The organism is Haloarcula nitratireducens (assembly GCF_019599505.1).
The window spans coordinates 52,963-107,423 of sequence record NZ_RKLT01000006.1 but is presented as its reverse complement, the minus strand read 5'-3'; the positions used below and the strand labels follow the sequence as shown (position 1 = coordinate 107,423).

Below are 54,461 nucleotides of genomic sequence, written 5' to 3'. Positions count from 1 at the left end.
CTCGGAGCCGGCGAGTAGCACGAGCAGCCCGAGCGCGAACACGAGCGCGATGGCGAGGGTGAACAACAGCGCCACGACCACGTACCCCTTGAACAGCCACGAGTCGCTCGCGCCCAGCGCGTAGCGAAACGCCCCCGGGAGGCCGCTGTAGGACTTCGTCGTCTCCTCGGCGGAGGCGGCCGACGCGTCTGTCATTACCGGTTCTAGAGCCACCGGGCGGTTAAACGCCCCGTTCCCCGGCAGCCGCGAGCTATTTGTAACGCCGAATCGACGGGCCACGTATGTACGTGGACATCGGTGCCGCGCTCGGCACCGTGGCCGAGCCGGGCATCGACGAGGCGGAACTGGAAGCACTCGACGAGCGAGTCGCCGAGGCGCACGAGCGCATCGCGGCGGGCCGGGACGACGACGAGTTCGGCTACGCCGCGCTGAACCTCCCGGAGCGGACCGACGCCGACGCGATCCGGGAGGCAGTCGAACCCGTCTCGGACGCCGAGTACGTCCTCACGGTCGGTATCGGCGGCTCGGCGCTGGGCGCGAAGACGATCACCGCGGCGCTGGCGGAGGACCCCGAGCGACACGTCGTGCTGGACAACGTCGACCCCGAACACGTCGAGCGGACGCTCTCTGACCTCCCGCTCTCGGAGACCGCTATCAACGTCGTCTCGAAGTCCGGGACGACGGCGGAGACGCTGGCGAACTTCCTCGTCGTCCGGGACGTCTACGAGTACCGGGACGTGGACTGGACCGAGCGCACCGTGGTTACCACGGGCGAGTCGGGACCGCTCCGGGAACTCGCCGACGAGGAAGACCTGCCGACGCTGCCGGTCCCCGACGGCGTCCCCGGGCGATTTTCGGCGCTGTCGTCGGTGGGACTGGTCCCGCCGGCCATCCTGGGCGTGGACGTCGAGGAACTGCTCGCCGGCGGGGCCGACGCCGCCGACGGCCTCGGGCCGTCGCTGTTCGAGACGCCCGCCTACGCCTACGGCGCGGTCGCCTACGCCCTCGAAGAGCGCGGCGCGGCGGTCAACGCCTTCATGCCCTACGCCGAGCGCCTGGAGGTCTTCGCCGAGTGGTTCGCCCAGCTGTGGGCCGAGAGCCTCGGGAAGGACGGCCGCGGCCAGACCCCCGCCCGCGCGCTCGGCGCGACCGACCAGCACTCCCAGCTGCAACTGTACCGCGCCGGCCCACGCGATAAGGTTGTCACGGTCGTTCGCCCCCGCGAGCGGGCCGACGTGCCGGTGCCCGACGCCGGCCACGAGTCGCTCTCCTATCTCGCCGGGACGGACCTCGGCGAACTGTTAGACGCCGAGTACGACGCGACGGTGGCGAGCCTCTCGGCGGCCGAGCGGCCGGCTATCGAGGTCGAGATCGACAGCCTCGACGCCCGCTCGCTGGGCGAACTGCTGTACGCGACGGAGGCCGCCTGCGTCCTCGTCGGCGAGCTCGCCGGCGTCGAGACGTTCACCCAGCCGGCCGTCGAGTGGGGGAAGCGAGCCGCTCGCGGCCTCCTCTCGGGCGAGGACACCGAAGAGACTCGGACCGTCGCCGAGCGGCCGAGTTACCCGATCTCCGACGGGGACTGAAACGGGATCCGAGCGACCGCTGAGGGGGTCGAGCGCGTCGCGCGGCGTGGTCGGGACGAACTGTTTTGTCGCGTCGGTGAGAGGGCCGCGTCATGGTCCTCTCAGACGACCCGGTCTGGGGCGACGCGCTCGAAGACGTCGTCCAAGAGTACGCCGACGCCGTCGTATACGCGGACGCCGATCAAGAGGTGGTCCTCCACGAGGGGGCGGTACGCGTCCTGGCGAACGGCTGGGTGAAGCTCCCGACGAACCGACTGCTCTCGCCGAGCGCGGTCCACCACATCGACGACCGATCGCCGTAGCCGCGCGGATCGCGTCGGCGCACGCTCCACGCATCGCCCAATCGGTGGGGTCTTGTGGATTCGCCGACTACTGGCCGGTAACTCCCGCTATGGCATTCACGTCCCCGTACGTCTCCGTCGCCGACGGTCGGACCATCGCGACGAGCACCGTTCGCGCGCTGGCCGTCGTCGCCGCCGCCTTCCTCTTCGCGGGCGTGTTCGCACAGCTCGGCCTGTCCCTGTTCGGTATCGAGTCACAGGGTGCGTTGACGCGGTCGCCGGTCGCCTACGCGGCGGTGAACGCGCTGTCGTTCGTCGGCTTCATCGCGGCCGGCTACGGCTTCGTCAGACTCAGAGGGGAAGACTCGCTGGTTCACGTCCGCAGGCCGACGCCGTCGGACCTCGGTTGGGCGCTGCTGGGCGTCCTCGGCATCTTCCTCAGCGCGCTGGTGATGGGCGTCGTCGTCGACCTCCTCTCGGCCGCGGTGGAGGCGGTGTTCGGCACGCCCGTCGAGACCGGCCAGAACAGCGTCATCACCGAGGGTCGGAGCAACCCCGAACTGTTCCTCTACATGATCCCCGTCGCGCTGTTCTTCGTCGGCCCGGCGGAGGAACTCGTCTTCCGGGGCATCGTCCAGGGGCTGTTCCGACGGTCGTTCGGCCTCGTCCCCGGCCTGTTGCTCGCGAGTCTCCTGTTCGGGGTCGGCCACTTCTTCGCAATCAGCTCCGGAAGCGCGTGGACGTACATCCTCGTCGCCGGCGCGCTCGGACTCGTCCTCGGGGCCGTCTACGAGTACACCGAGAGCATCACCGTCCCGGCGCTGGCCCACGGGCTCTGGAACGCCGGGCTGTTCGCGCTCAACTACTACATGGCGACGACCGGGGCCTCGCTCCCGGTGTGAGCGGTCGTGCGACGGCCGTCTGACGGACATTTATGCACACAGATAGGAAACAGCGGGGCACATGGCGACCCGGTACACGGTGTCGTGTGACGACGACCAGGCCCGGGCAGTAGCGGTGCTGGCCCGCCGCTACGGTATCACCGAGGAGGAGGTCCTCAAACAGCTCATCGACCTCGGTCTCGAGGACGTCGAAGAACGGATCGCGTAGCGACGGCGACCGACGCGGCCGTATCAGTCGCTTCGGCCGTTTTGGCCTCCTACGCGGGGTTCTTCCGCGAGAGCGAACTCCCGCAGATCGGACAGCGGTCGTGGTTCTCGTCGAACTCGCGACCGCAGCCGGCACACTGAAAGAGCCAGTCGCGCTGCTCGGAGATGCCCTCGCGGGCGATGACCTCGACGCGCACGTCCAGTTTCTCCGCGACGTTCTGCATGGCGTAGTCGTCGGTGACGAGGCGAGCGTCGAGTTCGAAGGCGGCGGCGACGAGGCGGACGTCGGTTTCGGAGAGCTCCGCGAGGTCGCCCGTCTCCCTGGCGGCGCGTTCGATGCGCTCGACGGTGTTCTCCTCGGGGATGTGGAGGTGCATCCCCGAGCCCTCGAGGGCGTCGAAGCGGAACGCCGCCTCGCCTTCGAGTTCGTCCTGGACGAGCGGAATCGACGCTATCTGCTCGTCGGTGTGGTACTCGTTGATAAACGCCGAGGAATCGAGGACGTACATCTACCGGTTGACGATCATGTGGTCTTTCACCGCCTTCACGCGTTCGACGGGAATCAGGAGGCGGCCCTGATCGGTGTACTCGAAGTCCGTGTTGCGAAGCGACTCGGCGGGATCGATGACGAGGTTGTACAGCGTCCCCGAGGAGATGTCCATGGTGATGTTGTAGAGGCTGCCGATCTCCGTGCCGTCGGTGCCCATGACGTCCTTCCCCGAGAGGTTCTCGGCGAGTATCTCGGCCATACCCCTCTTTCTGAGCGGGGTCACATAAACGCCACGGGCGTCTGACGCCGTCGGAGCGTCGTTTTCGTCCCAGCGGCGGGACGCGCACGAAACCGAACCGGCGTCGCCGGTACGAGCCGTTCGCAGCGACCGGCGCGAGCGCCATGACGACGAACTTAACTACTGCGGACGATAGTTTCTCGATAACTTCTGGGGCCATCTATGTCTGATACCGACGCCACCACAGAGACGGACCACACCCTCCGGACGCCCATCGTCGCGGTGCTGGGCCACGTCGACCACGGGAAGACGAGCCTGCTCGACCGCATCCGCGGGTCGGCCGTGACGGCGGGCGAGTCCGGAGCGATCACGCAACACATCGGGGCCACGGCGGTGCCGCTCTCGGTCATCTCGGAGATCGCGGGCGAGCTCGTCGACCCGACGGACTTCGACCTGCCGGGCCTGCTGTTCATCGACACGCCCGGTCACCACTCGTTCTCGACGCTCCGCTCCCGCGGCGGCGCGCTCGCGGACATCGCCATCCTCGTCGTCGACGTCAACGACGGCTTCCAGCCCCAGACGCTGGAGGCCATCGACATCCTGAAACGAACCCAGACGCCCTTCATCGTCGCCGCGAACAAGATCGACACCGTCCCCGGCTGGAACCCCAACGAGAACCAGCCGGTGCAGGCGACGATGGACGCCCAATCGGATCGGGTCACCTCGGATCTGAACGAGAAGCTCTACGAGATAATCGGCGAGCTCTCGGACAACGGCTTCTCGGCGGACATGTACTGGCGGGTGCAGGACTTCCAGGCCAACATCGGCGTCGTCCCCGTCTCCGCCGAGACGGGCGAGGGCGTCCCGGACCTGCTGACGGTGATGATGGGACTCTCCCAGCGCTACATGAAAGAGGAGATGGAGATCGACGCCAGCGGCCCCGGCGTCGGCACCGTCCTCGAAGTGAAGGATACCCGCGGGTTCGGGACGACGCTCGACGCCATCGTCTACGACGGCACCATCCGGGCCGATGACACCATCGTCGTCGGCGGTCTCCAAGGGCCGATCGTCACCGACGTCCGCGCCCTGTTGCGCCCCCGTCCTCTCGAAGAGATTCGGACCGAACAGGAGTTCGAACAGGTCGACGAGGTCGCCGCCGCCGACGGCGTGAAGATCGCCGCGCCGGACTTAGACGACGCGATGGCCGGCGCGCCAATCCGCGTGATCCGAGACAGGGATCGGGACGAGGTCGTCGCCGAAGTCCAAGAGGAACTCGCCGAGATCGCGGTCACGACCGAAGACGAGGGCGTCGTCGTCAAGGCCGACACGCTCGGCTCGCTGGAGGCTATCTCCAGTACGCTCGAAGAGGAGGAGATCCCCATCATGCGCGCCGAGGTCGGCGCGGTGGCCCCGCGTGACGTCCGCGTCGCCGAGACGGCCAACGAACCGACTCACGAGGCCATCCTCGCGTTCTCCGTCGAGGTGTTAGACGACGCCCGCGACCTCGCCGAACAGGAGGACGTGAAGCTGTTCGAGGACGACGTCATCTACCAGCTCATCGAGCGCTACGACGACCACGTCACCGGGATCGAGGAGGCCCAGCAGGAGCAGATCCTGGAGAACATCACGCGCCCGGCGAAGTTCCGCGTCCTCGACGACCACACGTTCAGGCAGTCCGACCCCGCCGTCGTCGGCGTCGAGGTGCTCTCGGGCGAACTCCGGCGCAACGTCAACGTCGTCAAGTGGGAGGGCAACGAGGCGACGCGCGTCGGCCGGCTGAAATCCCTGCAGGACGAGGGCGAGGAGGTCGACGCCGCCCGCACGGGCGAGCGGCTCGCCGCCTCCATCGACGGCCCGACGGTCGGCCGCCAGATCGAGGAGGGCGACGACCTCTGGGTCGAGATCCCCGAGAAACACGCCAAGATCCTCGAACAGGAACTCGCGGAGGACATCTCCGTCGACGAACGCGAGGCGCTGTCGATGTACTTAGAGAAGCATCGCAACCGCGACCCCTTCTGGGGGAAGTGAGCGACGCCGAGGGTCGACCCCGGCGGTCCCGACTGCCGAAACCAACACGGTTTTTCGTCGCTTCGTGTAACCGTACCACATGGCAACGTCAGACACGTCGACCGCGGACTCGCCGGCCTCGACGTTCCCGATCTCGCTTTCGCGCGCGGAGTCGCACAGTTGGGAGTACGGCCACCGCTGCGTGGACCGAGAGGGAACGCATCGCGAGACGTGGACCGACGAGTCCGACCGCCAGTCGCTGACCGTCTTCGACGTGACCGACCACACCGTCGTCCTCCGGTACCGGACCCCGGTCGGACGGCAGTCGTTCTACGGGATGGCCGCGCGCGATTACAGCGCCGCCCGCGAGACCCTCGTCGCCGACGAGGACTGGACGGTACAGACCTCGCCGGACGGACAGTAATAATATTTAATTAGCTGGCGCGCCTCCGTCGAGACAGGATGCTCGGAGCCGCCCCTCTCCCGGCGACGGCGGACATCATCTTGGCGAGTATCGCCCTGTCGATGGTGCTGGCCGCGTTCGGTGCCGTGCTGACCTCGTTGAGCGTCGTCACCGCGATGGCCGTCGGGAGCCTCTCGGCCAGCGGGCCGATCGGCTACGCGCTGTTCTACGACCCGCCGGCGGAAAACGGAACGTGACTTACTGCGCGGTCGGCGTCGGATCGTCGCCCATCACCTGTTTGACCTGCAGCGCCGCGGAGGCGGCGATGCCCTGGGCGAGGTCGTCGCGTTCGTCTGCCGTTATCGTCGCGCTCTCCGGGTCCTCCGGCGCGTAGCCCGCGCTGACGACGGAGCCGACCGGCGGCTGGACAGCGATGGTCGCTCGCGGCCCGGCCTCGCCGTCGCTTATCTCCGATCCGACCACGAACTCGCCAGGGAGCAGGTCCCGCGTCCGGGCGGCGACGCTCGCTAAGTCCTCGCGGAGTGTCTGTCGCTGCTCTGGAGTGAGCGTCACTTTCTCCGTGTCGCCGCCGAAGGACGTGTTTCCGTACATGGACGTTCTGCTCCACGTAGGAGTCAGGGTACTAAAAACCCCGTGGCTCAGGCATCGTTCGCGGCCGACGGAAGCGCGCCGTTCGGGTCCGAGAAGCTACACGACCGGGCGGCTCTCGCCGTAGGTGGCGAGTACCACCGCGCTGGCGTAGTCGTCGTCGGGGGCGACCGACTCGACGCGGACCGTCTCCTCGACGAAGTCCCACTCGCGGAGGTCGCGGCCGGCGGCGAGTCCGTCGCGAATTTCCGCGCGGACGGCGTCGGGGTCGGTGCCGTCGACCTCGTAGAAGATCCCGGGGCCGTCGGCGGTGCGCGCCCAGCCGATGCCGGCGGCCGCCCGCTCGCCGGGCGCGGCGGTGGCCGCCGACTGGACGACCTCGATGGCCTCGCCGGGTGGCCCGAGGTCCGGCGCGGTGCCGACCACCTCGATGGCCGGTCCCGCCGGGATGACCGACGAGAGGGTCACGAGGTTGTAGTTGTGGACGCCGGCCTCGGCGAGTGCCGCGTCGTACGACGACAGCGCGGTCGGGCCGGTCGCCGTCCCCCAGACGACCCGAATCGTGCTCATAGCGCAGTATCGACGACCGACGCTGTAAGGGGTTTCGCTTCTCCCGGACTCGCGACCCGGCGATGCCGCCCGGTCGGCCGCCGACGCGAAGCCTGCGTATAGACGGCGTACCGACCGTATGCGTTCCCTCACCGAGAGATAACTCGGCGCTATTTCTGACAACCCGATTATAACAATAGTGGACAGCCTCGAAGGTGCGGACGATGCGAGTCACGTATCTCGAATCAGCGGCGGTGCTGGTCGAGACAGGAGACGTACAGATCCTGTGCGATCCGTGGTTACTCGACGGCGCGTACTACGGATCGTGGGCGCACTACCCCGCTCCCGACTTCGAACCGGAAGACTTCGACGACGTGGACTACATCTACGTCTCGCACGTCCACCCCGACCACTTCCATCCGCCCTCGCTCGAACGGATGGACAGCGACATCCCCGTTCTCATCCACGACTACCGCTGGGATTATCTCAGAGACGCCGTCGAGGACCTCGGGTTCGAGGCCGTCGAACTCCCTCACGACGAGCGCACGCACCTGGGCGGCGACACCCACATCAACGTCCTCGCGGCCGACGGCTGTGACCCGGAACTCTGCGGCAACTTCTTCGGCTGTACGTGGTACGACAGCGAGGCCGACCAGACCGGCTCGACGCAGGTCGACTCGATGGCCGTCATCGACGACGGCGAGCAGACGCTCGTCAACACGAACGACTGTCCCTACCCGATGGCGGAGTCGAGTTGCCGGAAGATAAAGCGCGAGTACGGCGACGTCGACATGCTCTGTCACCAGTACAGCGCGGCGCAGTTCTACCCGCAAGCCGTCACTAACTACGACCACGAGGAGAAAATCGCGGAGCGCGACCGCGTCATTCAGGAGAAACACGAACTGGCCCTGAACTTCATCGACCTGTTCGAACCGACCTACTACATGCCCTTCGCCGGTGAGTACGTGCTCGCGGGCGACCTCGCGCACCTCAACGAGTACACCGCGAACCCGCCGCGGATCGAGGCCAAGGAGTTCTTCGAATCCAACACGGGCGAGGACCACGAGTGCGTCTTCCTCAACTCCGGCGAGCACGTCGACGTGACGACGGGCGAACGCTCGGCCCCGTTCGAACCGGCCGACCCCGAAGCGAAGCGACGCTACATCGAAGAAGAACTGGCCCCGCGTTCGTTTGGCTACGAGTCCGACCCGATGCCGACCGTCGACGAGTTCCGGGCGTACGTCCCGCTGGCCTACGAGAACATGGAGGGTAAGCGCGCCCGAATCGGCTACGAGACGGACACCACCGTCCTGATTCCGCTGGTCGACGGCGTCTGTCTGGAGCTGTCGATGGACGGGAGCGGGTTCGACTACACGACCGACTTGGACACCGGCGACTACGAGGACGGCTGGGTGAAGATGGAGATCGATGCCCGACTGCTGAAACGGCTGTTCGAGGGACCGCACCGCGCGTACTGGGCCGACGCGAAGATCGGCTCACACATCGGCATCAGCAAGGAGCCGGACATCTACGAGCGCGGCCTCTACAACACGCTCGGGTCGTTCCACGCCGACGGCGCGGAGGTCCAGGCGAACGCGAGCCACGACGCGACCGCCGAGTCCGACTGAGAACCTGAGTCGGGAACGCGGGCGCTACGTCGCCTCATCACACCGCGCCTCGGCGGCTTCGCCGCCTCGGTATCGAGGTTGCTACGTAGCCTCGCTCAGTTTGTACAGATACCCCGGTCCCACCAGTTCCTCGCCGTCCCACGGCGCTCGCTCCGCGTAGTAGATCGCGTCCTCGGTTACGAGCGGCGCGCTGGTGACGTGGCCTCGGTTCGGCACCGACCACGTCACGTCGCCGGTCTCCCGCTCCAACGCGTAGAGGCGGGTGTCGTACGACCCCACCAGGACGTGTTCGGGCGTGGCGACGACGCTCCCGATGATCCAGCCGCCGGTGTCGTAGCGCCACACCTCTTCGCCGCTGTCGAGGTCGATGGCGTAGATCCGGTCGTCGTGGCTGCCGACGTAGACGGTGCCGTCGGCGACGGCGGGCGCACACATCACGTCGGCGTCGGCCTCGAACTCCCACTTGCGGAAGCCGTTTTCGACGTTGACCGCCGTAATCGTTCCGGCCCACGACGGGACGATGGCGAGGCCGTCGGCGACGGCGATGGGCGCTTTCACGTCGCCGCGGGTGTCGTAGGTCCAGGCGCGTTCGAGGTCGGGGAACGACCACGCGTAGACGTGCCCGTCGTTGGACCCGAACAGCAGGCGATCGCGTTCACGGTCCAGCGCCACCGTCGAGTGCGGGTGGTTCGTCGGCCAGGAGTCCCGCCAGTGGACGTCGCCGGTGGCGGCGTCGACCGCCGCGACGCTGCCGCTGGGAGCCGAGTGCTCGACGGCGACGTAGAGAATTCCGTTGTAGTAGGTCGGACTCGCGCCGATGGCGTCGCCGAGTTGCGTCCGCCAGCGGCGTCGCCCGGTCTCGATATCGACGGCCGACAGCGCGCCGTCGTACGTGCCGACGTAGGCCGTGTCGTTGGCGATGGCCGCCGTCCCGTGGCTCCCCCGCGTGGCCCGCGTGATGGTCGTCGCCCACTGCACCTCGCCGCCGGTCGAGACGGCTCGTATCCGGCCGGTGTCGTCGGCGACGACGAGGTCGCCGGTCGGTGCCAGCGCCGGGCTCCCCTTCGCGGCTGTGTGGTCACCGCGGTTAGTCGGCAGTTCCCACGCCTTCTCGACGCTCCCGGGAATCGACCGGTCCGTGTAGCCCTGATTCAACAGCCCCTGCCGGAACTGCGTGGCCGCGAACTCGTCGAGGACCGTCGAGGCGAGCGGGTCGAACGCCGACTGACAGCCGGCGAGCGACCCGAGTACCGCGCTCCCGGCCCCGGCGAGAAACCCCCGTCGCGTGTGCCCGCGCTCGTTCACGCCCACCGCTACCGGACGGGACGGCTTAAATCGCGCGGCGAGCGCGCCGAAACGTCCGGTTCTCCGTCCAGAAAGCGTAAAGCCCGCGCGCCCGACGTACCGACAATGCGAAGACGCGCCCTCCTCACGTCGCTCGCGGCGAGCGTCGCCGGGGTGGCGGGCTGTTCGTTCGGGGTGGGAGAGACCGACGAGCTACCGAGTATCACGCCCGCGGACCGGCCGACGCCCGACCCGTCGAACACCGACTCGCCGGCCACGGCGACGAACGCGGACGGCGACCCGCCGCGGCCGGAGACGCTGACGAGGGTCATCACCCTGGAGACGGGCCCGCGGACGTACGCGCTGGACTCGTGGATACACGCGCCCGAGGGCGGGCAGATCGCGCTGTGGTTCGACCGGACCGCGACGCCCTCTCATCCCGCCAGGCTCCGCGGCTGGTTCCAGAACGGCACCGACGCCGAGAGGACGTTCACGCTCGGCGAGGTCCCGATGGTCGGACAGATCCACGGCCGCCCCCCGGGCGACCACGGCGACGACGACGCCCTCCACCTCGCGCCGACCCGGAACAACGACCTCGCCCGGCGAGTGCCCGCGGTCGTCCGCGCCGACAGCGGCTACTGGCGCGCCGACGAGATGGGACCGTGGATGGCCCGGACCGCCCGTCTGGGTCCCGGCGAGTGGGCCAGACTGGAGTACGTCCTCGTCGGGTCGCCCGGGATGCGGGGGCGACCGACCGGCACCTATCAGTTCGGCGGCGATACCCACATCAACGTCTGGGACTCGAACAGCCCCGGCCCGTCGGTCAACTCCCGGTTCGCCGGGCGCTCGGTGCCGACGTTTCCGAGCGGCGGACAGGTCCAGTGGTACCACGAGGCGGGTCCCGGGACGGCGGCGTTCGTCCGGCCCTCGACCGAGCGCCTCGAACTGAACGGCCGCGTCGACTTCGAGATGGTCAACCACAGCCGAGAGACGTTGCAGTGCGGGCACTGGAGCCTCTACAAGCTCGTCGACGGCGAGTGGTACTACGTCGCCCCGCGAACGCACACCGACGACTGCCGCGGCCTCCCGCCCGGCGGCACCAAACAGTGGTCGCTCCGGGCGTCTCGGGGAGAGCCCGTCGCCTGCGGCGAGGACTGCAGCGACGGCGGGCTCTCGCAGGGCTATCTCGGCGGCGGCGAGTACGCCGCCGTCGCGGGGTACGGCCACCCGGTGCCACAGAGCGGTGCGCTCGTCGAACTGATCGGCGACTCCGTCGCCGTGGAACCGACGGACGACGCCATCGCCCACCGTGACGGGGGAACGGTCACCGTCACCACCGACGAGTTCGACGACGGGCGACACCCGCCGGACGGGACGGTCACGCTCGAACGCACCGGAACCGCCGCCGAGCGCCTCATCGCCGAGCAGGTGATGGCCGGGACGGGTGCCGGGGCGGGCCGCGGCCTCCGGAACACGCTCCCGTTTCTCACCGCCGAGACCGACCGAGTTCTGCTGCGGACCGACGCTCACGTCGTCGACAACGCCGTCGGCTACGACGAGCGGCATCGACGGTTCACGTTCCGCGGGGAGGCCTACGTCGTCTCGCGTGGCCCGAGCGAAGCGTGAGTCGGCAGACGTCCCGGAGCGTACGCGGAAACGGGGCCGCTGCAGAGGTGGAAGGGGAAGATACTTCCCTGTCGTGCCCGCACCGGAGGACATGAGCACGTTCACTGTTCGTGGTAGTTTCCCGGCCCGAGACGGCCCACAGGAGTTCGAGACGGAAGTGGAGGCCCCCAACGAGAACGTCGCCGAAGAGCGCGTCTACAGCGACTTCGGCTCCCACCACAACCTCAAGCGCACCGAGATCACCATCGACGAGGTGGCAGCATGATGGGCGGCGGTGGCGGCGGCGGCGGTCAGATGCAGCAGATCTCCCAGGAGATCGAGCAGATGGACCAGGAGATTGAGGCGATCGAACAGGAGATCGAAGGACTCCAGCAGGAGAAGACCGAGGCCGACGAGGCCATCGAGGCCATCGAGACCCTCGAGTCCGGTTCGACCGTGCAGGTCCCGGTCGGCGGCGACGCCTACATCCGCGCGACCGTCGACGACATCGACGAGATCGTCGTCTCGCTGGGCGGCGGCTACGCCGCAGAACGCGACCAGGAGGGCGCTGTCAGCTCCCTGGAGACGAAGAAGGAGACGCTGGACGACCGCATCGAGGACCTCCAGTCCGAGATCGCCGAGGTCGAGACCGAGAAGGAGGAACTCGAACAGCAGGCCCAGCAGATGCAACAACAGCAGATGCAGCAGATGATGCAACAGCAGCAGGAAGAGCAGGGCGACGACGAGTAAGGCCACATGTTCGACGGACTGAAGGACAAACTCAGCGGGTTCACCAGCGACGTCGAGGAGGACGTCGACGAAGAGGCCGTCGAGGAGGAGGCCGTCGAGGGAGAATCGACCGACGAAGCGTCGGTCGACGACGACACGGCGGCGGACGAAGCGGCGGCAGACGAAGACGACTCGACGGCCGCCGAGACGGAACCCGACGAACGCACGGCCGAGGGCGGTCCCGGCGAGGAGACGGTCGAACCGGAAGCGACGGCGACGGCCTCGCCGGAGACGACGGCCGACGCCGACACCGCCGCCGAGGAGCCGCCGGGACCGGTCGACGGCGACGGGGAGCCGTCGACAGACGACACCGACACCGAGCCCGACGCCGAAACCGAGATTCCGGCCGACGAAGACGCCGACGAGGAGGTCACCGGACCCGACGCCCCGACCGGAACGCCGGCCACGTCGCCCGAGGCGGCGGCCGAAGAGGCCGAGGAGAGCGACGGCGAGGCGGACGGGGGAGACGGGGAAGACGACGATAACGGCCGGAGTCTGACCCAGCGGGCGAAGATCATGGCGACCGGGAAGACGGTCATCGAGGAGGACGATCTCCAGCGTCACCTCGACGACCTCGAATTCGCCCTGCTGTCGAGCGACGTGGAGATGAGCGTCGCGGGCGAGATTCTAGACGGCGTCAAGGCGAACCTCACCGGACAGACCCGCCGCCGACTCTCCGGTACGGGGAGTCTCGTGCGCGACGCGTTGCGCGAGGCGCTGTACGACGTCATCAGCGTCGGTCAGTTCGACTTCGACGAGCGCGTTCGAACGGCCGATAAACCCGTGGTCATCGTCTTCACCGGCGTCAACGGCGTCGGGAAGACGACGACCATCGCCAAGCTCTCGCAGTACTTCGAGGAACGGGGCCTCTCGACTGTGCTGGCGAACGGCGACACCTACCGCGCCGGCGCGAACGAACAGCTCCAGAAGCACGCACAGAACCTCGGGAAGAAGGTCATCACCCACGAACAGGGGTCGGACCCGACGGCGGTCGTCTACGACGCCGTCGAGTACGCGAAGGCCAACGACGTCGACGTGGTGCTCGGCGACACCGCCGGTCGCCTCCACACCAACGACGGCCTGATGGACCAACTGGCGAAGATCGACCGCAACATCGACCCCGACATGACGCTGTTCGTCGACGAGGCCGTCGCCGGACAGGACGCGGTCAACCGCGCCCGCGAGTTCGACGCCGCCGCCGAGATCGACGGCGCGGTGTTGACGAAGGCCGACGCCGACCCGCAGGGCGGCGCGGCCATCTCCGTCGCGCACGTCACGGGCAAGCCCATCCTCTTTCTGGGGACGGGACAGGACTACGACGACCTCGAACCGTTCGACCCCGAGGAGATCGTCGACCGACTGCTGGGCGAATAGCGGTCGGCGTCCGAGTAACCCCGACTTATCCGACGCTTTTCGCGCTCTGAGCGATGGGATCGGGCCGTCGTCCCCCAGCGACGAGTAAGCCGAACCGACCGGCGATAGCCGGTGACTGCTAATGTCGGTGGATAGAGTCGGGACCGGACGTAATGACTCGACGATCCCAGACGCGACGCGGTGTACTGACACTCGTTGCCGGCGGCTTGGCGGCACTGGCCGGTTGTGGCGACGGCGGTGACGGCGGCGATGGCGGCGACGGGACGGCGACCGAGGGCGGAATGGCCACCGAGACAGAAGGCGGCATGGCCACAGAGACCGAGACCGGCATGGGCGAGGAGACAGAGACCGGTATGGGCGAAGCGACCGAGACCGGAACCGGAATGGGAACGGAGACGGAGACAGCCTCGCCTGAAGAGTGAATGCCGGACAGCAAGGTGAGGGAGCGCAGAAAACGGACTGCCGCGCTCAGTCGTCGTCCTGTGCGATCGAGGGACCCGAACTGGTGTTCGGACTCCGTCTCGAAGCGGTCGAGGACGTCGTACAGCGGGCCGACGTAGCGGACGATGTTCGTCCGCGCGTGCGCTGACTTTTTCAGTAGGTGAGCGGCGACCGAGGCAGCCGATGCTCGTCCCGTCGTATCGGCAGCATTCGCCCGTATCGCCGACGCACTGCCGTGCGAATTCGTGGCGACCCTGCGACGGCGGCGGGTTCGAGTTCGATCGTTCGGGAAACTACCGGCAACAATACCCTCCTCGGGAGAGGTGGGGCCGTTTTCGCCGCCACGGGCGCGTTGAAGGAAGCCGGGGCTGTGTGTTCGCACGACCATGTGAGGTGGTCTCAGTGAACACAGTCGAACGATGGAAACAGGAGAAACACCCGCTCGACGTCGTCGAAGACGTGAAGCGGTACGCGGCGCGGGAGTTGAGTTTCGAGGAGATAGCGGAGAGAGCGGGCGATGGCGAGTGGGAGCGGCTGAAGTGGGCGGGCCTGTACGCGCACGGGCGACAGGACGGCTACTTCATGCTCCGGACGAAGGTGCCCGGCGGGCTATTGACGCCGGCACAGGCAGAGACCGTCGGTGACGTCGCCGCCGAGTTCGCCACCGCCCCCGAGGAGTACGGCGGCGAGACCCAGAATCCGGTCTGGGGCGACGCGTTCCTCGACATCACGACGCGACAGGACGTCCAGATGCACTGGATCGAGATCGAAGACGTCCCCGAGATATGGGCGCGCTACGACGAGGTCGGCCTGACCACGATCCAGGGCTGTGGCGACTCGGCGCGGAACGTGCTCGGCTGTCCGGCCGCCGGGCTCGCCGGCCACGAGTGTTTCGACGCCCAACCGGTCGTCGACGCCGTCTCCGACTTCTTCACGGAGAACCGCGAGTACGCGAACCTCCCGCGGAAGTTCAAGATGACTATCACGGGCTGTCGCCGCGACTGCGCCCAGTCCCAGATAAACGACGTGGGGCTGACGCCGGCGAAGAAGGCGCTCGACGGCGATGCGGCGCGCGGCGGGCACTACGGCTTCCACGTCCGCGTCGGCGGCGGCCTCTCGGACGGCCCGCGGATGGCTTCGACGCTCGACGTGTTCGTCCGGCCGGAGGACGCCGTCGAGTTCTGTCGCGCGGTCGCCCAGACGTTCAAGGAGTTGGGCGACCGGAACAACCGCGGCGTCTGCCGGATGCGCTACCTCGTCGAGCAGATGGGCGCAGACGCGTTCGAGGAAGCCGTCCGGGACCGTTGTGCGGTCGAGTTGCCGACCCGCGGGACCGACCTCACCGAGGGGTACCGCGGCGACCACGTCGGCGTCCGCGACCAGCGCGACCCCGACCTGAACTACGTCGGGTTCAACGTCATCGCCGGACGGATGGGGGGCGAAGAGTTCGCACAGGCGGCGCGCGCGGCCCGCGAGTACGGGACCGACGAGGCGTCGATACGACTGGCGACCGACCAGAACTTCCTCCTCACGCACGTCCCCGACGAGAGCGTCTCCGCACTGCTCGCGGAACCGTTCGCCGCCGACTACCAGCCCGACCCCGGCCCGTTCTCGCGGGGCGCGGTCGGCTGTACCGGCTCGGAGTTCTGCAACTACGGCATCGTCGAGACGAAACGTCGGGTCCGCCGCTGGGCGAAGGAACTGGACGAGCGCATCCAGACGCCCGACGACTTAGACGTGGTCCGCATGCACATGTCGGGCTGTTCGGCCTCCTGCGCGCAACCGCAGATCGCCGACATCGGATTTCGAGGCGAGACGGTCAAAGTGGCCGAGTCGGGAAGTAGCGCCGACGGGGAAGGCGACGCTATCGTCGAGGGGATGGACTTCGGCCTCGGCGGGAGCCTCGGCGCCGACAACGCCTTCCTCGACTGGGTGGAGACCGCCGTCCCGGCCGACGCCGTGATCCCGGCGCTCGAAGAACTGTTCGCGGCCTACGCCGGCGAGCGAGACGACGGCGAGCGGTTCTACGAGTGGTGTCGCCGGGTCGGCAACGACCGGCTTCGCTCGCTCATGCGGGGGGCCGACGCCGACGTCGCCGGCGGCGTCGCAGCCGACGATTCGGCCGGACGGGGGGCGAGCGACGATGACTGAGGAGCGTCGCGAGCGCGGTATCGCGCCGGCCGACGCCGCACCGGAACTCGCAGACGGCGACTCGCGGCCCGACAGCGGTGACGACGCCGAAGACGGGGACACAGACGACTCGGAACCGCCGCTCGTCACCGACGGCGGCGATCCGCTCCCGGGCGTGCCGGAGACCGGCGGGGACGAGTCGGGCGACGCCTGCGGCTGCGGGAGTTCGTGTGGCTGTGGCGGCCGCGGCGGGGGCGACTCTGCGGGCCGCGGAGCGGGGCCGGACGGCGACCGAGTTCGTCCGGACGGCAGGGCCGGGGCCGCCAACGTGGACGAGAACGGGTCGCTCGGCGACGTGTCGTTCACCGAACCCGCGTCGGGCGTCAGTCAAGACGTCGAGGACGGCCCCCCGGACGAGCGGGTGGGCATCCCCGACGGCGTCGAGTTGGAGACGCCCGGCTACGGCGTCCGCGAAAAGATGAACGATATCGAGACGCCCGACGAGAAGACGTGGTTCATGGAACTCGACGAGGCGGTCATCGACGCCGACCGCTGCATCCAGTGTGGCACCTGCGTCGCCGCCTGCCCCAGCGACTCCATCGGCATCGGCGAGGACGACCTGCCGGAACTCGTCAAGATGTGTACCGGCTGTTCGCTGTGCTGGGACATGTGCCCCCGCGGCGGCCTGCGCTACGAGCGCCAGTGGAAGATCACCGGCGGCGACGACAACGTCTCCGGGGCCGGCGACCCCATCACGGAGTTCTCCGCGCGCGTCCGCGAGGACTGGCGCGAGGGCGCGCAGGACGGCGGAGTGGTCACCGGCGTCCTCTCTCACCTGCTGGAGGCGGGCGAGATAGACGGCGCGCTCATCGCCACCGAGAGCGACGACGAACCGTGGAAGGCCGAGTCGTTCCTCGCCACTACGCCCGAGGAGTGCATCGAGAACGCGGGGAGCTTCTACAACCAGACGCTCGCGCTGGGGAACTTAGACCTCTCGCGCTGGGAGCACAAGCTAGACGTTCCCCTCTCGGAGGCGTCGCTGGCGCTCGTCGGCACGCCCTGCGAGATAGAGGGGATTCGTGCGCTCCAGGACTTCGAGTGGGATTACGCCGCCCAGGAAGACGGCGTGCGAGCCGTCGACTACACCATCGCGCTGATGTGCACCAAGAACTTCAACTACTACTCGCTCGTCGGCGAACGCATCGAGAGCGAGCGGGGCATCGACCGCGAGGACATCGGGAAGATGGACGTCCTCCACGGGAAGCTGATGGTGTACGGCCGCGACGGCGAGATGCTTCTAGAGGAGGACGTCGAGCAGTTCCACGACGCGGCGCTCAAGGGCTGCGACGAGTGCGCCGACTTCACGGGCTACTGCGCCGACCTCACCGTCGGCTCCGTCGGGTCGAGCGACGCGTACTCCTCGGTCATCGTCCGCACCGAACGCGGACTGAAGGCGTGGGAACTGACCGAGCCGGATCTCGACTACCACGACCTGGAAGACCGCTCGGCCGTCGGCGGCCTCCAGAGCTGGGACAAGGAGAGGGCCTTCGAGTCCTTAGAGCGGCCCTTCGACCCCGACGCGCCGCGGTTCATCGACTACACTGACCACGCCGAGCGGTACGGGACGGAGCCGAACCCCCACGAGGCCGACCACTGATAGCTCCGAGCGGGCGACCGTCAGTCGCGCGCGTTCTCGACCGCTTCGACGAACTCCGCGGCCGACTCGCGGACCTGGTCCATGTCGTCGTTCTCGATGGCCTCGTAGTCGACCAGCGCGGAGCCCGCGCCGACGGCGACCGCGCCCGCGTCGAAGTACTCCGCGACGTTGTCCGCCGAGACGCCGCCGGTCGGCATGATGGGAATGTTGCCGAGCGGTCCCTGAATCGCGCCGATGTGGCCCGGGCCCACCGTGGAGGCGGGGAACATCTTCAGCATGTCCGCGCCGGCCTCCATCGCGTCGGCGGCCTCGCTGGGCGTCATGATACCCGGAACGCAGACGATCCCCTCGCGGTTGCAGACGTCGATGACGTCCTCGTTGAGGGTGGGCGTGAGGACGAACTCCGCGCCCGCCTCGATGACGTTGCGCGCCGCGGCGGCGTCCATGACGGTGCCCGCGCCGATGATGACGTCCGCGTCGTCGAGTTCCCTGTCGACGGCGGCGATCATGTCCGAACACCGCTTGGCGTCGGCGGTGAGCTCGAGCGCCGTGACGCCGCCCTCGTGGACGGCTCTCGCCACGTCCACCATCTTCTCCTCCGGAATGCCGCGGAGGACGGCCGTGACGCCGCTCGTTACGAGTTTCTGCTGGACCGCCTGTTTGCTCGTCATGCCAGGGGGTCGGCGTGCGAGGGACAAAAGCGTAGGTGAAAGCCGCTCGAATCACTCGCCCGGATCGTACGGCAGCGCGATGTCCGTCTTCGGCGCGCCGACGCCGAGCACTTTCACGGACTCCTCGGCGTCGTCGGGGTTGAACGCCCGATGGGGGCTCTCCGGTTCGGCGACGAACACCTCGTCTTCGGGGACGACGAACTCGCCTTCGGGCGTCTCGACGTGCAGCCTCCCCGAACGCACGTAGAACAGTTCCTCGCGCCGCTCGTGATAGTGGTAGCTCCGAGGTAACTGCTCGCCGGGAGCCATCTCGTAGGTGGCGGCGTGGAGCGCGTGCAACTCTGCGGCGTCCGAGATGCCGCGTCGGTCACAGGGGTAATCCTCGGTTTCGGGGAGGTCGTCGGGGTCGAGATGATGGTAGGCCATGGCGGTGGTTGCGCTCGGCCCGGCAAACCAGTACCGCTGGCGCTATGGGTCTGCCGGGAAGTGGCACGTTCGCCTCTCGGCCGGTGTGGCAGTTCTACGGGCGGAACGGGCCGAGCACTTCGGAGCCCAACCCCGGGATGGGTTTACTATCGGAGCCAAAGAGACTATCCTTAGACGAGTCGTACCACGAGAAGAGGTATCTACAAATGTCCTCGCAAACGGTGTTAATCCCGATCGAGTTCCCGGACCCGGATCCGCTGCCGTCGACTTTCGTGGATACGTTGACCTCTTGTAAGGTGATTCTGCTCGGGGTCTACGAGCTACCGGCCGACACGTCGGCGGACGAGCGCCAGCGGCGGGAGGTCGAAGCGTACCGGTCGTTGTACACCTCCGCGTCTAGCTTCGTACAACAGGGGGAAACGGCCGAGGTCGAGCTGACGATGGGAACGGATGTCGAGGACGCCCCGATGACAGTCGCCGAAGACCGAGACGTCGACGCCCTCCTCGTACCGAATCCCATCACGACGCTCGACCACCTGCTGGTCGCGTTGCGAGAGAACAAGTTCAGACAGCCGATCACCGATCTCTTGGACGCTATCAACGAGGAGGTGCTCCTCCGAACGACGCTCTTTCACGTCGCTGAAAGCGAAGACGACGTAGCGGCCGGTGAACAGCTCCTGAACGAGACCAGAGACCACCTCGTTCAGGAGGGATTCTCCCGCCCGAGCATCGACACCGAGGTCGAAGTCTCCGACGACCCGGCGTTCTCGATCAGCCAAGCGGCACGGAGCGAGGACCTGATCGTACTGGGTGAGACGCAGGAGGCCACCCCCGAGCGGGTCTTCGGAAAGACGTACGATCAGATCGCCGAGCGGACCGACTCGCCCATACTGATCGTTCGAGAACACTAACCGACACGACGGCGTCGGAATCGTCGCTCGCTGCCGTACCGTTCGGGTCTGCGTCTCGGTTCTAGCCGATAACCGCCATCAGCGCGAACAGCGTCACGAGCGAGACGACGGTGGTGACGAAGACGTTGAGCGAGGCGAACTCGGCGTCGCCGCCCAGTTCCGTCGCGTAGACGAACGTCGAGACGGCCGTCGGCGTCCCGAGCATGAGGACGCTCGCGGTGAACACGGCGGGTGCGACGCCGAGCGCCGAGAAAGTGACCCACGCGACCAGCGGCATCACGCCGAGTTTCAGGGCGACGACGCCCGCCGTCGCCGCGGGGTCGATACCGGCCGGGTCCACGTCCAGCGAGGCCCCCACGAGGAGGAGCGCGAGGGGCAACGCGAGGTCGCCGACGGCCGACAGCGCCGTCACCGCCGATCCGGGAACGCCGAGACCGAACCACGCGACGGCGATTCCGAGGCCCAGCGAGACGAGGACCGGGTTGGTGACGAGCGCCCGCACCTGCTCCAGCGGCGAGACGTCCGCGCCGCCGCCGACGAGGACCAGGACGGTCACGGGGACCTGCGCGAGCGTGACGAGACCCAACAGGAGCGCCGCCGTCGCCCGCGTCTCCGGTCCGTAGGCCGCCGCCACCAGCGGGAACCCCAGATAGCCCAGGTTCGCGTGGTAGGACTGGACGACGGCGATGCCGCGCCGTTCGGGGGCGGTGACGCGGCGGTGGGCCGCCCACGCCACGCCGACGGTGACGACCATGACGACGGCCACGCCGACGAGCAGTTCCGGCGAGAGCAGCGACGAGAGCGGCTGGTCGTACGTCGAGACGAAGATGAGCGCGGGGAGGACCACGTAGAACGCCGCGGCGTTGAGGCGCTCGGTCCGCCGGTCGTTCAGCACGCCGGTCCGCTGGAGGGCCACGCCGACGGCCAGCATCCCGAGCAGATACGCGAATCGGCCGACGGCGTCCATGGCTACCGGTGGTCGGTTCGGCGGTTTCAGCCTTCGGGTTCCCGTCGGGCAGCGAAGCCGACGGGACGGCTTTCGGACCTCGACCCGTCGTCGCGGGGACAACAAGTCTTTACCCGTCCGGTCGCGTACCTCGGGGCAACAATGGTACTCGACGACTTGGGGAGTTCGCTCCGGGGGACTCTAGACGACCTCCGGGGGAAGTCCCGCATCTCCGAGGAGGACATCGAGGACGTCGTCAAGGAGATTCAGCGGTCGCTGTTGCAGGCCGACGTCGACGTCGCGCTCGTCAAGGAACTCTCGAACAACATCGAGCGTCGCGCCCTGGACGAGGAGCCGCCCGCCGGCACCACGCCGCGCGATTGGGTGCTCCGCATCGTCTACGAGGAACTGGTCGACCTCGTCGGCGAGTCCACGGAGATCCCGCTCGAAGAGCAGACCATCATGCTCGCCGGCCTCTACGGCTCGGGGAAGACCACGACGGCCGCGAAGATGGCGTGGTGGTTCTCGACGAAGGGGCTCCGACCCGCGATCATCCAGACCGACACCGACCGCCCCGGCGCGTACGACCAGTCCAAGGAGATGGCCAGCCGAGCGGAGGTCGACTTCTACGGCGACCCCGACGCCGACGACCCCGTGGAGATCGCTCGCGACGGGCTGGAAGCCACGGAAGACGCCGACGTTCGAATCGTCGACACGGCGGGTCGCGACGGGCTGAACGAGGAACTCATCGAACAGATAGAGCGCATCGAAGACGAGGTGAAGCCCGACCGGAACCTCCTCGTGCTCGACGCCGCGATGGGCCAGAGCGCGAAGAGTCAGGCCGCCGACTTCCAGGAGGCCATCGGCATCGACGGCGTCGTCATCACGAAGCTCGACGGGACGGCGAAAGGTGGGGGCGCGCTCGCCGCCGTCGACGAGACGGACTCGACGATCGCCTTCCTCGGCTCCGGCGAGACGGTCAAGGACATCGAGCGCTTCGAGCCCTCGGGCTTCATCTCCCGCCTGCTCGGGATGGGCGACCTGAAACAGCTCACCGAGCGCGTCGAGCGCGCGATGGAGGAGACCACGCAGGGCGAGGACGACGACTGGGAGCCCGAGGACATGATGGAGGGGTCGTTCACCCTCAAGGACATGCGAAAGCAGATGGAGGCGATGAACAACATGGGGCCGCTCGACCAGGTGATGGACATGATCCCCGGACTGGGCGGCGGCCTGATGGATCAGCTGCCCGACGACGCGATGGACGTGACCCAAGAGCGTATGCGCGACTTCGAGGTCATCATGGACTCGATGACCGAGGAGGAACTGGAGAACCCCCGCGTCGTCGGCCAGAGCCGGACCGAGCGAATCGCTCGCGGGTCGGGCAAGCCCGAGGAACGCATCCGCGAACTGCTCCAACAGCACAAGCAGATGGACCAGATGCTGAAGCAGTTCCAGGGGATGGGCGACGGCGACATGGAACGGATGATGAAGCAGATGCAACAGCAGCAGGGCGGCGGTGGCGGCGGCATGGGCGGCATGGGCGGCGGTGGCGGGCCGTTCGGCTGAGAACGGACCGACGCTCCCGCCGGTTCGTCGCCGCGTCGCCCGCTCGGTAATCACCGCTCTTTTTCCGAGCGCGCGCTGTTCACCCGGTAATGACCGTCCGCGAGGTCGCCGCCGAGGCGTACAGAGAGTCCCTCCCCGTGTTGGCTCTCAGCGCGGTCGGCGGTCTCTTCGCGGGCGTCGTGCTCGGCGGGATGGAGGCGGAACTGGAGCGAGTGGCGGGCCTGCTCGTCCTCGTGCCGGCGTTGCTCGCCACTCGCGGGAACGTCTACGGGTCGCTGGGCGCGCGACTCGGCTCCGCGCTGCATCAGGGGTTGGTCGAACCGCGCTTCTCGCTGGCCGACGAGCGCGTGAACGCCGCCGTCGCCGCGGCGCTGGCAAACGGCGTCCTCGTCAGCGGCCTCGCGGCGGTGTTGACCGTCGCGTTGCTGACCGGCATCGGGCGGCCGGCCGCGCCGTTGATGACCCTCGTGGGCATCGCGCTCGTGGCCGGCCTCGTCTCCGGGGTTCTCCTCACCGTCGCCGTCGTCTCCGTGGTCTTCGTCGGCTACCGACGGGGATTGAATCCCGACACGCTGGCCGGGCCGGTCGTGACCACCACCGGCGACGTGGTCGGCATCGCCACGTTGCTGGCGGCGACCCGCTTCGTCCTCGCGCTGGGAGGTGGGTGACGTGGCCGCCGACGAGTGGACCGTTCGGAGCATCGTCCGGCGGATGTTCCCCGTGCTGGTCGTCCTGACCGCCATCGAACTCGGGAGCGGGCTCGTCCTCGATACCTTCGAAGGCATTCTTCTCCGGTATCCGACGCTGCTCGTCCTCGTCCCCGTGACCATCGGAATGGCCGGCAACCTCGGGAGCATCCTCGCCTCGCGCCTCTCGACGGCCTTTCACCTCGGCCTGCTCTCCTTCGACGCGACCGACGACCGCCTCGCCGGCAACGCCGCCGCAATCGTCGCCCTCGCCGTCACCGTCTTCCCGCTCGTCGGCGGCGGCGCGTGGGCGGTCCAGGCCGTCGTCGGCGTGACGCGACTCGCTCCCGGGACGGTCGTCGCGGTCGCCCTCGTCAGCGGCGTCACGCTGGCGGTGCTCGCCGTCGTCGTTACCACGATTACGACCTACGCCGCCTACCGCTTCGAACTGGACCCCGACGACGTGGTCATCCCCGTCGTGACGAACGTCTGTGACGTGCTGGGCGTGCTGGTGCTGTTCGGCGCGGTCCGGATGCTGGTGAGCGGATAGCCGGAAGACGATGGCGGCGGTCGCCGCCCATCGACGGACATTTGCCCCCGAAGCGCCGAAATACGCCCGTGCAGACTGCCGTCGCCGCGCTCCTCGGGCACCCGGCCCTCGCGCTGCTGGCCGAGGTGGTCGTCCGGGTGCTCCGCATCGGCGCGTTCATCTCGCTGGGGGTGTTCCTCGCCAACCTCGCGGTGGCGTTCGGCCTCGTCGACCGCATCGCCGCCGTCTCGCGGTATCTCACCGCGCCGGCGAACCTCCCCGACGAGGTAGGGACGGCCATCCTGACGACGACGGCCTCGCCGACGGCGGGGTACGGCATGCTCGCGGACTTCCGGGAGTCGGGCGTGCTCTCCGACAGAGCGACGCTGGTCGCGGTCACGATCAACACGTTCTTCGGGTTCGCCCAGCACATCGTCACGTTCTACGCGCCGGTGTTGATCCCGATCCTCGGGGCGCGCGTCGGCGTCCTCTACGTCGCCACGCGGGGACTGGTGGCGCTCGCGATCACGCTGACCGGCATCGCCGCCGGAGCGCTCCTGCTGAATAGTTCGAACGCGGACGCGGTCGCTGAGCGGCAAGAAGCCACGCCCGACGGCGGCCACGCCGGTGCCGACCACGCCGACGCGTCGGAGGTACTGGACGACGGTCCCGAGAGCCGCGCGGCCGCGGTTCGTAACGCCGCCGGCGAGACGGTCGAGAAAATCAGAGAGATCCTGCCGCGGTTGGCGGCCATCTACCTCGTCGTCTCGCTGCTGGTCGCGTACTCCGAGGAACTGCTCGCGCTGTTCGGTGGCGGCGGTGCCGCCGTGACCGCGGCCGCCGACGGGCTGGCGGGACTGCTCGGCCTCCCGGGCGCGGCGGTGCCGGTGGTCGCCGCGTTCGCGCTGGACACCACCTCCGGCGCGGTGGTCATCGCGCCGTTGGTGGAGAACGGCACGTTCACGGCTCGAACCGCCGTGGCGACGATGCTCGTCGGCGGCATCGTCTCCTTCGCCGTCTCGACGTTCAAGCGGTCGATTCCCTTCCAGTACGGCATCTGGGGCCGCGAGTTCGGTTCGAAGGTCATCGCGGTCAACACCGCGCTGAAAATCGTCTGGATCGCCCTCGCGCTGGTCGTCCTACTCGCTTAATCGAACGTGTAGGCCATCATCACCTCGTCCACTTGCGCGTCGCCGACGGTGTAGTGGTTCCGGCGGATGCCCTCCGTGTTCCAGCCGTGGGCTTCGAGGAACGCCAGCGCGCCCTCCATCGTCGCCGGGACGCTGTTGTACAGCTTCCGGTAGCCGTTGGCCCGCGCCCACTCGATCCCGCGTTCGATGAGTTGGCTGCCGATGCCCTGCCCGCGGTGCTCGGCGACGACGCCGACGGTCAACTGGGCGGTCTCTCTGAGCTTGTCCAGTTGTGGGAGGTCGAGGTGACACCAGCCGACCACCTCGTCGTCGACCGTCGCCACGAAGAACACGCGCGACTGGACCGTGTTGTGTCGGGTGATCGCGTCCTCGTAGAGTAACTGCTCGGCGACGCTCTCGGCGACGACGTAGGTGCTCTCGTCGGAGACGTTCCGGATCGCCTCGACCAGCCCCTCGAAGTCGTCCGGCCGGGCCGGCCGGATAGTGTACGTGACCGAGCCGTTCTCGTACGTCTCGATGGAGCCCACGTCCAGCGCCAGCGAGAGCGTCCCGCCGTCGTCCGCCAGATACCCCTTCGAGAGGAGGTGTTCGACCGCTTCCCGAAACTCGTCGGTGTCCAACTCCGTCGCCGCCCGCGCTCGGTGGCGCGCCGCCGTCCCGTGCCGTTCGACGTACTGATAGACGTCTCTGGCCTCGTTCGTCTCGAACGTCGGTCGGTCGACTGCGTCCATATCTACGGGTCCGGCCGGACGGCGCTTAACGATTGTTATCAGTTAACACGACACGTTCGGTCACCCCGTCTCGGGGATCGGATCCGAGATGACGACGGCGTCGCCCTCGACGACGCACTCCCCGTCGGAGTCGTCGACGGCCGTCGCCAGTCGGAAGCGGTTCTCCTTGAGCTGTTCGACGACCTCGCAGTGGGCGGTCACCCGCTCGCCGACGTCGACCGGGCCGCGGTAACTGAGCTCCTGTGAGAGGTAGATGGTCAGCCCCGGCAGGCGGGCCAGCGCGGCGCTGATGAGCCCCGCGACGAGCGTCCCGTGGGCGATGCGACGGCCGAAGCGAGTCCCCTCGGCGAACCCGTCGTCGAGGTGGAGGCGGTTGGTATCCCCGCTCACCTCGGCGAACCGCTCGATGTCTTCCCCAGAGAGCGTCTTCGAGAACCTGACGTGGTCGCCCACGTCGATGCCGTCGGCGGTGCCGTAGCTCTCGAACTCCCAGTCGTCGTCCTCGTACAGCGTGTCGGGGCGGGTGAAGCGCCGACGTTCGATCGGCGCTTCCTTCGACGGCGAGGGGTGGGCGATGTGGGGGACGTAACTCGAGATGTCCGTCGTCGTGACGATGCCGACGATCTCGCCGTCCTCGACGACGGGGAGTTTCTTGATGCCGTGCGTGCGGAGGCGTTCGACGGCCGTCTCCACGTCGGCGTCCGGCCCGATGGTCACGAGCGCCGTCGACATCACGTCCTCGACGGTCAGCGCGCGGGTGTCGCCCTCCTCCGCGGTGACGGCGACGACGTCGCTCTCGGTGATGATGCCGACGCAGTCGCCGTCGCGTTCGACGACGAGCGAGCCGATCCCCTCGTCTCGCAGGCGCGTGGCGGCCTCGACGACCGGGCTCTCGGGGCTGATGGTCCGGGCGGGCGTCTGCATGATTTCCCTGACGGGCAGTGGGACGAGCATCGCGTGGAACCTCGCGGTCCAGTACCAAGAAACTCGGCCCGGCAGACTTGTGAGGCTACGGGCCTTCCATCCGACGATGCGACGACTCCCGCTCGTTGCCCTTCTCGCGCTGGCAGTCGTATTGGCCGGCTGCGGCGGTTTCACGGTGCCCGCCGAACAGACGCCGACCGAACGGGCGACTGTCGAGCAGTCACCCGCCGAGCGGACGGTCGCCGACCCGGGAGGGGAGACCGCCGTCGGCGCGCCGTCGGCCGGCCCGCTCCCCGAGGAGACTATCGAGGTGACGGTCACCGCCGTCGTCGACGGCGACACCATCCGCGTCAGGTACGACAACGGGACCGAAGACACCGTCCGATTGGTCGGCGTCGACACGCCCGAGGTCAACGCGGAGAACGATCCCGCGGAGTTCGAGGGGATCCCGACGACCGCGGCCGGGACCGAGTGTCTGCGCGGCGCGGGCATCGACGCCTCGAACTTCGCCAAGACGCACCTGCTCGGCGAGACCGCGGAGATCGCCTTCGACCCCGCCACCGAGCGCCGCGGCTACTACGACCGCCTGCTGGCCTACGTGGTCGTCGACGACCGGCTGTTCAACTATCGGCTGGTGGCGACCGGCCACGCCCGGGTGTACGACGAGAGCCCCTTCACCCGCAAGGACCGGTTTCTCGAAGCGGAGTCGGCCGCCCGCGAGGCCCGCTTGGGACTCTGGCAGTGCGTCGACCCCGGTTCGGTCGACCGCTCGACGCCGACGGTGACCGCGAGCGAGTCGGGGCTCGTCGTCGCCGGCGTCCACGCCGACGCCGAGGGCAACGACAACGAGAATCTGAACGGCGAGTACGTCGTCTTCGCGAACCGCGGCGACGACGCCATCTCCCTGTCGGGGTGGACCGTCACCGACGGAGCGGACCACCGCTACACGTTCGGCGACTACGCGCTCGCGCCCGGCGAGCGGGTCACGCTCTACACCGGCAGCGGGAGCGATACCGAGCGCGAGCGGTACTGGGGCGCGAGCGGCGCGGTCTGGAACAACGGCGGCGATACGATCACCGTCCGAGACGCCGACGGGACCGTCGTCCTCGAACGGTCGTACTGAAAAGCCGTTTCCGCGGCTATGCGTCTCTCTACTTCCCGGATCGCGGCGAGAGAAGCGGTGCGCTCGGCCGGTGTTCGACGCCGGCGAGGAGCGCGCTGCTCATCGCGACGAACAGCGCAGCGAGCGTGAGTCCGGCCGCCGCGAATCCGGCGGTCGTGAGGAGGGCCGACCCGAACAGGTCGCCGAGCAACAGCGCGAATAGTGCGAGTACGTGACTGCCGAGCAGTCGGTTCTGTAACGTCTTCATTTCGTACCAACAGTTCGGCTTCGAGAGGGTTAAGCGGCGCGCGAGGCGTGTCTCCGGGGCACTCAGTGACACAGTAGCAGTAAGAGCGTCCTACTGTGGCTTCCAACGCGGCGACCCGCAGTATAAGCGCGTCGAGCGCTAACACTGGCCATGAACGTCCGTCGGCTCACCCCCTCACCGCGAGCCGTCGACTGGGGCCTGTTCGCGGCCGTCGGGACCCTACTGGCGACCGGCGTGGCGACGATGTTCACCGGGACACCCGACACGGCGTGGGTCATCGACCTCCACGCCGTCGCGGGCGTCGTCCTCGTCTGTCTGCTCCCGGTGAAACTGTGGCGGGTCCGCCGTCGCGTCGCTCCCGAGTGCCTCACCGGGCGGCGCGCCCTCTCAGTCGCCCTCGCGCTCGACGCCGCCGGAGCGCTCGTCACCGGCGTCTGGTGGATCTTCGGCGGGTCGCTCGATCTCGGTCCGTGGGGCTTGTTTCACCTCCACGTCGCGCTCGGCCTGCTGGTCCCGCCGCTGTTGGGCTGGCACCTGCGCTATCGCTATCACTCGCCGACGGGGGTCACGCGGCGCGGCCGTCGAGACGCCCTGCGGTACGCCGGTCTCGTCACCACCGGGGCGTTGCTCTGGCGACTGCAGGGGCCGGTCAACGACCTGCTCGACACGGCGGGTGCCGACCGTCGCTACACCGGCTCGCGCGAGGAGGGGACCGGCGAGGGCAACCGCTTTCCCGTGACGAGTTGGGTCGCGGACGACCCCGACCCCGTAGACGCCGGGGAGTGGCAACTGACCGTCGGCGGTCGCGTCGAGCGCGAGCGGTCCTACGCGCTCGGTGAGCTTCCGACGGACGCGAGCGAAGACGCGATCCTCGACTGCACGAGCGGGTGGTACTCCGGCCACGAGTGGCGGGGCGTCAGGGTCGGGTCGCTGCTCGACGACGCCGGAATCGACGACGCCGCGTCGTGGGTGCAGTTCCGCTCGGTGACCGGGTACCGCTTCAGTCTCCCGATCGGAGAAGCCCGCGACGCGGTGCTCGCGACACACGTCGACGGCGACCGCCTCTCGCACGGCCACGGCTTCCCGCTCAGGCTGGTCGCGCCCGGACGGCGCGGCTTCCAGTGGGTGAAGTGGATCGAGGAAGTGCGCGTGGACAAGCGGCGAGAGGTCGGCGAGTGGATTGCCATCTTCGTCAGCGGCCTCTAGCTGCTGTATTCGTATCGAAAAGAGACTCCGAGAGTCGGAAAGCCCCGCCCCGCGGCCTGTTGGTCGGCCGACTACGGCAGGACTGAAAGGCAGGCTTCCGACATCTAGTGGTCGAAACCCTACAGCGAGACGGACTCAACGCGCTACAGCAGCGCGTCGATGGTGGCCCACAGGTCCGGCCCGTTTCCGTCGTCACCGTCCTCGTAGTGAATCGAGACGAACCCCGCCGCTCGCGCGCCCTCGACGTCGGCCTCGTAGTCGTCGCCGACCATGACGTACTCGTCGGCGGAGAGCCGTTCGCGGAGCAGGTCGAACGGCGCGGAGTCGGGCTTGTGCGCGCCGGCCTCGTAGGAGGTGACGACGGCGTCGAAGTGGTCGAGCAGGCCGTGGTGTTCGAGTTTGCCGACCTGCCACTCCCGCGTGCCGTTCGTTACCACGCCGAGGGCGTCGTCTTCGCCGAGCGCCGAGAGGGACTCGCGGGCCGCGTCGGGTACCTCGGTCGTCGCGTACGCCCGTTCACGGAGCGCCTCGACCATCGCCTCGGGGTCGCCGTCTTCGCCGGTCTCGTCGAGGACGGCTCGCATCGACCGCTCGAACGGGTTCGGTTCGAGATCGCGCTGGGCCGCGCGAAACGTCTCCTCGGCCGTCTTCACGAGGGCGTCGGTCGCGTCGAAGCCGTGGGCGTCGAGCGTCGCCCGCGTGACCGTCTCGTGGGATTCAGTCCGGTGAACGAGCGTCCCGTCGAGGTCGAAACACAGCGCCGTCGTCATTCCGGATCGACCGGCTTGCCGTCCTGGGTCGGCGGCGCGACGGCGTCGATGTACGACTCGGCGTCCGGTTCGCGCACGGTCACCTCGACGTGGATGTCCCCCAGTTCGGAGGGCTCGCCGACGGCGAAGTTGACTCGCCCCTCGAAGGCCGCCTGCTTCTTCAGGTCGAACGCGAAGGTATCCCCCGAGAGGTTGTCGAAGAAGACAGAGCGGGCGGTGTCGAGGATCTCCGCCTGATGGAGCTTCTCGGAGAAGCCCTCCAGCGTGTGGACCTCGGCGACGAGTCCGTCTTCGCGGTGAGTGGGTTCGGCTTCCGGGAAGAGGTTCCGGACGGCGTCGGCGACCCGGTCGGTGACCTCGGTGTCGTTGACCGGGGCCGTGATCGCCACGTCGACGCTGTAGACGACGCTCATCGTTCGATCTCCTCCGCGCCCTCCCGGAGCAGCGTGCGAACCTTCCGCTGGAAGGCCGCGAGCGTCTCCGTGTTCTCGATGGTCACGTCGGCCATCTCGATGGCCTCCCCCATCCCGAAGCCGAGTTCGCGCTCGTCTCTGTCGGTGAGCGATTCGCCGCTCTCGTCGTTCATGTCGTCGCGCCCACGCAGGTCCAGTCGCTCGGCGCGCAACTCGAACGGCGCATCGACCTCTATCAAGAGGAACGACTCGCCGAAGGCCTCGCGGAACGCCTCGACCTCCACGTCCGAGCGGATGCCGTCGACGAGGACGGTGTCGCTCTCGGCCAGTTCGTCCTCGATGAGCGGCAGCGACCGCTCGGCGATGGCACCCGGGCCGTTCTCCTCGCGCAGCGCCTGTGCGATCCGCCCGTGGTCGCTCGCGGGGTCCAGCCCCCGGTCGCGGCACTCCTGGCGGATGACGTCGCCCATCGTCACGACCGGCACCCCCATGTCGGCGGCGACGTTGGCCGCCTCGCTCTTGCCGCTGCCGGGGAGCCCGACGATTCCGATAACAGTCATTGCCCGCGGCTTCGCCAGCGGCGGCCAAAAGCCCTACCGTTCGCGCACGACGACGAACTCCGCGAGGTCCCGCAGGTACTCCATCGACTGCGAATCCGGCGCGTTCGTCGTCTCTAAGGCCTCCAGCGCGGCGTCCGATTCCGCACGCGCTCGCTCGTTGGCCTCCTCGGCGGTCATCTCGGTCACCTCGACCAGGGAGGGGCGTTCCATCTCGGCGTCGTGACCCGTCGGCTTGCCCAGCGTTTCGGCGTCGGCCGTCGCGTCCAGCACGTCGTCGCGCATCTGGAACGCCACGCCGACCCGCTCCGCGTACTCGCCCATCGCCTCGACGGTGTAACCGTCCGCGTCGGCGGCGATCGCGCCCAGTTCGGCGGCCGCCCGGAACAGCGCCCCGGTCTTCCGGCGAGCGAGTTCCATGTACTCCCGCTCGTTGGTCGGCTGGGCGACCAGTTCCGTCGCCTCGCCCTCGCCGAGTTCGACCATCGCCTCGGAAACCGTCTGCATCGCCCGCTCGTCCGCCGAGAACAGCGCGAACGCCTCCCCCAACAGGCCGTCGGAGGCGATGATCGCGGGTCCGTGACCGAACGCCGTCCACGCCGCCGGCGTCCCGCGGCGCACCTCCGACTCGTCGATGATGTCGTCGATGACCAGCGACGCGTTGTGGACCAGCTCGATCCCGACGCCGAAATCCAGCGCGTCGTCCGGTTCCCCGCCCAGCGCCTCGCAGACCAGCACCGTGACCGTCGGCCGCACGCGTTTACCCCCCGAGAGCGCGACGTGTCGGACCTCGTCTGCCAACTGCTCGGGTTCGACCGCGTCGAGGACCGTCTCCAGTCGCTCCTCGACGCGGTCACGACGCCGCTCCAGATGCTCCATCGTTCGCCTTTGAGGACCAGGACACAAAGTACCTGACGACCCACCTTTTTCGTCGTCGGGTTCGAGTCGCGCCGCCGGCGCGCTCGAACCGCTCCTCGAAAAACGTGGGCGAAAAAGGCCGGAATCGCCGTCGGCGATTCCGGGGAAACCGCGCCTCCGGCGCGGTATGCTTCTCGGGCAAGCCTGCCCTTCCCCGTCTTCGTGAGCGGCGCGAACGAAGGTTCGTCAGAGTCGTTCGAGAGAGCGAAGCTCTCTCGTGATCCCGAAAGAGCGCTGTGCGCTCTTTCGGACGACTTCGCTCTGACGGCGGAGCGCGTTTCATCGCGCGCTCGGCCACGCTATCGCTATCCCTCGAACTCCTCAATGAGCGCGGGGACGACTTCGAAGAGGTCGTCGACAATGCCAGTACCACCTTTTTCCCACTCGGGTCAGCGTCGCTGACCGCTCGCGGAAAAACGTGGGCGAAAAAGGCCGGACCTCGCTTCGCTCGGTCCGGAGAACGAACCTTTTGTCTACCCCTCGAACTCCTCAATGAGCGCGGGCACTACCTCGAAGAGGTCGTCGACGATGCCGTAGTCGGCGATGTCGAAGATGGGGGCGTTGGGGTCGGAGTTGATGGCGACGATGGTGTCGCTGCCCTTCATCCCGGCGACGTGCTGGACCGCGCCGGAGATGCCGATGGCGATGTAGACGTCGGGCGTGACGACTTTGCCCGACTGGCCGACCTGTCTGTTCTTCTCCAGCCAGCCGCTGTCGATGATGGGCCGGGAAGCGGAGACCGTCGCGTCGAGCGCCTCGGCGAGGTCGTGAATCATGTCGAGATTCTCCTCCTCTTCGATGCCGCGGCCCACCGAGACCAGCACGTCCGCGTCGCTGATGTCGACGTCGCCGCCGCTCACTTCCTCGAATCCGGTGACCGTCGAGCGGACGGCCGACTCGTCGATTTCGACGTCGAAAGCCTCGACGGCGGCGTCGCCGGTCCCCTCCGCGGCCGGCCATTCGGCGGGGCGGACGGTCACTGCGGGCGTCTCGCTGTGGACGTCGATCGTCGTCTCGACTTTCGAGCCGTACAGCTCCCGCGTCGCCGTGAGTTCGCCGTCGTATTCGAGGTCGACCGCGTCGGTCACCAGCGGTCGGTCGAGTCGGCTGGCAACGGCGGGCGCGTAGTCGAGTCCGTTGACGGTGTTGGGCACGAGCAGGAACTGGGGGGAGACGGCGTTCACCAGTTGCGTCACCGCCTGCACGTACACGTCGTGGTTGAACTCCTCGCCCTCGTCGACGGTGTGAATCGTCTCGACGCCCTCGCGGTTCAACCGGTCGGCGAACGCCTCGACGTCGCCGCCGATAACCGCAGTGTGGAGCTCGACGCCGGCCGCCTCGGCGAGCTCCCGCCCGGCCGTCAGCGCTTCGAGGCTCGCGTCTCTGAGTTCGCCGCGGCGGTGTTCGGCGACGGTGAGAACCGTCACTGGCCCACCCCCTTCTCGCGGAGCACGCCCGCTAACTCGGCGGCCGTCTCCCCGGCGCTGCCCCCGAACACCGTCGCGTCGCTCTCGCTCTCGGGTTCGTAGAGGGCGGTCTGTTCCAGCGGACTCTCGACGTCGCCGGCCGAGAGCCCGAGGTCAGCGAGGTCGTACTCGGCCAGTTCCTTGCTCTGGGCCTGTCGGATCCCGCGAAGGCTGGCGTAGCGCGGTTCGTTGATCCCCGTCTGGATGGTCAGGACCGCCGGGAGCGAGACGTCGGTCAGTTCGTCGACGCCGCCCTCCAGTTCGCGGTGGACGTGGGCGACGCCGGCCTCGCGGTCGAGGTCTAAGGCGTTGACGACGGCCGCCCACTCGAACCCGAGCTTCTCGGCCAGCGTCACGCCGGTCGCGCCGAACCCGTCGTCGGCCGACTGCACGCCCGTCAACACGAGGTCCGGGTCCTCCTCCTCGGCGACGGCCGCGAGCAGCCGCGCCTTCGTCTCGGGGTCGAGCAGTCCCGCCTCGGCCAGCGCGTCGTCCCAGACGCGTATCGCGCGGTCCGCCCCCTTCGCCAGCGCCTGCCGAATGGTGTCTTCGGTGTCGGCGTCGCCGATCGTCACGGCGACGACTTCCACGTCCTCGCCCGCCTCCCGTATCCGGACGGCCGCCTCGACGGCGTAGTCGTCCCACTCGTTGAGGTCGTCGGTGACGTACCGGTCGTCGATGGACAGCCCGTCTATCTCGAACTCGTCTTCGACGACGGCCACCTCCTTCACTGTGACAAGGATTTTCATGCCACGCACTGCGGCCGGCCGGCGAATAAACGTTTCCGAACCAGAAACCACCCTGGGGATGTTTACCCTACTCGTCGATCTCGGTGACGTCCTCGTCGGGGAAGGAGATGAGGTTCTCCCGCCCGATTCGGAGCTTGTCGATACGGCCGTCCTCGTCCATCGCGGAGAGCAACTGCGAGACCTTGGCGTTCGACCAACCGGTCTCCCTGACGATGCGGGCCTGTTTCATCCGCCCGCCGTTCCGGTCGAGCAGTCGCTCGACGCGCTCTTCGTCGCTCAAGAGGGTGACGTCGGTCTCCTCGTCTTCGGCGTCGTCGGACGCAGCGGCGGTGTCCGATTCGTCCGCCCCGTCGGTCGCCACTCCGCCCGCGACGGCACCGGCCGCGCCACCGCCGTCGCCGCCACCGGTGTCCGTCCCGCTCGCGCCCGCGGGCGGAAGGTCGAGATTACCCTGCCAGTTGATGTAGCCGACCGCGACGACGAGTCCGACGACGAGCATGAGGACGGCCCCGAACCAGAAGGGGACGTTGCCGAAGAGTCCGGCCGGCCGTTCGGGCGTGTCGGTCGGGGAGCGGTCGGGGTTGCCGGTGTAGACGATCTCGAGATAGTCGGGTTCGAACGTCCGCGGTCCCTCGAAGCGGAGTTCGCCGTCGATGACGGCCGTTCGCGGCGGCGAGTTCTGGACGCCGTACCCCGCCGGGGCCGAGATGACGAGTTGCTGGTTCTCACTGAGACTCCGGAACCACGTTCCCTCGGGCGTCTCGAACGCGTCGCCGACGACGAGTCGCCCCCGTTCGACGGTGGCGAAGTCCGTCCAGGTGAACTCGAGGATGAGCGTTCCCCGGCGCTCGTTGACGACGTAGTCCCGGCTCATCCCGGTGAGGTTCATCTCCCGACCCGTCGCCGCCGTCGCCCGCTCGTTGGCCTCGCGGAACGCCGCTTCCCACCGGGTGTCCGTCTCACCGTCTACGTACTCCTGGGCCAGCGATTCGAACGCCCGCGTGTCGTTCTGATCCTCCAGCGCGTACGTATCCGTGATGGTCCAGCGGGCGTCGCCGTTGGGCTGTATCTGAACGTAAAACGTCGTGTTCTCGGCGACCGGCGTCGGCGTCTCGGTCGGCGTCGTCTGCTGTGCGGACCGCGTGGGAGCGACCGCCGACGCCGCGACCGGCGTCGCTACCGACGCCACGACGAGGAGGACGAGGAAGACAGCGGGAGCCCGCGGGACCATTTCCACACGAGAATCTACAGTCCGTCGGCAAAACCCTTTCCATCCGACTATAAAACGTCAGACGCGCCTTTGAAACGTCTCGGGCCTTCTCAGCCGGCTGTTCGAGGTGCAGTAATAGAGGGATTTTTGTACGGTGGGACTGTATCCGGTGGTGATGCGACCCCTCTCCGCCCTCCTCGTCGCACTCTTGTTCGTCAGTGCGGCGGTCGCTCCCGCCGCCGGCTGGAGCGCGTCGGCGACACAGCAACAGACGGCCGCGCCCCCGGCCCCGCGTGTCGCCACCATCGAGAACACGACCAACCACCTGACGATCCCGGACACCGAGGTCAGGACCTCGTCGTTCAACGAGAGCGGCATCGACGTCGGCACGGCCGTCGCCGCCGGGTCGACGTCGCTCCATCAGCGCCACGAGGCCGCGGCGTTCGAGTCGCGCTTCGGCCGGCTCGATTCGGAGTTCGAGCGCACACAGCACATCCGTCGGGCGTTATCGAGCATCGAAACCGAGGAAGCCGAACTCGACCGCAGACAGCAGACGGCGATCCGGCGGTACGCGAACGGGGAGATAACCGCGACCGAGTTCCTCCGGGCCCGTTCGATGGTCGATACGGAGTCGCGGGAACTCGCGCAGCGACTCAACCGCGTCAAGAGCACCGCGGAGATCGCACCGGATTACTCGACGAGTGACCGGATGACGACTCGGATGAACAACATCTTCGGGAACTTACGGACGCTGCAGGGGCCGGTCGGCGAGCAGTTGACCGAGTCGATGTCCGGTGCCGGCGGCGCGGACGTCGTCTACCTCGAATCCTCGACGGACGCGTACATGCTCGCCACCATCGACGGGAGCCAGTACGTCCGTGAGACCCGCCTGGGAAGCCAGCGAGCGTCGAACCGAACCGACGCGTTCGCGGAAGCCGACGGCGATCGCCTCGTGGCCGCGGTCGAGCGCGGACGGGAACTGTATCCGTGGACCTACCAGCGTCAACTCCCCAGCGTCAACGCCTACGGTGACACCGGGATCTACCGGCTGGCCGCCCAGACGAGCAACGGCCAGCTGACGTTCTTCTTAGACGGCGGGACCACGAACGTCTTCTACGAACTCCAGCACCGCGACCTGAACAGCGTGCGAACGACCGATACCGAGACGGCCTTCGAGGACGGCCTCCGGGTGACTATCGACCAGTCTTACGAGACCGGTCCCCTAGTCATGTCGGTGGTGGAAGAGGAATCCTCGGAACCCGTCGACGGGACGGTCGAGATCAACGGCCAGACGGTCGGCCGCACCGGGTCGAACGGTCACCTCTGGACGGTACAGCCCCGCGGTTCGTACACGATCAACGTGACCACGGAGAACGGAACGGAAGTCTCGGTGCCCGTGGTTCCGGAGTGACCGAGCCCCCTACTCGGGCACTTGCGCGATCGTCGTGATCGCCCGCGGACTCCCGGGACGGGACTGTTGAATGTGGTGTTCGAACTCCTCGTAACCGGCGGCTTCGAACATCCGCGTGGCTTCAGCCTCGTCGTAAAACAGCATGATGGCGTCGGCCAGCTTCTGGAAGATCGTGGAGTTGGGGTAGTCCGGCCCGACGATGAGCACCTGTCCGCCGGGTTTCGCGATGCGACGGCACTCCCGCAGCGCGACGACGGGATTCGGCCAGTACTCGATGGAGCCGGACGACCAGACGACGTCGAAGGCGTCGTCTTTGAAGGGGAGCCGCTCCGCATCGCCTAAGTGAAAGCGAACGTCGCCGTGCTTGCCGAACTTCTGGTAAGCCTTCGATAACTGGTGGGGACTCTGGTCCAGTCCGTAAACGGTGTCGACGTGTTCGAGGAGCCCTTCGGTGGCGAAACCGGTGCCACAGCCGACGTCGAGTACCCGATCGTCGGCGGAAAGCCCCAGCATCTCGATGGCTTCGTCGCGCATCCGCTCGTCCCAGATGAAGGGGTTGATCTGGTCGTACACCTTCGAGAGGTACTTGTAAAACGTCCGCGCGCGGGCCTTGTTTTCGAGGACTCCCATTGTTGGCCGTTAGAATCTCGCGGTCATAATTCCCCGGATTTCGGCCTGGGAACGGACGCTCCGGCGATTCGCCGAGTGAGTGTGGTTCACACGTACGCACAGAAACTTCGCAACTACCAAATAGCCGCTCTAGCAACGGTGACACGATTAGCAAATGCCACGGCCAGAAGTTCTAGATAGGATAAAGGAGGCCGAGCGGGAGGCCGACGAGATCGTCGCCGAGGCCGAGGAGGACCGGGACGAACGACTCGCCGAGGCCCGCGAACGGGCCGAGGAGATACGCGAACAGGCCCGCGAAGAGGCCGAGGCCGACGCGGAGGCCCGTCTCGAAGCGGCGCGCGAGGAGATCGAGGAGGAGCGAGCGGAACTCATCGCCGAGGGTGAGAACGCCCGCGAGGAACTCGAAGCGGAGGCCGCCGGACGGGAAGACGAGGTGGTCGAATACGTCACAGACCTCTTCGAGGAGGCGGTACATGTTCAGACCTGAGAAGATGTGTCGCGTCTCGGTGACGGGATCGAAGCGCGTCATGGAGGAGGTCATCGAGTCGGTCCACGACCTCGACATGCTCCACGTCACCGAGTACGACGGGTCCTGGGAGGGGTTCGAACCCGGCGACCCCGTCGACGGAGCCGACGAGGCGTCCGATCAGCTCGTGACGGTCCGCTCGCTCGAATCGATCCTCGACATCGACGAGGAGGACGCCGGGCCGAAGCGACTCGTCACCGACGACGCGCTCGAAGAGGACCTGGAGGAGGTCCGCACGCAGGTCAACGAACTCGACGACCGGCGTGACGACGTCCGTGACGACCTTCGGGACGTCGAGGAGCGGATCAGCACGATGGAACCGTTCGTCACGCTGGGCATCGATCTGGACCTGCTCCGCGGCTACGACACGCTCTCCGTCGCCGTCGGCGAGGGCGACGCGGACGAGGTGAAGGTCGCCCTGGCCGACAGCGACGTCGACACTTTCCAAGTATTCGACGAGGACGGCGTCGTCGCCGTCTTCGCCCGGACCGACGAGAGCGAACTGCAGGACGCGCTGGTCGGTGCGACCTTCTCGCAGCTGCAGATCCCCGAGGGCGACGGCGAACCGTCGGAATACTTAGAGGAACTCCACCACCGGCAACAGCAACTCGAATCCAAGCTCGCGACCGTCGAGGACGAACTCGGCGACCTGCGACTCGACTACGGCGGGTTCCTGCTGGCGGCCGAGGAGAAGCTCACCATCGAGGTCCAGAAGGCCGAAGCGCCGCTGACCTTCGCCACGACGGAGAACGCCTTCATCGCCGAGGGGTGGATTCCCAACGAGCGCTACGCGGCGTTCGAGAGCGCGATCGAGTCCGACGTGAGCGAGGCCGTGGACGTCGAGAAACTCGAAGTCGCCGAGTACGACGACGGTCACGCCCACGCCCGCGAGGAGATCGAACACGAGGGCGGCGGTGGCGGCGACGCGACGGTGGGCCAGACCGTGACGGCCCCCGAAGCCGAAGAAGAGGAAGAGAGCCAACAGCAGGAGGTCGCCGCCGACGGCGGCCTCGTCACGATGGACGACGACGAGCCGCCGGTGATTCAGGACAACGCCGCGCCCGCTCGCCCCTTCGAGGCGCTCGTCGAAGTCGTCAACCGCCCGAAGTACGGGGAGTTCGACCCGACGGTCGCGTTCTTCCTGACGTTCCCGGCGTTCTACGGGTTCATGATCGGCGACCTCGGCTACGGGATCCTCTACTTCCTCGCGGGGTACGGTCTCTACTCGAAGATGGACGGCGACGTGATGAAGAGCCTCGGCGGCGTCGCGATGTGGGCCGGCGGGTTCACGATGCTGTTCGGCGTCCTCTACGGCGAGTTCTTCGGTCTCCACCAGCTCGGTGAGATAGTGTGGGGCGGCAACCCACCGATGCACAAGGGCCTCCAGCCCGTCTACGGTAACTACGCCATCGCGTGGCTGACGATCAGCCTGCTCGTCGGCATGGTTCACCTCGCCGTCGGCTGGATATTCGACTTCATCGAGAACCTAGAGCACGGGCTCTGGGACGCGCTCACCGAGAGCGGCTCGTGGCTCCTGATGCTGTTCGGCCTCTGGGCGTGGGTCTTCTCCGGCGCTAACGGTGCTGCGCCGAACTTCCTCTACACCGCGGAGGAGGGCATCTTCGCCGGTCACCCGTTCGCGTTCGGCTTCGCCGGCCTCCCGCCCATCAACCTATTCACGATCCCGGTACTCGATGCGCCGTTCTCGGCGTGGCTGGTCCTGTTCTTCACGGGTCTCGTGCTGCTCGCGCTCGCCGACCTCATCGAGGTCGTCGAGTTCCTCAACGTGCTCGTGAACGTCCTCTCGTACACCCGACTGGCCGCCGTGTTGCTGGCCAAGGCGGGGATGGCCTTCGTGGTCAACCTGCTGTTCTTCGGCGTCTACGTCGTCGAGACGGGCCACGGCGCGGAGTGGCACTTCGGTATCGGCCACTCGCCGGCCTACATGCTCGAACAGGGCACGTATCACGGTCACGAGGTCACGAGCGTGATGTTCCCCGGTCTGATGCACTCGGGCATCGCCGGGCTCGTCGGCGGCCTGCTCGTCCTCGTGTTGGGACACCTGCTCGTCCTCATCCTCGGCGTCACGAGCGCCGGGCTACAGGGCGTGCGTCTCGAGTACGTCGAGTTCTTCGGGAAGTTCTTCGAGGGCGGCGGCAAGAAGTACAACCCGTTCGGCTACGACCGAACCTACAGCAACGACGACTGAGACGGACTGCTGGAGCGGTTTCCCAGTACGCGCCGGCTCCGGGTCGGCGCTATCCGGAAATAGTCGCTAACGATCAGACGACCGACGCACGGGCGTCGTCGTCGCTCGTATTTTTCGTTCTCACGCCTACGAGGGCAGTCTCCGCCGCTGACGACGCCCAACGGTGGCTGGTACCAGCTCACATCCCCCCCGTCCTGAGCGCCTAAATCGCCGGGACAGCACACTGACGAAGCGTTTTGGGAAGCTTTATGAAGTCCGTGGGGTCACATACGCCTGTTCGGACACGAGCACCCAGAGAGGACTTCAACAACATGATTGAGAATATCGCACTCGTTGTCAACGCTGTACTGCAGGAAGGTACTACCGGCGCCGCACCGGCAATCCCGGCTTCCGCCGCCGCCGCCCTCGCCGTCGGGCTGGCCGCGCTCGGTTCGGGGTACGCGGAGCGCGGTATCGGCGCCGCCGCAGTCGGCGCCATCGCGGAGGACGACGGCATGTTCGGTCGTGGCCTCATCCTGACGGTCCTGCCGGAGACACTCGTCATCCTCGCGCTGGTCGTCGTCTTCGTCGTCTAAACCACATCCCCCTTTTCCAACAATGAGCCTTGATACAGTCGTAGAGGACATCCGAGACGAGGCCCGCGCGCGTGCAGAGGAGATTCGTGACGAGGCCGACGAGCGAGCCGAGGAGATCGTCTCCGAGGCCGAGGCCGACGCCGAACAGATTCACGAGGAGCGCGAAGCCGAAGTTCAGCGAGAGATCGAGCAGTTGCGCGAACAGCGCCTCTCCTCGGCGAAGCTCGAAGCCAAGCAGGCTCGGCTGGAAGCCCGCCGCGACGTCTTAGAGGACGTTCACGAGGACGTCGAGCAGGCCGTCGCCGACATCGACGGCGCGCGGCGCGAGGAGCTGACGCGGTCGCTGCTCTCGGGCGCCGCCTCCGAGTTCGACGACGGCGCGACGCTTCGCGTCTACGGCCGCGCCGACGACCAGGCCCTCATCGAGGATATCCTCACCGACTACGACGACGCAGCGTTCGCCGGGGAACACGACTGCCTCGGCGGTGTGGTTGTCGAGAGCGAGACCTCCCGCGTCCGTGTGAACAACACGTTCGACTCCGTGCTGGAGAGCGTCTGGGAGGACAACCTGAAAGCAATCAGCGACCGGCTATTCGATTCACAATGAGCAGCAACGGGGCGGCAAACCGCGGCCGGAGCTCGAATTACGAGTACGTCATCGCTCGGGTTCGCTCGCGTCGTGCCTCGCTGTTCGACGACGACGACTATCGGAAGCTCGTCCGCATGGGAACGAGCGAGATCGCTCGTTTCATGGAAGAGACCGAGTACGAGGCGGAGATGAACGCGCTCGGGTCCCGGTACTCCGGTGTCGACCTCGTCGAATACGCGCTGAATCGGAACCTCGCGAAACACTTCGACGACCTGTTAAAATGGGCCGAGGGGGCGCTGTACGACTACATCGCCCGCTACCTGCGGAAGTTCGACGTCTGGAACGTCAAGACGATCATCCGCGGGCTGTACGCCGGGGCGGGTTCGACCGAGGTCGAAGACGACCTCATCCGCGCCGGCGAGTTCAGCGAGCGACGAGTCGACCAGTTGCTCACCGCCGGTTCCATCGAGGAAGTCGTCGAACTGCTCGACGACACGATATTCGGCGAGGCGATGGCCGCGGCCTATCCGGTCTACGAGGAGAGCGACGTCCTCGTACCGCTCGAGAACGCGCTCGACCGCGCCTTCTACGAGAGCCTGCTCGAGGGGCTCCCCAGCAATCCCGAGATCGACAGCCCGACCGGGCTGTACGTCGAGTTCCTGCAGGCCGAGGTGGACTTCCGGAACCTCCGGAACGCGCTCCGCCTCGCTCGAAGCGGCGCCGACGCCGACCCGACGGAGTACTACATCGAGGGCGGGAAGCTCTTCGACGAGCAGACCCTCTCACAGCTCTCGGCGAACGTCGAGGGCATCGTCGCGGCCGTCCGTGAGAGCACGTACGGCGACGAACTGGATACGGCGCTTTCCGCGCTCGAAGAGGCCGACAACCTCATCGAGTTCGAGCGGGCGCTGGACGCGGCGCTCCTAGAGTACGCCGACCGCCTCTCGAATCGGTATCCGCTGTCGGTCTGTCCGGTGTTGTCCTACATCCTCGCTAAGGAGCGCGAGGTGGACAACATCCGGGCCATCGCCCGCGGCCGGGAAGCGGGTCTCGAACCCGACGAGATCGAACAGGAGCTGGTGATACTATGAGCCAGGAGATAGGCGTCATCGGCAGCCCCGAGTTCACGACGGGGTTCCGACTGGCGGGAGTCCGCAAGTTCGCGGACGTCCCCCAAGACGAGAAAGACGAGCAACTGGACGACGCCGTCGAGGAGATGCTCGGCGACGACGACGTCGGCATCGTCGTGATGCACGACGACGACTTAGAGCATCTCTCGCGGGGCGTTCGACAGAACGCCGAGACGAGCGTCGAGCCGGTACTGGTGACACTCGGCGGTGGCACCGGTAGCGGCGGACTACGTGACCAGATCAAGCGAGCCATCGGTATCGACCTGATGGACGAAGACTAAACAATGAGTCAAGCAACAGAATCCGACGTCCGCGAGGACGGCATCATCGAAAGCGTCTCGGGACCGGTCGTAACGGCTCGAGACCTCGACGCCCGGATGAACGACGTCGTTTACGTCGGTTCGGAAGGGCTGATGGGCGAGGTCATCGAGATCGAAGGTAACATCACCACCATCCAGGTGTACGAGGAGACCTCCGGCGTCTCCCCCGGCGAACCCGTCGAGGGGACCGGAGCGCCCCTGTCGGTGGACCTCGGGCCGGGCATGCTCGACGCCATCTACGACGGCGTCCAGCGCCCGCTCGACGTGCTCGAAGAGAAGATGAACTCGGCGTACCTCGACCGCGGGGTCGACGCGCCGGGGATCGACTTAGAGAAGACCTGGGAGTTCGAGCCGACCGTCGAGGCCGGCGACACGGTCGAGGCCGGCGACATCGTCGGCACCGTCCCCGAGACGCCCAGCATCGACCACAAAGTGATGGTCCCGCCGGACTACGAGGGCGGCGAAGTCACGTCCGCCGAGTCGGGCAACTTCACCGTCACCGAGCCGGTCGTCGAACTGGACAACGGCGAGGAGATCCAGATGCGCCAGGAGTGGCCGGTCCGCACTCAGCGCCCGGCCAACGAAAAGGAGACGCCAACCGAACCCCTCATCTCGGGTCAGCGCGTGCTGGACGGCCTCTTCCCCATCGCGAAGGGCGGGACGGCCGCGATTCCGGGGCCGTTCGGCTCCGGGAAGACGGTCACCCAGCACCAGCTCGCGAAGTGGGCCGACGCGGACATCGTCGTCTACGTCGGCTGCGGCGAGCGCGGCAACGAAATGACCGAGGTCATCGAGGACTTCCCGGAACTGGAAGACCCCATCACGGGCAACGCCCTGATGGACCGGACCTGCCTCATCGCCAACACGTCGAACATGCCCGTCGCGGCGCGTGAATCCTGTGTGTACACGGGAATCACCATCGCGGAGTACTTCCGCGACATGGGGTACGACGTGGCGCTGATGGCCGACTCCACCTCCCGGTGGGCCGAGGCCATGCGCGAGATCTCCTCCCGGCTGGAGGAGATGCCCGGCGAGGAGGGGTACCCCGCGTACCTCTCGGCTCGCCTGAGCGAGTTCTACGAGCGCGCCGGCTACTTCCAGAACATCAACGACACCGAGGGGTCGGTCTCGGTCATCGGGGCCGTCTCGCCGCCGGGCGGGGACTTCTCGGAACCGGTCACGCAGAACACCCTGCGTATCGTCAAGACGTTCTGGGCGCTGGACGCGGACCTCGCCGAACGACGGCACTTCCCGTCCATCAACTGGAACGAGTCCTACTCCCTGTACCGGGACCAGCTCGACCCGTGGTTCGTCGAGAACGTCCGGAACGACTGGCCGGAGACGCGACAGTGGGCCATCGACGTCTTAGACGAGGAGGCCGAACTGCAGGAGATCGTCCAGCTCGTCGGGAAGGACGCCCTGCCGGAGGACCAGCAGCTCACGCTCGAGATCGCGCGATACCTGCGCGAGGCGTGGCTCCAGCAGAACGCGTTCCACGACGTCGACACCTACTGCGAACCGGAGAAGACCTACCGCATCATGGACGTCATCCAGTCGTACAACGAGGCGGCCTTCGAGGCGCTCGAAGCCGGCGTCCCCGTCGAGGAGATCACCGACATCGACGCCGCGCCGCGCATCAACCGCATCGGCGTGCAGGAAGACTACAACGAGTACGTCGACCAACTGGAGGAGGACATCAAGTCCCAGCTCCGGGAGAAGTACTAACGATGAAAGAATATCAGACAATCACGGAAATCAGCGGCCCGCTGGTGTTCGTCGAGACCGACGAACCGGTCGGGTACGACGAGATCGTCGAGATCGAGACCGGCGACGGCCAGACCCGCCGCGGCCAGGTGCTCGAATCCGCGAGCGACTACGTCGCGATCCAGGTGTTCGAGGGCACGGAGGGTATCGACCGCAACGCCTCCGTCCGCTTCCTCGGCGAGACGATGAAGATGCCCGTCACCGAGGACCTCCTCGGGCGGGTCATGGACGGGACCGGCCAGCCGATCGACGGCGGCCCGGAGATCGTCCCCGACGACCGACAGGACATCGTCGGCGCGGCGATCAACCCCTACTCGCGCGAGTACCCCGAGGAGTTCATCCAGACCGGCGTCTCTGCCATCGACGGTATGAACACGCTCGTCCGCGGGCAGAAACTGCCCATCTTCTCGGCGTCGGGGCTGCCCCACAACGACCTCGCGCTGCAGATCGCGCGACAGGCGTCCGTCCCCGAAGAGGAAGAGGGCGACGACGGAGAGGGCTCGGAGTTCGCAGTCATCTTCGGTGCGATGGGTATCACGGCCGAGGAGGCCAACGAGTTCATGGACGACTTCGAGCGCACCGGCGCGCTGGAACGCTCGGTCGTCTTCATGAACCTCGCGGACGACCCCGCCGTCGAGCGGACGATCACGCCGCGACTCGCGCTCACCACGGCCGAGTACCTCGCCTTCGAGAAGGACTACCACGTGCTGGTCATCCTGACGGACATGACCAACTACTGCGAGGCGCTGCGCGAGATCGGTGCCGCGCGTGAAGAGGTTCCCGGTCGGCGTGGCTACCCCGGATACATGTACACCGACCTCGCTCAGCTCTACGAGCGGGCCGGCCGTATCGAGGGTCGTGAGGGCTCCGTCACGCAGATTCCCATCCTCACGATGCCCGGCGACGACGACACCCACCCGATTCCGGACCTGACCGGCTACATCACCGAGGGCCAGATCTACATCGACCGCGACCTCAACAGTCAGGGCGTCCAGCCGCCGATCAACGTCCTGCCGAGCCTCTCGCGGCTGATGGACGACGGTATCGGCGAGGGGCTGACCCGCGCCGACCACGCCGACGTGAAAGACCAGATCTTCGCCGCGTACGCGGAGGGTGAGGACCTGCGCGACCTCGTGAACATCGTCGGCCGCGAGGCGCTGTCGGACCTGGACAACAAGTACCTGGACTTCGCCGACCGCTTCGAGGACGAGTTCGTCGACCAGGGCTTCGACACCAACCGCGACATCGACGACACGCTCGAACTCGGCTGGGACCTGCTCTCGATGCTCCCGAAAGACGCGCTCAACCGCATCGACGAGGAGCTCATCGAAGAGCACTACCGCGAGGACGAGACCGCAGAGAGCGCCGACGAAGAGGCCGTCGAAGCCTAACTCGGCCCGTTCTCGTCTCGACTCGAGCTTTTTCGACTCGCTACGGTTCCGTAGTCACATCGGTACCGACACGTTCCGTTCCGAACGGCGAGGTCGGCCGAACCGTCGCGCGACGACTGAAAACGGTTAACTGCCTAGGCCCGATAGAGCCCCACAATGGCTAAAGACGTCAAACCGACTCGGAAGAACTTGATGCAGATAGAGGACCGCATCGAGCTCTCCGAGCGCGGACACGACACGCTGGAGAAGAAGCGTGACGGCCTCATCATGGAGTTCATGGACATCCTCGATCAGGCACAGGACGTCCGAAACGACTTAGACGACTCCTACGAGCGCGCCCAGCGCGCCATCAACATGGCCCGCGCGATGGAGGGTGACGTCGCCGTTCGCGGGGCCGCGGCCGCGCTGAAAGAACACCCGGAGCTGACGACCCAATCGAAGAACATCATGGGCGTCGTCGTCCCGCAGATCGAGTCCAGCAAGGTCAGGAAGTCGCTCGACGAGCGCGGCTACGGCGTGATGGGGACCTCCGCCCGCATCGACGAAGCCGCCGACGCCTACGAGGAACTGCTCGAACAGATCATCCTCGCCGCCGAGGTCGAGACGGCGATGAAGAAGATGCTCGAGGAGATCGAGACGACCAAGCGCCGCGTCAACGCCCTGGAGTTCAAACTGCTGCCGGACCTCCACGACAACAAGGAGTACATCGAGCAGAAACTCGAAGAGCAAGAGCGCGAAGAGATCTTCCGCATGAAGAAGATCAAAGCCAAGAAGGAAGAGGAAGAAGACGCCATCGCCGCCGAGGAGTCCGAAGCCGAGTCCGTCGATCCGCTCACCGCCGACGACTGACCGGACAGCCGATATCCCTTTCTCCCCGTCGTCCCTGTTTTCTCCATGTCCTGTTCCGAGTGTGGTGGCGAGACGCTCGCCGTCCCGGTCCCGCCCGAGCTGCGGGAGTATCTGCCGGGCAACGCTGTCGGTGCGACTATCTGCCGAACCTGTCTGGCGATGGGACCGGCCGAGGACCCGCCGGAGACGATTCCCGACCTGACCGTTCTCGACGATGCGATACCATCGAATCCGGACGCAGCGGTGCCGATGGTCCTCATACTCGGGCTACTTGACTCGCTGGCGCTACACCGGCAGGAGATCACGGCGTTGCTCGAACGGGCCGAACGCGCGGGAACGGACCCGTTGCTCGTCGTGGACCGACTCGCAGACAGTTACGGCGGAGACGCCCACGTCGACCTCGCTCGCAGACGGCACCAACTCGAACAGTTGCTGTAGGTGTCGGCGGGAATCCCTAACCAGTTAGGTACAGATAGTATGTACCAACGCCTTCTTTACAGAAACGCGGAGTCGGAACGTGTGTCCGTTCGTGGACTACCCTGTCCGAAACCCACACCGACCCCACTACCCCGTACCCCCCTTTCTGGACGCGTCGTCGCTGCCCGATCAGACGCCGGTCGAGTAGCGTAGCAGTCCGGCGATGCCGCCGAAGGCGGTCAGCAACTGTTCGCCCTTCTCGAAGTCCGTCGAGATGAACACCGTCTCGGTACCGCGCTGTTCGCCCAGTTCCATCAGGTGGTCGATCGCGTCCTCACGTTCGCCCGCCCCGGCATCGACCGTCGCCCCGCATCGCGTGCAGTCGTGCGCGGGCGTCGCCGCGTCGCTGTCGATGAGTTCGTACTCGTCGTGGCCGTTCTCGCAGGTGTAGGCGACCACGTCCTTCCGGAGGTCCTCGGAGATGAGCAGCTGCTCGACCGCGCCCATGTTGAGGTTCTTCCGGGTCTGGTCGAACCCGTAGGTCGCGAGGTCGCCGTCGTGGAGTTGCTTGAAGAACTCCTCCATGACCTGCTTGTCCTGCAGCATCTCGTGCTCGGCCAACACGTCCTCGGCGGCGTCGACGAGGTCGTACAGCCCCGACTCGTCGGTGTAAGCCACGTCGAACTTCCCGAGCACCATGTCCTGCAGTTCGTGGTGGAGGTAATCCCCGTCTAGGAACTCGTCCTTGGTCGGCGAGGGACCGCCGACGAGGACGCCGTCTATCTCGTGGCGTTCGGGGACGAACAGGTCGTTGGCCATGCCCGCGACCTCCTGATAGAAGTTGTCGATGGCTTCGAGACGCAGGCGGGCGAAACGCTGAGCGGACTGACCACCCTTTCGTTGCTTGCCCGGCACGAGCGAGGATGCCGACTTGACCGGTTCGACGCGTTTGCCCTTCAGCCAGCCGACGTTGGCCTCGCGCCGGTCTAAGACGACCAGCCCGAACAGGCCCTTATCGGCCAGCATCTCCTCGAGCGGTTCGGTGAGGAAGTCCGAATCACAGTGATAGCGGAACGACTCGATGGGGTCCGGCGGGCTCTCCAGGACCTTCGTCACCATATCGGTTCGACCGCCGCCGGTGTCGATGGCCCCCGAGAACAGCACCATGCCGTTCTCCGGCGGCCGCGTCTCGTAGTAGCGGAGCCGGTCCTTGATGGACGTCAGCGCGTCCTGGACGGCCGTTCGGGTGTCCTTCGATTTGATGTTCGACGCCTCGGAGTGCTCCTGCGTGACGTGGGCGACGACGTCGCTCAGGAGCTTGTCCTCGGGAACGTAGATAGAGACGAGCTGTGTTCCCGATCCCTGATAGCCCTTGAGTTCCTCGATTACCTTTCGGAACTCGTACTTCTGTTTGTCCGACTGCTCCTGTTCCTGCTCACTCATTACTTCGTGTTGGTTCAGGCGGTGTAAGAACCTGTTGACAGGGAGGCGTGAGCGAAGCGAACGCCTCCGTACGGTCGAGCGGCGAGGAACGAGCCGCGAGACAGGCGGGCGAATCGAGCGGAGCGAGATTCGCCGAACGTGCGAAGGGCGCGCGACTGAAAGGCGCGGCCCTCGAAGCGGAGCGGTGACCGAAGCGAACCGTGAAGCAGGGGCGCGTGGTGCAGAGAGCAACGCGAGTGAGAACCGCAGTGAGCGAAGCGAGTGTCGTCCCGTGCCACCGTGAGACGGGGACACCCGGCTTTATATGAGTGCCAGTCTAGGGGACAGACAATCAGATTATGGCGGGGTACGTGTGTACGATCGCAGGCGGCAAGGGCGGCGTCGGGAAGACGACGACCGCGGTCAACGTCGGTGCGGGGCTGCAGGAGATGGGCTACGACGTCGCCGTCGTCGACGCGGACCTCGGGATGGCGAACCTCGGTGCGATGCTGACGGTCGAACCCGAGAAGAGCCTCCACGAGATCCTCGCGGGAGACGCCGCCGTCAGCGAGGCGCTCACGGATGCACCCGGCGGGCTGACGGTGATCCCCGGCGAGCAGTCCCTGGAGGCGTTCGCCGACGCGGATCCGGCGAAGCTCCGGAAGGTCATCAAGACGCTCCGGAACGCCTACGACGTGGTGCTCATCGACACCGGTGCCGGCCTGAGCCACGAGGTGGCCGTCCCGTTGGGACTCGCCGACGGTATCGTCCTCGTGACGACGCCCGACGACGTCGCCATCGGCGACACGGTCAAGACGGCCGAGCTCGCCGACCGCATCGACGGTGAGGTCGTCGGCGCAGTGATCAACCGCGTCACTCGCCACACCGACGTCGCCGACATCGCCGACCGCTTCCAGTTCCCGCTGCTGGCCGTCGTGCCGGACGACCCGCAGGCGACGACCGACGAACCGCTGGTGCTCAACCGACCTGAGAGCCCCGCCGCGGACGCGTACCTCCGGCTGACCGACGCGCTCGAACGGCTCTTCTTCCAGGGCGAGACGGCCGCGGGGGACATCGAGACCATCGTCGACGACAGTTGGTTCGTCGAGGAAGCGGACGGAGACGCCGAAGACGAGGATTCGGGCGGCGTCTTCGGCCTGTTCAACTGAGACAGTTCTGTTGGAACACTCGATCGGTGAGGTTTCAAGAGCTACGCTGAAGGACACTAGTCTAGTCACCAAGCAGCGGCCGCGCAAATCGTGTGATAGAGAGCGGTAGCTACGACATGTACTATCTGAAAGAACGAATTGCCGTCTATCGCTACAAACGACAGGCGGAACGAATCGTTAGTTGCGGACGAGGTTCGTCGCGCGGGGTCCCTTCGGGGATGATTCGATGTCGAACTCGACGTTCTGGCCCTCTTCGAGGTCCGGACCGCCAACGTCCTCCATGTGGAAGAACACGTCCTCGTCGTCGTCGACAGCATCGTCGTCAGTCGAAATGAAACCGTAGCCGCCAGTGTCGTTGAAGAAATCAACTTTTCCGTTAGACATTACAAACAAATGTAGTCCGCTCTCGGGTATAACACTTCCGAGAGTGGCGGTACCACGACTCCTGTTTGCTACGCAGACGGACCGGTTCGTCGAGAACATAGTGCGTTCGGCCGTCGTCGGCAGGTCGTTTCCAGAGGCAGGTGTTTCAGGTGAGGGCACGAGGTGTGCCTCGAAGACGGAACAGTCGTCTCGTCGCCGTCTTACTTCGACGCCGCGCTCGAAGCGTGATCTCGAGATCGCACAGTTACACTCCGAAAACCGCCGTTTCGCTGCCCTCGAAACCGAGACTCACATCGAGGTCGGCGCTTCGACGCCGACGGCGTCGAGCGAGTTCGCGACGGCGTGACGCGTGGCCGCGACGAGCGCCAGTCGCGCCGCTCGCGTCTCGGGGTCGGCGTCTAAGACCGGACACTCGCGGTAGAAGGCGTTGAACGTCTCCGCGAGGTCGCGCGTGTACGTGGCGACGGAGTGTGGTTGGAGGTCCTCGGCGGCTTCCTCGACGACCGCTGGGAAGCGGGCGACGACCCGGAGGAGGTCGCGCTCTTCGGGTTCGTCAAGGTGCTCGAAGCCCTGAGAGGGAGCGAGTTCGTCGTCGTCGACCTCGTCTAAGATTCCACAGCATCGCGCGTGGACGTACTGGACGTAGGGGGCGGATTGGGCCTCGAAGTCGAGGGCGCGGTCCCACTCGAAAGTGATCCCCTTCGTCGGCTGTTTCGAGACGATGTCGTAGCGCACCGCACCGATACCGACCTGGTGGGCGATGCGCTCGATATCGTCCTCGTCTAACTCACCTCGCGAGCGGTCGTCGAGGCGGGATTCGACCTCGTCGCGGGCGCGGTCGATGGCCTCGTCTAACAGGTCGTCGAGGTCGATACCGGTCCCCTCGCGGGTGCTCATGCCGCCCTCGGGGAGGTTGACCCACGAGTAGAACACCTGTCTGAGCTGGTCGGTATCGTTGCCGAGCAGTTCGAGCGCGGCCGAGAGCTGGTCGGCCTGCAGTTTGTGGTCCTCGCCGAGCACCGTGACCGCGCGGTCGTAGTTGTCGAACTTCCACTCGTGGTGGGCCAGGTCGCGGGTCGTGTACAGCGAGGTGCCGTCGGAACGCAGGAAGACGAGATTCTTCTCGAAGTCGGGGAGGTCGAGCTGCCACGCGTCGTCCTCGTAGACGGCACAGTCCAGTCCCTGCAGTCGGTCGACCAGTTCGTCCGTCGAGTCGTCGCGCATGAACCGCGTCTCCTTGACGAACTCGTCGAACTCGGCGGGGAGACGGGCGAGGGTGCGGCGCATCCCGCCGAGGACGGTGTCCACCACTTCGGCCACGCGTTCGAACGTCGCCTCGTCGCCTTCCTCTAGCCCCTGGAGAATCGCCTGAATCTCGGCTTCGGCTTCTTCCACCCTGTCGGGGTCGGCGTCTTCGAGGAAGGCGTTGCCCTTCCGGTAGTAACGGACCATCTCGTACTCCGGGGAGTCCCGTTCGGGATCGGGTAGATCAGACTCCTCGAACGTCTCGTAGGCCCACGTGAACACCGCTATCTGGCGGCCGGCGTCGTTGACGTAGTAGTGGCGTTCGACGTCGTAACCGGCGTAATCGAGCACGCGGGCGACGGCGTCGCCGATGATGGGGTTACGCGCCCGACCGACGTGGACCGGCCCCGTGGGGTTAGCGGAGGTGTGTTCGACGACGACGCTGGTGTCGCGGTCGGGGAGGCGGCCGTACTCCTCGTCGGCCGCCGCCTCCAGCGTCTCGGCGAAGTACGCCTCGCTGGGCAGGAAGTTGACGTACGGTCCCTGCGTGGTGACCTCGCTGACGTAGGCGAGCGCGTCGGCGTCGATGGCGTCGGCGACGTCGGCGGCGACCTTCGGCGGTGGCGCACCGACCTCACCGGCCAGTCGGAACGCCGCACTGGACGCGAGGACGGCGTCGACGTCTTCCGGCGGCTTCTCGATGCCGAGGTCGTCGGTCGGCAGACCTAACTCCGTGAGCGCGGCTTCGAGGGCGTCCTCGACCTCCGCGCGGAGCGCTATAAACATACGGCCAACTCTCGCGGCGGGCAGTAAATGGGTAACGAAAGCCGGTTCGAACGGTTGCGAATTTCGGGGCGAAGAGCACAGGCGCGGTGGTCAGGCGAAGAAACGCGGGCCGAACACCATCAAGACCAAGCCGGCGATCATCGACACCGTCACCGCGACGGTCACCGCCGTCGTCGCCCGGCGGCGGTCGGGGACCGGGAGCCGAGAGACGATCGACTCGGTCGTCGCCCGAAGGATGTGCCCGCCGTCCAGCGGGAACGTCGGCACGCAGTTGAACTGGCCGATGACGAGGTTGATCCAGCCGGTCCAGAACAGGGCGTTTGCCAGTAGGAACACCGGCGTCGTCCCGAGCGCCGCGAGCGGCCCCTGCACGGTGTAGAAGTTCGCGGCGATGCCGGTGAAGCCGGCGAAGTTGTAGCCGAAGCCGCCCGCGACGCCGATGAAGGGCAGGATGAGGATGGCGAAGACGCGCTGGACGAACGAGAAGCCCCGCTCGGCGTTCGGGTTCTCGGAGTCGCCACCGATGAACTCCAGGAACGTCGCGGCGGGGTACTGGTCGATGCCGAAGTCGTTGACCTCGAAGCCGCTAATGCCCGCGCGGAACGAGCTCGTGAGGACCCCGCTGTCGGCGCCGTCGCGTTCGGCCAGCGTCACCGTGTACTCCCGTCGCTGTCCGTCGACGTAACCGACGACGGTCACTTGGTCGCCGGGACTGGTCCGCGAGAGCGCTTCGCCGAGCGCGCTCGCGCTCTGGGTGCGCTGACCGTCGAGCGACGTGACGATTATCGACGCGTTGGCGGGCGCGCCCGCCGCCTCCAGCGGACTGCCCGCGGTGACGCGACCGTAGGCCCCGAGCGGCGTCGTCACCGCCTCCCCGTCTTCGGTCTGAATCGCGGCGACCGTGTGATTGCGTGCCGCTCGGTCCAAGTCGCCCCGCGTGTACACCTCGGTTCCGTTGACGGCGGTGATCGTCGTCCCGACGCCGAGCGGCGCGCTCTGGACGGCACCGACGACGATCGGGGCGCGCTCTACCGTCGTCGTCGAGCCGTCGTCGAGCGAGACGTCGACGCTCCGGCGGTCGTTCTCGGCGAGTACCGCCTGGAGCTCCCGGGAGTTACTCACCGACTGCCCGTCGATCGCCGTGATGACGTCGCCGGAGTCGATGCCCGCCTCGTCGGCGGCCGACCCGGGCAGCGAATCCCCGACCGGAACGCCGTCGACGACGGCCAGCGAGCCCGCGATCGGCCCGAAAAGGAGGAGCAAGGCCACGAGCGACAGCGCGAAGTTGTTGGTCACGCCGGCGGCGTACATCCGGATCTGTGACCCGCGGTCCGAGCGGAGCAGTTCGTCCTCGTCGGGTTCGACGAACGCGCCGACCGGAATCACCGCGATGAGCGCCAGTCCCATCGATTCGATGTCGATGTCTTCGACTCGACAGAACAGGCCGTGACCGCCCTCGTGGACGATCAGACCGAGAAGTAGCCCCAAGAGAATCTCGGGAGCGACCGACAGCGGGAGGAAGTCGTTGACGCCCGGAATCGCCAGCGCGTTCCGGGGTTCGTTCAGCGCCGAGGGCTGCGGGTTGATAATCGCCTGATACGCCCCGAAGATGACCAGCAGGAACGACCCGGCCATCACGACGAGCGCGATCCCGACGCCGAGGTTCCCCCACGCCCGCCAGAACCGCTTGGGGCGTGCCAGCTTCTCGAGGATTATCTTTCCCCGTTGGGTGTGGATCGTGGTTATCGGCCCACTGAAACGGATGAAATCGGGAACCACGCCGCGGGCTTTGAGCGCCATCGCCAACAGCGTGTAGGCGACGAGTCCAGCGAGAACCCACGTCAGCGTGCTTACCATCTATCGGTACGTGGAGCCAGCAAAGCAAGAGGGTTCGGATTCGACCTTTTTCGATGGGGGGTTCGGCGAGCGCGACGCGCTCGCCTCAACCCCCGTCTGCTCACGGGCGGTGCGAGACGGTGAAACCGCCTCGCACCGCCCGTTCGCATGGTCCGAGGGACGCGGAGCGTCCCTCGCTACCCAAAAACGCCCTCAGAAATCGGAGATTTCTGGTGGGCTCGCAAGCGCGACGCGCTTGCGAACGTCGGTCGCACTCGCAAAGCGAGTGCGAGCACGGGAGAGCGAAGCTCTCCCGGCGACGAAAAAGGCCGGAAAGCGCGGCTTCGCCGCGTTTCCGGTGAACCGTCTCGCTGCGCTCGCGCCGTATGCTCCCACCAACAGGCGGCCCAATCTCCGACCGGAAG

Annotated in this window: 59 protein-coding genes (1 of these 59 running past the window's edge); 35 read left to right on the top strand and 24 right to left on the bottom strand. The window is 67.0% G+C overall.

Annotation, left to right across the window (positions count from 1 at the left end; all coding sequences use genetic code 11):
• Nucleotides 1-195, bottom strand: the start of a protein-coding gene (locus EGH23_RS15920; RefSeq protein WP_220580976.1) for a DUF8056 family protein. 336 nt of this gene lie to the left of the window's left edge; 195 of the gene's 531 nt are visible here — the first part of the coding sequence; the start codon lies at nucleotides 193-195; its stop codon lies off the left edge, out of view.
• Between the two features lie 86 nt (nucleotides 196-281).
• Here EGH23_RS15920 and EGH23_RS15915 point away from each other — a divergent pair, with 86 nt between their 5' ends.
• The 4 genes from EGH23_RS15915 (at nucleotide 282) to EGH23_RS15900 (ending at nucleotide 2,977) form a co-directional block, all read left to right on the top strand.
• Nucleotides 282-1,586: a glucose-6-phosphate isomerase gene (locus EGH23_RS15915; RefSeq protein ID WP_220580975.1), complete on the top strand. Its 1,305-nt coding sequence runs from the start codon at nucleotides 282-284 to the stop codon at nucleotides 1,584-1,586.
• 92 nt (nucleotides 1,587-1,678) lie between these two features.
• The gene (locus EGH23_RS15910) at nucleotides 1,679-1,888 is read left to right on the top strand and encodes a hypothetical protein (RefSeq protein WP_220580974.1); all 210 of its coding nucleotides are present in this window, start codon (nucleotides 1,679-1,681) and stop codon (nucleotides 1,886-1,888) included.
• Between the two features lie 89 nt (nucleotides 1,889-1,977).
• Nucleotides 1,978-2,769 (top strand): CPBP family intramembrane glutamic endopeptidase, encoded by a 792-nt coding sequence (locus tag EGH23_RS15905; protein WP_220580973.1) that lies wholly within the window; start codon nucleotides 1,978-1,980, stop codon nucleotides 2,767-2,769.
• Nucleotides 2,770-2,830: 61 nt separating this feature from the next.
• Nucleotides 2,831-2,977: a ribbon-helix-helix protein, CopG family gene (locus EGH23_RS15900; RefSeq protein WP_220580972.1), complete on the top strand. Its 147-nt coding sequence runs from the start codon at nucleotides 2,831-2,833 to the stop codon at nucleotides 2,975-2,977.
• A 49-nt stretch (nucleotides 2,978-3,026) separates the two neighbouring features.
• On the opposite strand, the gene EGH23_RS15895 is transcribed toward EGH23_RS15900, so the two are convergent.
• Both EGH23_RS15895 and EGH23_RS15890 read right to left on the bottom strand, forming a co-directional pair.
• Nucleotides 3,027-3,485: an NOB1 family endonuclease gene (locus EGH23_RS15895; RefSeq protein WP_162318095.1), complete on the bottom strand. Its 459-nt coding sequence runs from the start codon at nucleotides 3,483-3,485 to the stop codon at nucleotides 3,027-3,029.
• A complete protein-coding gene (locus EGH23_RS15890) occupies nucleotides 3,486-3,725 on the bottom strand; it encodes a PRC-barrel domain-containing protein (RefSeq protein WP_162318096.1) in 240 nt (79 codons plus the stop codon).
• Between the two features lie 201 nt (nucleotides 3,726-3,926).
• Here EGH23_RS15890 and infB point away from each other — a divergent pair, with 201 nt between their 5' ends.
• The 3 genes from infB (at nucleotide 3,927) to EGH23_RS15875 (ending at nucleotide 6,371) form a co-directional block, all read left to right on the top strand.
• Nucleotides 3,927-5,732 carry a translation initiation factor IF-2 gene (gene infB, locus EGH23_RS15885; RefSeq protein WP_220580971.1) on the top strand — a complete coding sequence of 602 codons (1,806 nt, stop codon included), beginning with the start codon at nucleotides 3,927-3,929 and terminating at the stop codon, nucleotides 5,730-5,732.
• Between the two features lie 79 nt (nucleotides 5,733-5,811).
• Nucleotides 5,812-6,135 (top strand): hypothetical protein, encoded by a 324-nt coding sequence (locus EGH23_RS15880; protein ID WP_220580970.1) that lies wholly within the window; start codon nucleotides 5,812-5,814, stop codon nucleotides 6,133-6,135.
• Nucleotides 6,136-6,173: 38 nt separating this feature from the next.
• On the top strand, nucleotides 6,174-6,371 hold the full coding sequence (locus EGH23_RS15875) for a DUF8015 family protein (RefSeq protein ID WP_220580969.1): 198 nt from the start codon (nucleotides 6,174-6,176) through the stop codon (nucleotides 6,369-6,371).
• A gap of 1 nt (nucleotide 6,372) precedes the next feature.
• On the opposite strand, the gene EGH23_RS15870 is transcribed toward EGH23_RS15875, so the two are convergent.
• Nucleotides 6,373-6,726, bottom strand: a complete 354-nt coding sequence (locus tag EGH23_RS15870) for a DUF5811 family protein (protein ID WP_220580968.1) — start codon at nucleotides 6,724-6,726, stop codon at nucleotides 6,373-6,375.
• Between the two features lie 96 nt (nucleotides 6,727-6,822).
• A complete protein-coding gene (locus EGH23_RS15865; protein WP_220580967.1) occupies nucleotides 6,823-7,293 on the bottom strand; it encodes a pyruvoyl-dependent arginine decarboxylase in 471 nt (156 codons plus the stop codon).
• Nucleotides 7,294-7,496: 203 nt separating this feature from the next.
• On the opposite strand from EGH23_RS15865, the gene EGH23_RS15860 reads away from it, so the two are divergent.
• Nucleotides 7,497-8,900, top strand: coding sequence for an MBL fold metallo-hydrolase (locus EGH23_RS15860; protein ID WP_220580966.1), 1,404 nt, complete (start codon nucleotides 7,497-7,499; stop codon nucleotides 8,898-8,900).
• Between the two features lie 81 nt (nucleotides 8,901-8,981).
• On the opposite strand, the gene EGH23_RS15855 is transcribed toward EGH23_RS15860, so the two are convergent.
• Nucleotides 8,982-10,205: an outer membrane protein assembly factor BamB family protein gene (locus EGH23_RS15855; RefSeq protein ID WP_220580965.1), complete on the bottom strand. Its 1,224-nt coding sequence runs from the start codon at nucleotides 10,203-10,205 to the stop codon at nucleotides 8,982-8,984.
• 105 nt (nucleotides 10,206-10,310) lie between these two features.
• Here EGH23_RS15855 and EGH23_RS15850 point away from each other — a divergent pair, with 105 nt between their 5' ends.
• The 7 genes from EGH23_RS15850 (at nucleotide 10,311) to EGH23_RS15820 (ending at nucleotide 18,180) form a co-directional block, all read left to right on the top strand.
• A complete protein-coding gene (locus EGH23_RS15850; protein ID WP_220580964.1) occupies nucleotides 10,311-11,810 on the top strand; it encodes a hypothetical protein in 1,500 nt (499 codons plus the stop codon).
• Nucleotides 11,811-11,901: 91 nt separating this feature from the next.
• Nucleotides 11,902-12,075: a 50S ribosomal protein L18Ae gene (rpl18a, locus tag EGH23_RS15845; protein WP_220580963.1), complete on the top strand. Its 174-nt coding sequence runs from the start codon at nucleotides 11,902-11,904 to the stop codon at nucleotides 12,073-12,075.
• Nucleotides 12,072-12,539 carry a prefoldin subunit alpha gene (pfdA, locus tag EGH23_RS15840; RefSeq protein ID WP_220580962.1) on the top strand — a complete coding sequence of 156 codons (468 nt, stop codon included), beginning with the start codon at nucleotides 12,072-12,074 and terminating at the stop codon, nucleotides 12,537-12,539. The genes rpl18a and pfdA overlap by 4 nt, the downstream gene beginning before the upstream one ends.
• Before the next feature lie 6 nt (nucleotides 12,540-12,545).
• Complete coding sequence (gene ftsY, locus EGH23_RS15835; RefSeq protein WP_220580961.1) at nucleotides 12,546-13,952, top strand: signal recognition particle-docking protein FtsY; 1,407 nt, start codon at nucleotides 12,546-12,548, stop codon at nucleotides 13,950-13,952.
• 152 nt (nucleotides 13,953-14,104) lie between these two features.
• Nucleotides 14,105-14,374 (top strand): hypothetical protein, encoded by a 270-nt coding sequence (locus EGH23_RS15830; RefSeq protein ID WP_220580960.1) that lies wholly within the window; start codon nucleotides 14,105-14,107, stop codon nucleotides 14,372-14,374.
• Between the two features lie 421 nt (nucleotides 14,375-14,795).
• Complete coding sequence (locus tag EGH23_RS15825) at nucleotides 14,796-16,544, top strand: nitrite/sulfite reductase (protein ID WP_220580959.1); 1,749 nt, start codon at nucleotides 14,796-14,798, stop codon at nucleotides 16,542-16,544.
• On the top strand, nucleotides 16,537-18,180 hold the full coding sequence (locus tag EGH23_RS15820; protein ID WP_220580958.1) for a Coenzyme F420 hydrogenase/dehydrogenase, beta subunit C-terminal domain: 1,644 nt from the start codon (nucleotides 16,537-16,539) through the stop codon (nucleotides 18,178-18,180). The genes EGH23_RS15825 and EGH23_RS15820 overlap by 8 nt, the downstream gene beginning before the upstream one ends.
• Nucleotides 18,181-18,200: 20 nt before the next feature.
• Here the strand turns inward: EGH23_RS15820 and EGH23_RS15815 are convergent, their stop codons facing one another.
• A complete protein-coding gene (locus tag EGH23_RS15815; protein ID WP_220580957.1) occupies nucleotides 18,201-18,851 on the bottom strand; it encodes a bifunctional 4-hydroxy-2-oxoglutarate aldolase/2-dehydro-3-deoxy-phosphogluconate aldolase in 651 nt (216 codons plus the stop codon).
• Nucleotides 18,852-18,902: 51 nt separating this feature from the next.
• On the bottom strand, nucleotides 18,903-19,277 hold the full coding sequence (locus tag EGH23_RS15810; protein ID WP_220580956.1) for a cupin domain-containing protein: 375 nt from the start codon (nucleotides 19,275-19,277) through the stop codon (nucleotides 18,903-18,905).
• A gap of 296 nt (nucleotides 19,278-19,573) precedes the next feature.
• Between EGH23_RS15810 and EGH23_RS15805 the strand changes: the two genes are divergently transcribed.
• The gene (locus EGH23_RS15805; RefSeq protein WP_220580955.1) at nucleotides 19,574-20,188 is read left to right on the top strand and encodes a universal stress protein; all 615 of its coding nucleotides are present in this window, start codon (nucleotides 19,574-19,576) and stop codon (nucleotides 20,186-20,188) included.
• Between the two features lie 61 nt (nucleotides 20,189-20,249).
• Here the strand turns inward: EGH23_RS15805 and EGH23_RS15800 are convergent, their stop codons facing one another.
• Nucleotides 20,250-21,155: an AEC family transporter gene (locus EGH23_RS15800; RefSeq protein WP_220580954.1), complete on the bottom strand. Its 906-nt coding sequence runs from the start codon at nucleotides 21,153-21,155 to the stop codon at nucleotides 20,250-20,252.
• A 141-nt stretch (nucleotides 21,156-21,296) separates the two neighbouring features.
• Here EGH23_RS15800 and EGH23_RS15795 point away from each other — a divergent pair, with 141 nt between their 5' ends.
• From EGH23_RS15795 to EGH23_RS15780, 4 genes are all read left to right on the top strand, one after another.
• Complete coding sequence (locus tag EGH23_RS15795) at nucleotides 21,297-22,703, top strand: signal recognition particle protein Srp54 (RefSeq protein ID WP_220580953.1); 1,407 nt, start codon at nucleotides 21,297-21,299, stop codon at nucleotides 22,701-22,703.
• Between the two features lie 89 nt (nucleotides 22,704-22,792).
• Entirely contained in the window at nucleotides 22,793-23,371 is a 579-nt protein-coding gene (locus EGH23_RS15790) for a magnesium transporter (RefSeq protein WP_220580952.1), read from the top strand.
• A 43-nt stretch (nucleotides 23,372-23,414) separates the two neighbouring features.
• On the top strand, nucleotides 23,415-23,939 hold the full coding sequence (locus EGH23_RS15785) for a magnesium transporter (RefSeq protein WP_236044873.1): 525 nt from the start codon (nucleotides 23,415-23,417) through the stop codon (nucleotides 23,937-23,939).
• Nucleotides 23,940-24,007: 68 nt separating this feature from the next.
• Nucleotides 24,008-25,069, top strand: a complete 1,062-nt coding sequence (locus EGH23_RS15780; protein ID WP_220580950.1) for a nucleoside recognition protein — start codon at nucleotides 24,008-24,010, stop codon at nucleotides 25,067-25,069.
• On the opposite strand, the gene EGH23_RS15775 is transcribed toward EGH23_RS15780, so the two are convergent.
• Nucleotides 25,066-25,800 (bottom strand): GNAT family N-acetyltransferase, encoded by a 735-nt coding sequence (locus EGH23_RS15775; protein WP_220580949.1) that lies wholly within the window; start codon nucleotides 25,798-25,800, stop codon nucleotides 25,066-25,068. The genes EGH23_RS15780 and EGH23_RS15775 overlap by 4 nt on opposite strands.
• A gap of 60 nt (nucleotides 25,801-25,860) precedes the next feature.
• Nucleotides 25,861-26,754, bottom strand: coding sequence for a CBS domain-containing protein (locus EGH23_RS15770; protein ID WP_220580948.1), 894 nt, complete (start codon nucleotides 26,752-26,754; stop codon nucleotides 25,861-25,863).
• Nucleotides 26,755-26,830: 76 nt separating this feature from the next.
• On the opposite strand from EGH23_RS15770, the gene EGH23_RS15765 reads away from it, so the two are divergent.
• Nucleotides 26,831-27,847: a lamin tail domain-containing protein gene (locus EGH23_RS15765; protein WP_220580947.1), complete on the top strand. Its 1,017-nt coding sequence runs from the start codon at nucleotides 26,831-26,833 to the stop codon at nucleotides 27,845-27,847.
• A gap of 28 nt (nucleotides 27,848-27,875) precedes the next feature.
• Here EGH23_RS15765 and EGH23_RS15760 read toward each other — a convergent pair whose 3' ends face one another.
• Nucleotides 27,876-28,094 carry a hypothetical protein gene (locus EGH23_RS15760; RefSeq protein ID WP_220580946.1) on the bottom strand — a complete coding sequence of 73 codons (219 nt, stop codon included), beginning with the start codon at nucleotides 28,092-28,094 and terminating at the stop codon, nucleotides 27,876-27,878.
• A gap of 150 nt (nucleotides 28,095-28,244) precedes the next feature.
• On the opposite strand from EGH23_RS15760, the gene EGH23_RS15755 reads away from it, so the two are divergent.
• A complete protein-coding gene (locus EGH23_RS15755; protein WP_220580945.1) occupies nucleotides 28,245-29,300 on the top strand; it encodes a molybdopterin-dependent oxidoreductase in 1,056 nt (351 codons plus the stop codon).
• Nucleotides 29,301-29,443: 143 nt separating this feature from the next.
• Here EGH23_RS15755 and EGH23_RS15750 read toward each other — a convergent pair whose 3' ends face one another.
• The 7 genes from EGH23_RS15750 to EGH23_RS15720 form a co-directional block, all read right to left on the bottom strand.
• Complete coding sequence (locus tag EGH23_RS15750; protein ID WP_220580944.1) at nucleotides 29,444-30,070, bottom strand: HAD family hydrolase; 627 nt, start codon at nucleotides 30,068-30,070, stop codon at nucleotides 29,444-29,446.
• Nucleotides 30,067-30,483 carry an RNA-binding domain-containing protein gene (locus EGH23_RS15745; protein ID WP_220580943.1) on the bottom strand — a complete coding sequence of 139 codons (417 nt, stop codon included), beginning with the start codon at nucleotides 30,481-30,483 and terminating at the stop codon, nucleotides 30,067-30,069. Before EGH23_RS15745 ends, EGH23_RS15750 begins: the two co-directional genes overlap by 4 nt.
• Nucleotides 30,480-31,043 (bottom strand): AAA family ATPase, encoded by a 564-nt coding sequence (locus EGH23_RS15740; protein ID WP_220580942.1) that lies wholly within the window; start codon nucleotides 31,041-31,043, stop codon nucleotides 30,480-30,482. The genes EGH23_RS15745 and EGH23_RS15740 overlap by 4 nt, the downstream gene beginning before the upstream one ends.
• Before the next feature lie 33 nt (nucleotides 31,044-31,076).
• Nucleotides 31,077-31,919 (bottom strand): polyprenyl synthetase family protein, encoded by an 843-nt coding sequence (locus EGH23_RS15735; RefSeq protein WP_220580941.1) that lies wholly within the window; start codon nucleotides 31,917-31,919, stop codon nucleotides 31,077-31,079.
• A 512-nt stretch (nucleotides 31,920-32,431) separates the two neighbouring features.
• Nucleotides 32,432-33,385 carry an electron transfer flavoprotein subunit alpha/FixB family protein gene (locus EGH23_RS15730; protein ID WP_220580940.1) on the bottom strand — a complete coding sequence of 318 codons (954 nt, stop codon included), beginning with the start codon at nucleotides 33,383-33,385 and terminating at the stop codon, nucleotides 32,432-32,434.
• Nucleotides 33,382-34,173 carry an electron transfer flavoprotein subunit beta/FixA family protein gene (locus tag EGH23_RS15725; RefSeq protein ID WP_220580939.1) on the bottom strand — a complete coding sequence of 264 codons (792 nt, stop codon included), beginning with the start codon at nucleotides 34,171-34,173 and terminating at the stop codon, nucleotides 33,382-33,384. Before EGH23_RS15725 ends, EGH23_RS15730 begins: the two co-directional genes overlap by 4 nt.
• Nucleotides 34,174-34,240: 67 nt before the next feature.
• Nucleotides 34,241-35,404: a helix-turn-helix transcriptional regulator gene (locus tag EGH23_RS15720; RefSeq protein WP_220580938.1), complete on the bottom strand. Its 1,164-nt coding sequence runs from the start codon at nucleotides 35,402-35,404 to the stop codon at nucleotides 34,241-34,243.
• Nucleotides 35,405-35,558: 154 nt separating this feature from the next.
• Between EGH23_RS15720 and EGH23_RS15715 the strand changes: the two genes are divergently transcribed.
• Nucleotides 35,559-36,794, top strand: coding sequence for a DUF7096 domain-containing protein (locus EGH23_RS15715; protein WP_220580937.1), 1,236 nt, complete (start codon nucleotides 35,559-35,561; stop codon nucleotides 36,792-36,794).
• Nucleotides 36,795-36,803: 9 nt separating this feature from the next.
• Here the strand turns inward: EGH23_RS15715 and EGH23_RS15710 are convergent, their stop codons facing one another.
• Nucleotides 36,804-37,424, bottom strand: coding sequence for a methyltransferase domain-containing protein (locus EGH23_RS15710; RefSeq protein ID WP_220580936.1), 621 nt, complete (start codon nucleotides 37,422-37,424; stop codon nucleotides 36,804-36,806).
• A 154-nt stretch (nucleotides 37,425-37,578) separates the two neighbouring features.
• Between EGH23_RS15710 and ahaH the strand changes: the two genes are divergently transcribed.
• The 10 genes from ahaH to EGH23_RS15660 all read left to right on the top strand — a co-directional run bounded on the left by ahaH (nucleotide 37,579) and on the right by EGH23_RS15660 (nucleotide 47,215).
• Nucleotides 37,579-37,911, top strand: coding sequence for an ATP synthase archaeal subunit H (ahaH, locus tag EGH23_RS15705; protein WP_220580935.1), 333 nt, complete (start codon nucleotides 37,579-37,581; stop codon nucleotides 37,909-37,911).
• A complete protein-coding gene (locus EGH23_RS15700) occupies nucleotides 37,898-40,159 on the top strand; it encodes a V-type ATP synthase subunit I (RefSeq protein WP_220580934.1) in 2,262 nt (753 codons plus the stop codon). The genes ahaH and EGH23_RS15700 overlap by 14 nt, the downstream gene beginning before the upstream one ends.
• Before the next feature lie 311 nt (nucleotides 40,160-40,470).
• Nucleotides 40,471-40,734 (top strand): F0F1 ATP synthase subunit C, encoded by a 264-nt coding sequence (locus EGH23_RS15695; RefSeq protein ID WP_220580933.1) that lies wholly within the window; start codon nucleotides 40,471-40,473, stop codon nucleotides 40,732-40,734.
• A 22-nt stretch (nucleotides 40,735-40,756) separates the two neighbouring features.
• A complete protein-coding gene (locus EGH23_RS15690; protein ID WP_220580932.1) occupies nucleotides 40,757-41,341 on the top strand; it encodes a V-type ATP synthase subunit E in 585 nt (194 codons plus the stop codon).
• Nucleotides 41,338-42,414, top strand: coding sequence for a V-type ATP synthase subunit C (locus tag EGH23_RS15685; protein ID WP_220580931.1), 1,077 nt, complete (start codon nucleotides 41,338-41,340; stop codon nucleotides 42,412-42,414). Before EGH23_RS15690 ends, EGH23_RS15685 begins: the two co-directional genes overlap by 4 nt.
• Complete coding sequence (locus EGH23_RS15680) at nucleotides 42,411-42,734, top strand: V-type ATP synthase subunit F (protein WP_162318141.1); 324 nt, start codon at nucleotides 42,411-42,413, stop codon at nucleotides 42,732-42,734. The genes EGH23_RS15685 and EGH23_RS15680 overlap by 4 nt, the downstream gene beginning before the upstream one ends.
• 3 nt (nucleotides 42,735-42,737) lie before the next feature.
• On the top strand, nucleotides 42,738-44,498 hold the full coding sequence (locus tag EGH23_RS15675) for an ATP synthase subunit A (RefSeq protein ID WP_220580930.1): 1,761 nt from the start codon (nucleotides 42,738-42,740) through the stop codon (nucleotides 44,496-44,498).
• Between the two features lie 2 nt (nucleotides 44,499-44,500).
• Entirely contained in the window at nucleotides 44,501-45,928 is a 1,428-nt protein-coding gene (locus EGH23_RS15670) for an ATP synthase subunit B (protein WP_220580929.1), read from the top strand.
• A gap of 156 nt (nucleotides 45,929-46,084) precedes the next feature.
• Complete coding sequence (locus EGH23_RS15665) at nucleotides 46,085-46,777, top strand: V-type ATP synthase subunit D (RefSeq protein WP_220580928.1); 693 nt, start codon at nucleotides 46,085-46,087, stop codon at nucleotides 46,775-46,777.
• Between the two features lie 45 nt (nucleotides 46,778-46,822).
• Complete coding sequence (locus EGH23_RS15660) at nucleotides 46,823-47,215, top strand: DUF6276 family protein (protein ID WP_220580927.1); 393 nt, start codon at nucleotides 46,823-46,825, stop codon at nucleotides 47,213-47,215.
• Between the two features lie 168 nt (nucleotides 47,216-47,383).
• On the opposite strand, the gene prf1 is transcribed toward EGH23_RS15660, so the two are convergent.
• Complete coding sequence (gene prf1, locus EGH23_RS15655) at nucleotides 47,384-48,637, bottom strand: peptide chain release factor aRF-1 (protein ID WP_220580926.1); 1,254 nt, start codon at nucleotides 48,635-48,637, stop codon at nucleotides 47,384-47,386.
• A gap of 47 nt (nucleotides 48,638-48,684) precedes the next feature.
• Here prf1 and EGH23_RS15650 point away from each other — a divergent pair, with 47 nt between their 5' ends.
• Nucleotides 48,685-48,825 (top strand): hypothetical protein, encoded by a 141-nt coding sequence (locus EGH23_RS15650; protein ID WP_220580925.1) that lies wholly within the window; start codon nucleotides 48,685-48,687, stop codon nucleotides 48,823-48,825.
• Between the two features lie 150 nt (nucleotides 48,826-48,975).
• Complete coding sequence (locus tag EGH23_RS15645; protein WP_220580924.1) at nucleotides 48,976-49,785, top strand: MinD/ParA family ATP-binding protein; 810 nt, start codon at nucleotides 48,976-48,978, stop codon at nucleotides 49,783-49,785.
• A 177-nt stretch (nucleotides 49,786-49,962) separates the two neighbouring features.
• On the opposite strand, the gene EGH23_RS15640 is transcribed toward EGH23_RS15645, so the two are convergent.
• From EGH23_RS15640 to EGH23_RS15630, 3 genes are all read right to left on the bottom strand, one after another.
• Nucleotides 49,963-50,169 carry a cold-shock protein gene (locus EGH23_RS15640; RefSeq protein WP_135303876.1) on the bottom strand — a complete coding sequence of 69 codons (207 nt, stop codon included), beginning with the start codon at nucleotides 50,167-50,169 and terminating at the stop codon, nucleotides 49,963-49,965.
• A 288-nt stretch (nucleotides 50,170-50,457) separates the two neighbouring features.
• Nucleotides 50,458-52,200 (bottom strand): arginine--tRNA ligase, encoded by a 1,743-nt coding sequence (argS, locus tag EGH23_RS15635; RefSeq protein ID WP_220580923.1) that lies wholly within the window; start codon nucleotides 52,198-52,200, stop codon nucleotides 50,458-50,460.
• Between the two features lie 90 nt (nucleotides 52,201-52,290).
• Nucleotides 52,291-54,057, bottom strand: coding sequence for a site-2 protease family protein (locus tag EGH23_RS15630; RefSeq protein ID WP_220580922.1), 1,767 nt, complete (start codon nucleotides 54,055-54,057; stop codon nucleotides 52,291-52,293).
• Nucleotides 54,058-54,461: the final 404 nt, after the last annotated feature.

Bases quoted from the DNA above. Each gene is read 5' to 3' on its own strand.
- EGH23_RS15700 (WP_220580934.1), top strand. From the start codon at position 37,898: ATGTTCAGACCTGAGAAGATGTGTCGCGTCTCGGTGACGGGATCGAAG.
- EGH23_RS15690 (WP_220580932.1), top strand. From the start codon at position 40,757: ATGAGCCTTGATACAGTCGTAGAGGACATCCGAGACGAGGCCCGCGCG.
- EGH23_RS15770 (WP_220580948.1), bottom strand. From the start codon at position 26,754: ATGCTCGTCCCACTGCCCGTCAGGGAAATCATGCAGACGCCCGCCCGG.
- EGH23_RS15735 (WP_220580941.1), bottom strand. From the start codon at position 31,919: ATGGAGCATCTGGAGCGGCGTCGTGACCGCGTCGAGGAGCGACTGGAG.
- pfdA (WP_220580962.1), top strand. From the start codon at position 12,072: ATGATGGGCGGCGGTGGCGGCGGCGGCGGTCAGATGCAGCAGATCTCC.
- EGH23_RS15745 (WP_220580943.1), bottom strand. From the start codon at position 30,483: ATGAGCGTCGTCTACAGCGTCGACGTGGCGATCACGGCCCCGGTCAAC.
- EGH23_RS15765 (WP_220580947.1), top strand. From the start codon at position 26,831: ATGCGACGACTCCCGCTCGTTGCCCTTCTCGCGCTGGCAGTCGTATTG.
- EGH23_RS15715 (WP_220580937.1), top strand. From the start codon at position 35,559: ATGCGACCCCTCTCCGCCCTCCTCGTCGCACTCTTGTTCGTCAGTGCG.
- rpl18a (WP_220580963.1), top strand. From the start codon at position 11,902: ATGAGCACGTTCACTGTTCGTGGTAGTTTCCCGGCCCGAGACGGCCCA.
- EGH23_RS15795 (WP_220580953.1), top strand. From the start codon at position 21,297: ATGGTACTCGACGACTTGGGGAGTTCGCTCCGGGGGACTCTAGACGAC.
- EGH23_RS15640 (WP_135303876.1), bottom strand. From the start codon at position 50,169: ATGTCTAACGGAAAAGTTGATTTCTTCAACGACACTGGCGGCTACGGT.
- EGH23_RS15660 (WP_220580927.1), top strand. From the start codon at position 46,823: ATGTCCTGTTCCGAGTGTGGTGGCGAGACGCTCGCCGTCCCGGTCCCG.
- EGH23_RS15810 (WP_220580956.1), bottom strand. From the start codon at position 19,277: ATGGCCTACCATCATCTCGACCCCGACGACCTCCCCGAAACCGAGGAT.
- EGH23_RS15800 (WP_220580954.1), bottom strand. From the start codon at position 21,155: ATGGACGCCGTCGGCCGATTCGCGTATCTGCTCGGGATGCTGGCCGTC.
- EGH23_RS15870 (WP_220580968.1), bottom strand. From the start codon at position 6,726: ATGTACGGAAACACGTCCTTCGGCGGCGACACGGAGAAAGTGACGCTC.
- EGH23_RS15895 (WP_162318095.1), bottom strand. From the start codon at position 3,485: ATGTACGTCCTCGATTCCTCGGCGTTTATCAACGAGTACCACACCGAC.
- EGH23_RS15775 (WP_220580949.1), bottom strand. From the start codon at position 25,800: ATGGACGCAGTCGACCGACCGACGTTCGAGACGAACGAGGCCAGAGAC.
- EGH23_RS15755 (WP_220580945.1), top strand. From the start codon at position 28,245: ATGAACGTCCGTCGGCTCACCCCCTCACCGCGAGCCGTCGACTGGGGC.
- EGH23_RS15910 (WP_220580974.1), top strand. From the start codon at position 1,679: ATGGTCCTCTCAGACGACCCGGTCTGGGGCGACGCGCTCGAAGACGTC.
- argS (WP_220580923.1), bottom strand. From the start codon at position 52,200: ATGTTTATAGCGCTCCGCGCGGAGGTCGAGGACGCCCTCGAAGCCGCG.
- EGH23_RS15880 (WP_220580970.1), top strand. From the start codon at position 5,812: ATGGCAACGTCAGACACGTCGACCGCGGACTCGCCGGCCTCGACGTTC.
- EGH23_RS15685 (WP_220580931.1), top strand. From the start codon at position 41,338: ATGAGCAGCAACGGGGCGGCAAACCGCGGCCGGAGCTCGAATTACGAG.
- EGH23_RS15905 (WP_220580973.1), top strand. From the start codon at position 1,978: ATGGCATTCACGTCCCCGTACGTCTCCGTCGCCGACGGTCGGACCATC.
- EGH23_RS15900 (WP_220580972.1), top strand. From the start codon at position 2,831: ATGGCGACCCGGTACACGGTGTCGTGTGACGACGACCAGGCCCGGGCA.
- EGH23_RS15815 (WP_220580957.1), bottom strand. From the start codon at position 18,851: ATGACGAGCAAACAGGCGGTCCAGCAGAAACTCGTAACGAGCGGCGTC.
- EGH23_RS15630 (WP_220580922.1), bottom strand. From the start codon at position 54,057: ATGGTAAGCACGCTGACGTGGGTTCTCGCTGGACTCGTCGCCTACACG.
- prf1 (WP_220580926.1), bottom strand. From the start codon at position 48,637: ATGAGTGAGCAGGAACAGGAGCAGTCGGACAAACAGAAGTACGAGTTC.
- EGH23_RS15785 (WP_236044873.1), top strand. From the start codon at position 23,415: ATGTTCCCCGTGCTGGTCGTCCTGACCGCCATCGAACTCGGGAGCGGG.
- EGH23_RS15820 (WP_220580958.1), top strand. From the start codon at position 16,537: ATGACTGAGGAGCGTCGCGAGCGCGGTATCGCGCCGGCCGACGCCGCA.
- EGH23_RS15645 (WP_220580924.1), top strand. From the start codon at position 48,976: ATGGCGGGGTACGTGTGTACGATCGCAGGCGGCAAGGGCGGCGTCGGG.
- EGH23_RS15865 (WP_220580967.1), bottom strand. From the start codon at position 7,293: ATGAGCACGATTCGGGTCGTCTGGGGGACGGCGACCGGCCCGACCGCG.
- EGH23_RS15760 (WP_220580946.1), bottom strand. From the start codon at position 28,094: ATGAAGACGTTACAGAACCGACTGCTCGGCAGTCACGTACTCGCACTA.
- EGH23_RS15710 (WP_220580936.1), bottom strand. From the start codon at position 37,424: ATGGGAGTCCTCGAAAACAAGGCCCGCGCGCGGACGTTTTACAAGTAC.
- EGH23_RS15670 (WP_220580929.1), top strand. From the start codon at position 44,501: ATGAAAGAATATCAGACAATCACGGAAATCAGCGGCCCGCTGGTGTTC.
- EGH23_RS15695 (WP_220580933.1), top strand. From the start codon at position 40,471: ATGATTGAGAATATCGCACTCGTTGTCAACGCTGTACTGCAGGAAGGT.
- ftsY (WP_220580961.1), top strand. From the start codon at position 12,546: ATGTTCGACGGACTGAAGGACAAACTCAGCGGGTTCACCAGCGACGTC.
- EGH23_RS15725 (WP_220580939.1), bottom strand. From the start codon at position 34,173: ATGAAAATCCTTGTCACAGTGAAGGAGGTGGCCGTCGTCGAAGACGAG.
- EGH23_RS15665 (WP_220580928.1), top strand. From the start codon at position 46,085: ATGGCTAAAGACGTCAAACCGACTCGGAAGAACTTGATGCAGATAGAG.
- EGH23_RS15720 (WP_220580938.1), bottom strand. From the start codon at position 35,404: ATGGTCCCGCGGGCTCCCGCTGTCTTCCTCGTCCTCCTCGTCGTGGCG.
- EGH23_RS15850 (WP_220580964.1), top strand. From the start codon at position 10,311: ATGCGAAGACGCGCCCTCCTCACGTCGCTCGCGGCGAGCGTCGCCGGG.
- EGH23_RS15740 (WP_220580942.1), bottom strand. From the start codon at position 31,043: ATGACTGTTATCGGAATCGTCGGGCTCCCCGGCAGCGGCAAGAGCGAG.
- infB (WP_220580971.1), top strand. From the start codon at position 3,927: ATGTCTGATACCGACGCCACCACAGAGACGGACCACACCCTCCGGACG.
- EGH23_RS15750 (WP_220580944.1), bottom strand. From the start codon at position 30,070: ATGACGACGGCGCTGTGTTTCGACCTCGACGGGACGCTCGTTCACCGG.
- EGH23_RS15860 (WP_220580966.1), top strand. From the start codon at position 7,497: ATGCGAGTCACGTATCTCGAATCAGCGGCGGTGCTGGTCGAGACAGGA.
- EGH23_RS15890 (WP_162318096.1), bottom strand. From the start codon at position 3,725: ATGGCCGAGATACTCGCCGAGAACCTCTCGGGGAAGGACGTCATGGGC.
- EGH23_RS15915 (WP_220580975.1), top strand. From the start codon at position 282: ATGTACGTGGACATCGGTGCCGCGCTCGGCACCGTGGCCGAGCCGGGC.
- EGH23_RS15875 (WP_220580969.1), top strand. From the start codon at position 6,174: ATGCTCGGAGCCGCCCCTCTCCCGGCGACGGCGGACATCATCTTGGCG.
- EGH23_RS15680 (WP_162318141.1), top strand. From the start codon at position 42,411: ATGAGCCAGGAGATAGGCGTCATCGGCAGCCCCGAGTTCACGACGGGG.
- ahaH (WP_220580935.1), top strand. From the start codon at position 37,579: ATGCCACGGCCAGAAGTTCTAGATAGGATAAAGGAGGCCGAGCGGGAG.
- EGH23_RS15830 (WP_220580960.1), top strand. From the start codon at position 14,105: ATGACTCGACGATCCCAGACGCGACGCGGTGTACTGACACTCGTTGCC.
- EGH23_RS15790 (WP_220580952.1), top strand. From the start codon at position 22,793: ATGACCGTCCGCGAGGTCGCCGCCGAGGCGTACAGAGAGTCCCTCCCC.
- EGH23_RS15675 (WP_220580930.1), top strand. From the start codon at position 42,738: ATGAGTCAAGCAACAGAATCCGACGTCCGCGAGGACGGCATCATCGAA.